Annotated in this window: 47 protein-coding genes, 1 tRNA gene and 2 pseudogenes (1 of these 50 cut by a window edge); 21 read left to right on the top strand and 29 right to left on the bottom strand. The window is 61.0% G+C overall.

Features of this window, described 5'->3' with window-relative positions:
- From QF047_RS20555 to QF047_RS20540, 5 genes are all read left to right on the top strand, one after another.
- Positions 1-985 carry the 3' portion of a C39 family peptidase gene (locus QF047_RS20555; protein WP_307280948.1) on the top strand. 233 nt of this gene lie to the left of the window's left edge, so the window shows 985 of its 1218 coding nt (coding positions 234-1218); its start codon lies off the left edge, out of view; the stop codon is at positions 983-985.
- A complete protein-coding gene (locus QF047_RS22400; RefSeq protein WP_373427783.1) occupies positions 982-1563 on the top strand; it encodes a nucleotide exchange factor GrpE in 582 nt (193 codons plus the stop codon). Before QF047_RS20555 ends, QF047_RS22400 begins: the two co-directional genes overlap by 4 nt.
- Before the next feature lie 249 nt (positions 1564-1812).
- Complete coding sequence (locus QF047_RS20550; protein WP_307280945.1) at positions 1813-3819, top strand: Hsp70 family protein; 2007 nt, start codon at positions 1813-1815, stop codon at positions 3817-3819.
- Positions 3816-4193: a GTPase gene (locus QF047_RS20545; protein WP_307280943.1), complete on the top strand. Its 378-nt coding sequence runs from the start codon at positions 3816-3818 to the stop codon at positions 4191-4193. Before QF047_RS20550 ends, QF047_RS20545 begins: the two co-directional genes overlap by 4 nt.
- A 91-nt stretch (positions 4194-4284) precedes the next feature.
- Positions 4285-5220, top strand: a complete 936-nt coding sequence (locus QF047_RS20540) for a hypothetical protein (protein WP_307280941.1) — start codon at positions 4285-4287, stop codon at positions 5218-5220.
- A gap of 415 nt (positions 5221-5635) precedes the next feature.
- Here the strand turns inward: QF047_RS20540 and QF047_RS20535 are convergent, their stop codons facing one another.
- Complete coding sequence (locus QF047_RS20535) at positions 5636-6436, bottom strand: hypothetical protein (RefSeq protein ID WP_307280938.1); 801 nt, start codon at positions 6434-6436, stop codon at positions 5636-5638.
- 515 nt (positions 6437-6951) lie between these two features.
- Between QF047_RS20535 and QF047_RS20530 the strand changes: the two genes are divergently transcribed.
- The 4 genes from QF047_RS20530 to QF047_RS20515 all read left to right on the top strand — a co-directional run bounded on the left by QF047_RS20530 (position 6952) and on the right by QF047_RS20515 (position 14360).
- Positions 6952-8598, top strand: coding sequence for a tetratricopeptide repeat protein (locus QF047_RS20530; RefSeq protein WP_307280935.1), 1647 nt, complete (start codon positions 6952-6954; stop codon positions 8596-8598).
- 995 nt (positions 8599-9593) lie between these two features.
- Positions 9594-11075 carry a tetratricopeptide repeat protein gene (locus QF047_RS20525; protein ID WP_307280933.1) on the top strand — a complete coding sequence of 494 codons (1482 nt, stop codon included), beginning with the start codon at positions 9594-9596 and terminating at the stop codon, positions 11073-11075.
- 1006 nt (positions 11076-12081) lie between these two features.
- Positions 12082-12154: transfer RNA gene (locus tag QF047_RS20520), tRNA-Arg, on the top strand.
- Positions 12155-12455: 301 nt separating this feature from the next.
- Positions 12456-14360 (top strand): hypothetical protein, encoded by a 1905-nt coding sequence (locus QF047_RS20515; protein WP_307280930.1) that lies wholly within the window; start codon positions 12456-12458, stop codon positions 14358-14360.
- 254 nt (positions 14361-14614) lie between these two features.
- Here QF047_RS20515 and QF047_RS20510 read toward each other — a convergent pair.
- Positions 14615-14901 (bottom strand): annotated as a pseudogene (locus QF047_RS20510) (hypothetical protein); the annotation flags it as partial.
- A gap of 454 nt (positions 14902-15355) precedes the next feature.
- Here QF047_RS20510 and QF047_RS20505 point away from each other — a divergent pair.
- A complete protein-coding gene (locus tag QF047_RS20505; protein ID WP_307282104.1) occupies positions 15356-15940 on the top strand; it encodes a plasmid pRiA4b ORF-3 family protein in 585 nt (194 codons plus the stop codon).
- A 117-nt stretch (positions 15941-16057) separates the two neighbouring features.
- On the opposite strand, the gene QF047_RS20500 is transcribed toward QF047_RS20505, so the two are convergent.
- From QF047_RS20500 to QF047_RS20480, 5 genes are all read right to left on the bottom strand, one after another.
- Positions 16058-17305, bottom strand: a complete 1248-nt coding sequence (locus QF047_RS20500; protein WP_307280928.1) for an allantoate amidohydrolase — start codon at positions 17303-17305, stop codon at positions 16058-16060.
- On the bottom strand, positions 17305-18462 hold the full coding sequence (locus QF047_RS20495; RefSeq protein WP_307280924.1) for an FAD-dependent oxidoreductase: 1158 nt from the start codon (positions 18460-18462) through the stop codon (positions 17305-17307). The genes QF047_RS20500 and QF047_RS20495 overlap by 1 nt, the downstream gene beginning before the upstream one ends.
- Before the next feature lie 62 nt (positions 18463-18524).
- Positions 18525-20135, bottom strand: a complete 1611-nt coding sequence (locus QF047_RS20490) for a hydantoinase B/oxoprolinase family protein (RefSeq protein WP_307280922.1) — start codon at positions 20133-20135, stop codon at positions 18525-18527.
- Positions 20132-22165: a hydantoinase/oxoprolinase family protein gene (locus tag QF047_RS20485; RefSeq protein WP_307280920.1), complete on the bottom strand. Its 2034-nt coding sequence runs from the start codon at positions 22163-22165 to the stop codon at positions 20132-20134. Before QF047_RS20485 ends, QF047_RS20490 begins: the two co-directional genes overlap by 4 nt.
- Positions 22162-23445: an MFS transporter gene (locus tag QF047_RS20480; RefSeq protein WP_307280917.1), complete on the bottom strand. Its 1284-nt coding sequence runs from the start codon at positions 23443-23445 to the stop codon at positions 22162-22164. Before QF047_RS20480 ends, QF047_RS20485 begins: the two co-directional genes overlap by 4 nt.
- Positions 23446-23565: 120 nt before the next feature.
- Between QF047_RS20480 and QF047_RS20475 the strand changes: the two genes are divergently transcribed.
- Positions 23566-24270, top strand: coding sequence for a GntR family transcriptional regulator (locus tag QF047_RS20475; protein ID WP_307280915.1), 705 nt, complete (start codon positions 23566-23568; stop codon positions 24268-24270).
- Positions 24271-25318: 1048 nt separating this feature from the next.
- Here QF047_RS20475 and QF047_RS20470 read toward each other — a convergent pair.
- The 3 genes from QF047_RS20470 to QF047_RS20460 form a co-directional block, all read right to left on the bottom strand.
- Positions 25319-25885, bottom strand: coding sequence for a recombinase family protein (locus QF047_RS20470; RefSeq protein ID WP_307280913.1), 567 nt, complete (start codon positions 25883-25885; stop codon positions 25319-25321).
- 157 nt (positions 25886-26042) lie between these two features.
- Positions 26043-26225 carry a hypothetical protein gene (locus QF047_RS20465; RefSeq protein WP_307280911.1) on the bottom strand — a complete coding sequence of 61 codons (183 nt, stop codon included), beginning with the start codon at positions 26223-26225 and terminating at the stop codon, positions 26043-26045.
- 212 nt (positions 26226-26437) lie between these two features.
- Entirely contained in the window at positions 26438-26854 is a 417-nt protein-coding gene (locus QF047_RS20460) for an MmcQ/YjbR family DNA-binding protein (protein ID WP_307280909.1), read from the bottom strand.
- A 222-nt stretch (positions 26855-27076) separates the two neighbouring features.
- Between QF047_RS20460 and QF047_RS20455 the strand changes: the two genes are divergently transcribed.
- Positions 27077-27316 (top strand): hypothetical protein, encoded by a 240-nt coding sequence (locus QF047_RS20455; RefSeq protein ID WP_307280907.1) that lies wholly within the window; start codon positions 27077-27079, stop codon positions 27314-27316.
- Positions 27317-27396: 80 nt separating this feature from the next.
- On the opposite strand, the gene QF047_RS20450 is transcribed toward QF047_RS20455, so the two are convergent.
- From QF047_RS20450 to QF047_RS20415, 8 genes are all read right to left on the bottom strand, one after another.
- The gene (locus QF047_RS20450) at positions 27397-27945 is read right to left on the bottom strand and encodes a hypothetical protein (RefSeq protein ID WP_307280906.1); all 549 of its coding nucleotides are present in this window, start codon (positions 27943-27945) and stop codon (positions 27397-27399) included.
- 441 nt (positions 27946-28386) lie between these two features.
- Positions 28387-28623 carry a hypothetical protein gene (locus tag QF047_RS20445; RefSeq protein WP_307280905.1) on the bottom strand — a complete coding sequence of 79 codons (237 nt, stop codon included), beginning with the start codon at positions 28621-28623 and terminating at the stop codon, positions 28387-28389.
- A 1054-nt stretch (positions 28624-29677) separates the two neighbouring features.
- Positions 29678-30241 (bottom strand): GAF and ANTAR domain-containing protein, encoded by a 564-nt coding sequence (locus QF047_RS20440; RefSeq protein WP_307280903.1) that lies wholly within the window; start codon positions 30239-30241, stop codon positions 29678-29680.
- A gap of 515 nt (positions 30242-30756) precedes the next feature.
- Entirely contained in the window at positions 30757-31938 is a 1182-nt protein-coding gene (locus tag QF047_RS20435; protein ID WP_307280900.1) for an FAD-binding oxidoreductase, read from the bottom strand.
- A gap of 82 nt (positions 31939-32020) precedes the next feature.
- Entirely contained in the window at positions 32021-33064 is a 1044-nt protein-coding gene (locus QF047_RS20430; protein WP_307280895.1) for a Gfo/Idh/MocA family oxidoreductase, read from the bottom strand.
- Complete coding sequence (locus tag QF047_RS20425; RefSeq protein ID WP_307280893.1) at positions 33064-33846, bottom strand: amino acid ABC transporter ATP-binding protein; 783 nt, start codon at positions 33844-33846, stop codon at positions 33064-33066. Before QF047_RS20425 ends, QF047_RS20430 begins: the two co-directional genes overlap by 1 nt.
- Positions 33843-34631, bottom strand: coding sequence for an amino acid ABC transporter permease (locus tag QF047_RS20420; RefSeq protein WP_307280891.1), 789 nt, complete (start codon positions 34629-34631; stop codon positions 33843-33845). Before QF047_RS20420 ends, QF047_RS20425 begins: the two co-directional genes overlap by 4 nt.
- 107 nt (positions 34632-34738) lie before the next feature.
- Entirely contained in the window at positions 34739-35611 is an 873-nt protein-coding gene (locus QF047_RS20415) for an ABC transporter substrate-binding protein (RefSeq protein WP_307280889.1), read from the bottom strand.
- A gap of 163 nt (positions 35612-35774) precedes the next feature.
- Between QF047_RS20415 and QF047_RS20410 the strand changes: the two genes are divergently transcribed.
- Positions 35775-36920, top strand: coding sequence for a LacI family DNA-binding transcriptional regulator (locus QF047_RS20410; protein ID WP_307280887.1), 1146 nt, complete (start codon positions 35775-35777; stop codon positions 36918-36920).
- Between the two features lie 406 nt (positions 36921-37326).
- Here QF047_RS20410 and QF047_RS20405 read toward each other — a convergent pair whose 3' ends face one another.
- The 8 genes from QF047_RS20405 to QF047_RS20370 all read right to left on the bottom strand — a co-directional run bounded on the left by QF047_RS20405 (position 37327) and on the right by QF047_RS20370 (position 46235).
- Positions 37327-38502, bottom strand: coding sequence for an MFS transporter (locus QF047_RS20405; protein ID WP_307280884.1), 1176 nt, complete (start codon positions 38500-38502; stop codon positions 37327-37329).
- A gap of 384 nt (positions 38503-38886) precedes the next feature.
- Positions 38887-39708 carry an ATP-binding cassette domain-containing protein gene (locus tag QF047_RS20400; RefSeq protein WP_307280882.1) on the bottom strand — a complete coding sequence of 274 codons (822 nt, stop codon included), beginning with the start codon at positions 39706-39708 and terminating at the stop codon, positions 38887-38889.
- Positions 39709-39745: 37 nt separating this feature from the next.
- Positions 39746-40627 carry an ABC transporter ATP-binding protein gene (locus QF047_RS20395; protein ID WP_307280880.1) on the bottom strand — a complete coding sequence of 294 codons (882 nt, stop codon included), beginning with the start codon at positions 40625-40627 and terminating at the stop codon, positions 39746-39748.
- A gap of 48 nt (positions 40628-40675) precedes the next feature.
- Positions 40676-41578 carry an ABC transporter permease gene (locus QF047_RS20390; RefSeq protein WP_307280877.1) on the bottom strand — a complete coding sequence of 301 codons (903 nt, stop codon included), beginning with the start codon at positions 41576-41578 and terminating at the stop codon, positions 40676-40678.
- Entirely contained in the window at positions 41575-42558 is a 984-nt protein-coding gene (locus QF047_RS20385; protein ID WP_307280875.1) for an ABC transporter permease, read from the bottom strand. The genes QF047_RS20390 and QF047_RS20385 overlap by 4 nt, the downstream gene beginning before the upstream one ends.
- A gap of 98 nt (positions 42559-42656) precedes the next feature.
- Positions 42657-44087, bottom strand: coding sequence for an ABC transporter substrate-binding protein (locus QF047_RS20380; protein WP_307280873.1), 1431 nt, complete (start codon positions 44085-44087; stop codon positions 42657-42659).
- A gap of 203 nt (positions 44088-44290) precedes the next feature.
- Positions 44291-45241 (bottom strand): ROK family protein, encoded by a 951-nt coding sequence (locus QF047_RS20375; RefSeq protein ID WP_307280871.1) that lies wholly within the window; start codon positions 45239-45241, stop codon positions 44291-44293.
- Entirely contained in the window at positions 45225-46235 is a 1011-nt protein-coding gene (locus QF047_RS20370; protein ID WP_307280869.1) for an SIS domain-containing protein, read from the bottom strand. Before QF047_RS20370 ends, QF047_RS20375 begins: the two co-directional genes overlap by 17 nt.
- A 121-nt stretch (positions 46236-46356) precedes the next feature.
- Here QF047_RS20370 and QF047_RS20365 point away from each other — a divergent pair, with 121 nt between their 5' ends.
- Complete coding sequence (locus QF047_RS20365) at positions 46357-47607, top strand: ROK family transcriptional regulator (protein WP_307280867.1); 1251 nt, start codon at positions 46357-46359, stop codon at positions 47605-47607.
- A 135-nt stretch (positions 47608-47742) separates the two neighbouring features.
- Here QF047_RS20365 and QF047_RS20360 read toward each other — a convergent pair whose 3' ends face one another.
- On the bottom strand, positions 47743-48681 hold the full coding sequence (locus QF047_RS20360) for an N-acetylglucosamine kinase (protein WP_307280865.1): 939 nt from the start codon (positions 48679-48681) through the stop codon (positions 47743-47745).
- Entirely contained in the window at positions 48678-49712 is a 1035-nt protein-coding gene (locus tag QF047_RS20355) for an SIS domain-containing protein (RefSeq protein ID WP_307280863.1), read from the bottom strand. Before QF047_RS20355 ends, QF047_RS20360 begins: the two co-directional genes overlap by 4 nt.
- Before the next feature lie 119 nt (positions 49713-49831).
- Here QF047_RS20355 and QF047_RS20350 point away from each other — a divergent pair, with 119 nt between their 5' ends.
- The 6 genes and pseudogenes from QF047_RS20350 to QF047_RS20325 all read left to right on the top strand — a co-directional run bounded on the left by QF047_RS20350 (position 49832) and on the right by QF047_RS20325 (position 56290).
- On the top strand, positions 49832-51115 hold the full coding sequence (locus tag QF047_RS20350) for an ROK family protein (RefSeq protein ID WP_307280861.1): 1284 nt from the start codon (positions 49832-49834) through the stop codon (positions 51113-51115).
- A 534-nt stretch (positions 51116-51649) separates the two neighbouring features.
- Positions 51650-52915 (top strand): ABC transporter substrate-binding protein, encoded by a 1266-nt coding sequence (locus QF047_RS20345; RefSeq protein WP_307280859.1) that lies wholly within the window; start codon positions 51650-51652, stop codon positions 52913-52915.
- Between the two features lie 154 nt (positions 52916-53069).
- Positions 53070-53990: a carbohydrate ABC transporter permease gene (locus QF047_RS20340; protein WP_307280857.1), complete on the top strand. Its 921-nt coding sequence runs from the start codon at positions 53070-53072 to the stop codon at positions 53988-53990.
- A 2-nt stretch (positions 53991-53992) separates the two neighbouring features.
- The gene (locus QF047_RS20335) at positions 53993-54838 is read left to right on the top strand and encodes a carbohydrate ABC transporter permease (protein ID WP_307280854.1); all 846 of its coding nucleotides are present in this window, start codon (positions 53993-53995) and stop codon (positions 54836-54838) included.
- Between the two features lie 410 nt (positions 54839-55248).
- Positions 55249-55929 (top strand): annotated as a pseudogene (locus tag QF047_RS22395) (Gfo/Idh/MocA family protein); the annotation flags it as partial.
- A gap of 31 nt (positions 55930-55960) precedes the next feature.
- Positions 55961-56290: a hypothetical protein gene (locus QF047_RS20325; protein WP_307280851.1), complete on the top strand. Its 330-nt coding sequence runs from the start codon at positions 55961-55963 to the stop codon at positions 56288-56290.
- 217 nt (positions 56291-56507) lie between these two features.
- Here QF047_RS20325 and QF047_RS20320 read toward each other — a convergent pair whose 3' ends face one another.
- Positions 56508-56810, bottom strand: a complete 303-nt coding sequence (locus tag QF047_RS20320; RefSeq protein ID WP_306637214.1) for a DUF4193 domain-containing protein — start codon at positions 56808-56810, stop codon at positions 56508-56510.
- Between the two features lie 627 nt (positions 56811-57437).
- Here QF047_RS20320 and QF047_RS20315 point away from each other — a divergent pair.
- A complete protein-coding gene (locus tag QF047_RS20315) occupies positions 57438-57641 on the top strand; it encodes a cold-shock protein (RefSeq protein ID WP_104046164.1) in 204 nt (67 codons plus the stop codon).
- The last annotated feature ends 30 nt before the right edge of the window (positions 57642-57671 follow it).

Below are 57671 nucleotides of genomic sequence, written 5' to 3'. Positions count from 1 at the left end.
AAACAGTTACACGCTGTCCAACGACGGGAACTACGACGGTACTGAGGACAACACCGTAACGCTATCCGGTGAGCAACTTGCGGAGCAGTTCCCGGAGCTATGGGCCCTCATAGGTGTCGACGCCGAAACAACGGCAACGAGCCCCGCAGGACCCCCGGTGGACAACGGCCAGATTATCGGCGACCCGTGGGAGTTCTCCACGTTGTGGTTTGAACAAAGCTACAACGGATACTGCGTCCCGGCCGCGATGCTACAAATTTACGAACTTTACACTGGCCAAGACCTTACCGAAACAGACTTTGTCAACTTGACCAACGAGGTCGGAGGGTGGTCCGTGGCAAACGGGGGTTTCGGTATGACCGCTCAGGGGTTGGCGGATGTCCTGAGCGCGGCAGGGATTCCCACCGAAACAAGTTACGACAACAGCATCGATGACCTGACAGCGGCCCTCGAAAACGACCAACCAATCCTGGTCGGCGTCGACTCCGGTGAGTACTGGGGTAACGACGAGGGCCCCGACAACGACGCCGAATCCGATCATCAAGTCATAGTCACCGGCATCGACACCGAAAACAACACCGTCATCCTGTCTGACACCGGCACCCCGGATGGGAACATGCTGGCAGTACCAATGAAAGTGTTCCTGGACGCCTGGGCCGACTCCGGCAACGAAATGGTAACCGTCACGATGGGCGTCGAGGAGTTCCAAGCTGCCGGCGGTATCACCCCAAATGAAGAAATCAACACAGACACGGTTGTTGACACCGAAACCCCTCGCCCGGACCTCGCCCCGGACGCGACAACCCCTCGCCCGGACCTTGCCCCGGATGTGACAACTCTTGGCCCGGACCTTATAAACAGGGCCTCAGACGACCATGCCTTTGCGTCAACCTTGAAGAGCAGTCCCAGCTGGCTGTTGCTGCCAGTCGTCATCGGCGTCACTGCCGCTGGAGCCGCCGCCGTAAAGAGGGCAACAAAGTTATGATCTCCCCGCTTTCAACTCCGGTTCCCTGCGTCCGGGACGCCGGACTGGAATGTCCGAACCAGCAAGCCTTAATCCCTTGGGAACTTTGGGCGCTACTGGCGTTAGCGACTGCACTAGCCGTCATCTGCCTGATCGGATGGGTCTTGGCCGCCCGAAGAGCCCGCCGGGCCGAACAATTCGTCGGCGGGCGGCGCAAAATCGCGCAACCAGCGCCGCCGACCGTTGTACCCACTACTCACCCCATCCCGGCCACACAGGTATCACAGCCCGAGCAGCAACCGGCTCGGCAGGTGATCGAAGAACTGATCGCGCTCGATGACATGACCGTCTCTCCCGCCATGTCATCCCAAATCAACAGAATCCTCCGCACAGCAGGAGCTGAAAAGGACTCACCTGAGCCAGGATCTCCATTCGACCCAAATCTGCACTCTGCCGTCTCCACCATCCCCGGAAACGGGGACGGGGACGGACCCTACACAATTGCTGACGTCATCCGACCCGGTTGGCGGATCGGTTCCACGATGATCCGGCCCGCCGAAGTAAGCGTGCAAGTCGGAACTGCAATTCCACACGAGTAGGAGGCACAAAATGAATACAAGAACAATGGTTGCTTGCTATCACCCTCCTTCCACAATGATGGCCACCACGGTCCGCGGCGGCAGAACGGCAGCTCTCGAGTTCGTTTGCGGCGACGTCGAACACCCGATGGTCGTCGGGCTTTTCTCCGCATCGGACGCAGCAGGGGAATCTACTGGCGTCTCATGGGGCTTCGATGCGCTCACCAGAAAAGGTTCGGATAGTTTTTGCGCCAGCCTAGGGGGCAGGTCATGACCGACCACGCCGACGCCTGGATTTTGGCGATCGACTTCGGGACGTCGAACACCGCCGCCGCTATCCGCAGCGGTGCAAGAAACGACGTCTTGGAGCTGTCGCGCGGATCACGGACGATGCCCTCCGGAGTAATCCTTGACACCGGAAACGGGCCCCGCGTCGGAGAAAAGGCGCAACGCCTCCGAGCCCTCCATCAAAATACCTACGAGGAAAACCCAAAAAACTTGGTCGGAATGCCCCCTCAAATGTACGGCGGCCGGCCAATCCGTGCTGAAGAATTCGTCGCGGAGGTATACCGGGAGGTCAGACGGATCGCTTTGGACCGGAAAGCTGGAGTGAACCCGGCGAAAGTTGTCCTCACTCACCCGTCAGCATGGGGCGGAGTAAAGACGCAACCGCTACGCCGCGCCGCTGAAAGCGCCGGGTTCGATCCGCGTACCATCGTGCTCGTCGAGGAACCGATCGCCGCCGCCCACTATTTCCGCCATGAGTCAGCCGGACAGCCTATTCCGATCGGCAGTCAGGTCCTGGTATTCGACTTTGGAGGGGGAACCCTCGATTTAGCGTTGGTGGAGCACACCGAGGACGGCGAGTTCGAGGTAAAGGACATTGAAGCCATCGAGAACCTCGGTGGAAACAATCTTGATGAGGTGTTGTGGGATTGGACGTTAGCGCAAATTCAGGCTAGGCACCCCGAAGCGGTCGACCACCTGGGCAGCTCCAACGGATACCGGGAAGAAGCGACGCTGCGCGAAAATGTCCGCAGCGCCAAGGAAGACCTCTCATTCGCCCCAGCCACAGAAATCCCTGTGATAATCGCAGACTACGACGACGTCTATCGACCCACCGCTGAGGAATACGAGACGCTAATTCGTCCTCTTGTTGAACGGGCAGTCGCCCTAACAAAAACATTGTTGGACCGCAACGAACCCTCTAAAGTTGTCAAGTTCTACCTCACCGGCGGGTCATCGTTGACCCCTCTTGTGGCCAGGGCGTTAGCGCAGGCGACGGGGATCACCCCCACCCGTCTTGGAGACCCGAAAACGGTGGTGGTCGACGGTGCACTGTCAGCCGTCGCGACAGGACCAGCACAACCACATCGACCCGTTCGTGGGCTCGTGAACGAACCAGACGAGCCTCCCCGCCCTCCCACACTGGTTCAGCCCCCGTCCCCGAACCAGCCAACGGACAAAACAAAAGAGCCTCCGCGCCCTCCCACACTGGTTCAGCCCCCGTCCCCGAACCAGCCAACGGACAAAACAAAAGAGCCTCCGCGCCCTCCCACACTGGTTCAGCCCCCGTCCCCGAACCAGCCAACGGACAAAACAAAAGAGCCTCCGCGCCCTCCCACACTGGTTCAGCCCACCCCTGGGAAAAGCACCATAAATCTCGCGTCGGTGCGTTGGGCTTTTATCGCGGCCGGACTCCTTTGGCTCAGCGGGGTATGCTTGTTCATTTCGCTTCAGCTCCTGGCCAACAGAAGCGCCCATGACGTAGGCGGGATGATCACCGCTTTTCTGTTGCAAGCTTGCGCGATGGCTGCTTTGTTCGCTCACCACCTAACCAGACCGGCAGGGGAAGCGCGAGTGGCAGCATTCTTATACTCAGGACTGGCGGCCATTAGTCTCGTGATGGCCTTTGGCGTGAATGATTTTGACGCGAGTGATGGCAGCGTAAATACGTACGCTATCGCTCATATGCTGTTCGGGGCCTGTCTGGTCTTTATTGGTTTTCGGCTGCTCACCGCTTGGCTAAGCATGGGCACGTACGGCCAAAGTCTTCTAGCTCCAGCTTGGTGGTTGATCCCGTGCGGGGCATTTTACATTTTGTCCCTTATCTCGACTTACTTTCGTTGGTTCTTCGTGTTGCAATGGGTGTGGCCCGCAACCATTGTTGGCCTAGGCGTCGGATACACCATCTCAGCGATTAAACTGAAGCGTGAGCTAGAGAACGATGCAGAGATTGTCGCGTCGAACGCCAACACCGGTACATCGCAACCATGACATCCAGTCTTGAGACAGCGATCCTCCACCTTTGCGACCAGTTTGAAGAGCTGGGCGGTGAACCAGCCGCACGGGTGACATCGGATATTCGGGCTCGTCTCGATCGCCCGCTCCGGTTGGCTGTGGTTGGGCGAGTGAAGGCCGGCAAATCAACTTTGGTGAACGCACTGGTCGGAGCGAGGGTCGCCGCGACCGATGAAGCGGAATGCACAAGCCTGGTCACCCACTACATCTTCGACCCGCCGGACCGTGCGGAGATCATCCTGACGGAGGGCGAGTCAATAGTTGTGAACATCATTGACGGAAGGCTGCCGGACCCGCTGCCGGTGGCTATCGACAAGATTTCCCCATCTGGTAGTGCACCTGCACCATGACACGTTACGAGACTACACACTAATCGACACACCTGGATTGGCGACGACTACGGCGGAGAACGAAACTCGCACCCGGTCAGCAATCTTCGGGTTGGACGGACCACGTCAGGCGGACGCTGTCATCTACGTATTCCGAGACCAGCAGTTCCAGTCAGACGTTGAGTTCCTCCAGGATTTCGGGCTGGCCTCTGGTGGTGCCTCGGCCAGTAACTCCATCGGAGTACTTTCTCATGCGGACGGGTTTGGGAACGGAGCTTGGGGTGAACATGACCCGATCGAAGCTGCGTCCGCCCGAGCACTCATACTGGCCCAACAACGATCCGCGGAACTGGCAGCTGTCGTCGCGGTCGCCGGAAAACTCGCAGAGTCAGCAGCTACCGGCAGGGTCCGCGAGGACGACGCCGTAGCCTTAAACGCACTGTCCACTACCGACGACATCGACTTGGTCACCGGGCAAGTGCCAATCGACCCTGACCGGTTCGAGCGCCTGGTTGACTTGATTGACGACTACGGCATCAGGTTTGGACGCGCCCACTCCGGGGGGGCGGTCCGGCTCAACCGGTGGTTGGAGGAAGTATCCGGCGTACAGAATCTCCGTCGGGCACTTACCCGGCAGTACGTAGGACGGTACCCGCAACTGAAAGCTAAGCAAGCTTTCAGCCAGTTGGAGCAGGCCGTGAAAAAGATGCCACGACCGATGCCGTTGATCCGGCTGCTGTCCGACGCGCGTGGTTCCCCCGAACTCCACCCGCTAGCTGAAATTACGGCTTGGGAGTCACTCGCTGCAACCAATGAAACGCATCCGCTCGAAAAGGTACTCGATCGCCTCCTCCGGGCGCGGGATGATGCCGGAAAAGTCGGGCTGCCATCGTCGGTGACGACCGAGGAGGTCGTCGCTGCAGCGACCCAGCAAGCAGCCGAAGCGCGAGAATACGTCCTCTCAGACGACCCCGTCATCGCTGCGGCCGCCGTGACCGTGTCACAGTCCTTAGCACTGATAGCGCTGAGAAACGGCATCAGCCCGTAGCTCGACCCGTCGCCACAAAAATCCGCATTGCAGTGTCACGTATTGACCTTTCGCCGACCTCCAGCCTGCAAGGTTGTCGGTGACCATTGCCATGGCCACCAAAACCTTCGTCTGCGGCAGTCCTCGTCGCCGGAACCATGCAGGGGGGCTTGTACCGGATGTTGTCCCAAAAGTAGATCAATCTCTTTGGACGGACAGGTCTTGCATCCGAGAAATTGCTGGGCGTCGCACCGAGAGGACGGCCGGCGACAGTGGCCTGCCCAGGTCCGCGGAATAGGACATGGGCTTCGTCCACGTCCTCAAACGTAGTCAGCTGAGCCAGAAATCCGAAGCGCTGGGCCGGTTGTTGGCGTTTCGGTCATCTCCGATGTCCTGGCCGTATGGCTTCCTCGCCAAGCAAGACGAATTCAAACAACTACCTCGGCCCGTACTTAAATCCATCAGGCACTGTCAAAGCTTGGTTGGCTCGATCCCAACTGTTTTGTATTTCGTTCACGATCCTTGCACCATTAGGGTCATTCATGATTTGGGGGATGAAGAGCGGAGCGGCAGGGCCCAGCGCTCCTCCGGGAGATGCGATGGGTAGGTCCACGCCGCCGGGTTGCCCCGTGTAGGGGTTGGTGGGGTTGGAGGGCGTGCCTGCTCCGCTTGAATCGGGTTGGATGGGAAGGTCCACGCCGCCGGGTTGCCCCGTGTAGGGGTTGGTGGGGTTGGAGGGCGCGCCTGCTCCGCCTGAATCGGGTTGGATGGGAAGGTCCACGCCGCCGGGTTGCCCCGTGTAGGGGTTGATGGGGTTGGAGGGCGCGCCTGCTCCGCCTGAATCAGGCTGGATGGGAAGGTCCACGCCGCCGGGTTGCCCCGTGTAGGTGTCGACAGGTTCCGGAGACGGAATGTTATCAGTGGACGTTGTGATGTCCGCCGCGTCTGGTTCGGAAGAAACATAGGGCTGGCCATACTGCTGACTGCTATCCACGTTTACGGTTTCAGGCTGTTCCACAACTCGACCAGGGCCGTAGTCGAGGATGGGGCCCTCGTAGCCGGCATCTTCGCTCGGATCGCATTGTGCTGACTCACCGTCAGTTTGATCTTGCTCTGCATATTCGGCGGATTCGGCTTCCAGCCCGTAAGAGTAAGATTCACTACCGTAACCCGGGACTACGGAGCCCGATTCGGTGAATTCACCGTTTGCATCCGACCAATTTTCGTCCCACTGCATGATTGCTCCCTATGGTTGTAGCGCTGGATGGTTGTAGCGCTACTTTTGTGGTTCGTTTATATGAGTGAGATGAAGGTGGAAATGTTCCCGCCATCTTGGGGACTGCCATGCCCTCCTCGTCTCCGTCGGCTGCGGAATGCCTCTAGCGCGTGGGCAATCTCCTCGAATGAGCTCAGCAGCTTTCCCGATGCTGCTGGGCGATGGGTTCGGACAGGATAAAGAGTTTTGAGCAATGCATCAGCCGAGCCCAACTGGAAAGCGGCAGAAGCTGGCCCTTTGGACGGCCGACGGGAACTTTTCACCCAGCTACTGCATCGAATCGAGTGTCGGAGTACCGGATGGGACGTGCCATGGCCAACCAGGAGGAATGCGACTTGATGATGACCGAGTCAAACGGGGACAGTTTCGGCTTCCGGGCGGCGGCCGAGCATCTTGGATACGGCAGGGCAGCCTACAGCGCGAAATGAACATTTTGCAGGGAGGCGAAGTAGCGGATGGGAACGGCTGAAGAATATTTGAGTAGAACCATCGAGTTGCTGCGGGACCAGCAACGGATCCTGGGCGCGGACCACCTGTCCACCCTCGCCACCCGCAACAACCTCGCCTCTTGGACGGGGAAAGCAGGAGACCCTGATGGGGCGATCGCCTTGTTTAGTGAATTGCTGCGGGACCAGCAACGGATCCTGGGCCCGGACCACCTCGACACCCTCACCACGCGCAGCAACCTGGCCTCTTGGACGGGGGAAGCAGGAGACCCGGCCGGGGCCATCGCCCTGTCCACCGAGTTGCTGCGGGACCAGCAACGGATCCTGGGCCCGGACCACCTGTCCACGCTCACCACGCGCAACAACCTCGCCTTTTGGACTGCAGCGGCAGGAGACCCTGGCGGGGCAATCGCCCTGTCCAGTGAGTTGCTGCAGGACCAGCAACGGATCCTGGGCCCGGACCACCTCGACACCCTCGCCACGCGCAACAACCTGGCCTCTTGGACGGGGGAAGCAGGAGACCCTGATGGGGCCATCGCCCTGTTTAATGAATTGCTGCGGGACCAGCAACGGATCCTGGGCCCGGACCACCTGTCCACCCTCGCCACGCGCAACAACCTGGCCTTCTGGACCGGCGAAGCAGGGAACCCTGCCGGGGCCATCGCCCTGTCCACCGAGTTGCTGCAGGACCAGCAACGGATCCTGGGCCCGGACCACCTGTCTACCCTCACCACGCGCAACAACCTCGCCTTCTGGACGGGGGAAGCGGGGAACCCTGCCGGGGCCATCGCCCTGTCCACCGAGTTGCTGCGGGACCAGCAACGGATCCTGGGCCCGGACCACCTGTCCACCCTCACCACTCGAAACACCCTCACGTTTTGGACAGGGCTGGCAGGAGACCTTACCGGGGCCATCGCCCTATCCACCGAGTTGTTGCGGGACCAGGAACGGATCCTGGGCCCGGACCACCTGTCCACCCTCACCACGCGCAACAACATGGCCTTCTGGACCGGGAAAGCAGGAGACCCTGCCGGAGCTGCCGCTTTGTTTATCGGGTTGCTGCGGGACAGGCAGCGGATCCTTGGGCCGGACCACCCCGACACCTTGGGAACGCGCGTCCACATCGCCTCATCGACCGGGGAAGCAGGAGACGCTGCCGGCGCTGCGGCTTTGTTTATCGGGTTGCTGCGGGACCAGCAACGGATCCTGGGCCCGGACCACCCGTCATCCCTGATTACTCGAAGCAGCCTCGCCTTTTGGAGTGCTGCGGCAGGGGACACTGGTGGGGCCATTGCCCTGTCCACCGAGTTGCTGCGGGACCAACAGCGGGTTGTGGGCCCGGACCACCTGTCCACCCTCACCACGCGCAACAACCTGGCCACTTGGACCGGGGAAGCAGGAGACCCGGCCGGGGCCATCGCCCTATTTAGTGAATTGCTGCGGGACCAGCAACGGATCCTGGGCCCAGACCACCCCGACACCCTGATATCCCGCAATGACCTCGGCTTTTGGACTGCAGCGGCCGGAGACCCCGCCGCAGCTATCGTCCTTTTCAATGAGCTGCTTCGGGATCAGGAGCGGATCCTGGGTCCGGACCACCCCGACACCATTAACAGCCGCAACATCATTGCCTACCTCACGGGGAGAACCGGAGACGATAGAGAAACTTCGAGATAGTTGAGTTATTGAATGTTGCATTATGCAGAACTGCATTCCTACCGCATGCTACGTACTCGAGTGCGACTTGGTCGCTATGTCGCCAAAAAGTTCCAGATCAACTGCCATCTAACAGGCCGTTATAGCGCCAGCGCCGCCCCCTGGCCCGCCAGAGCAGGCGGCGGTGGTGGTTGTGCACAGGGTCGAGAAGTGGAACCTGGGCGACAGGCCCGCCCCAGAACTGGCTGGCCTTGATCGTGTGTGGCTCATATAATGGGCCCACCCCAGGACGTAGAGGAGCCCGGGATGTGTGACGCCGATTTATGTGATCGTGGGCCACCGCGGCTGCCCGCGCCCACCGTCCTTGGCCGCCAACAGGATTTTTCAAAGTGTTCGAATTTGAGATTCAAGACCTTCGCCACATCCGTCTTCGTATAGGGGGATGGCACTTCCGAACTTGGCGCAGTGCATTCACGGTGCTTTCACGAGGATACCGCAGCCCGGAGCCCATATATACCGTTGAGTGGGAGGACGTAGAAGGCAACAGCGGTGGCCAGCTTGGAGCTTTCTACTCCCTACAGGTCGCCGAGGCATGCCGCACCCAACTTGTCGATGCTGAAGGCTACACGAACCTCGTGATCAATCTGATTCCTGTGCACACTAGGCTTAAGGACTGGGAGCTTGATCGCTGACCCACGCGGAGGGCAACGGTCGTACCCTCGGCACCTCTCAACGGGCAAAGCCATCGGTGCAGCGTGCTGACTCCGATCCTCACCGACCCGGCAATTTTCACCGTGTGTGAAAGTCCTTTCTCTACGTCTACAAAGGCAACATCTGATGCAGCACCGCTTTTGCCCCCGGTTGGCAAACACGGGGCAAACACAGGGGACGAGTCATGGGGCAGCGGACTGCAGCGGGAACTACGTGGCATGGACCGACGAGGAGTTGCTCCTTGAGACATGGGCAAAGTCCACGGAGGTGGACGTTCCAAAGCTGGGAGAAGACGGGGACCTGACGTGGCATTCGACGACGACGATGAGTGGCTGACCCAGCAACAGCGGCTTGCATTCACAACCGGGGCAGCCGGGGACCTTGCCGGGGCCATCAGCCAGTCCCGCAAACTGCTGGACTACCAGTTGCGGGTGCTGGGACCGGACCACCCCGACACTCTCACCACACGTAACAACCTCGCTTTCTGGACCGGAGAGGCCGGGGACCTCCCCGGTGCGATCAACGAGTTCCATGAACTGCTGGACTCCCGGTCGCGGGTGCTGGGCCCGGACCACCCCGACACCCTGATCACGCGCAACAACCTGGCCTCCTTCACAGGTGAGGCTGGGGACCTTGCAGGGGCCAGTAGGCAGTTCCGTGAACTGCTGGACGCCCAGCTGCGGGTGTTGGGCCCGGATCACCCCAAGACGCTAAGCACGCGCAGCAACCTGGCCTCCCTGACGGCATCGGCCGGGGACCTCGCAGGGGCGAGTGGGCAGTTCCGTGAACTGCTGGACGCCCAGTTGCGGGTGCTGGGCCCGGACCACCCCGACACCCTGATCACGCGCAGCAACTTGGCCTCCTTCACGGCATCGGCCGGGGACCTTGCAGAGGCGATCAGCCAGTTCCGTGAACTGCTGGACGCCCAGCTGCGGGTGCTGGGCCCGGACCACCCCGACACCCTGATCACGCGCAACAACCTGGCCTCCCTGACCGCATGGGCCGGGGACCCTGCAGGGGGGATCAGCCAGTTCCGTGAACTGCTGGACGACCGGTTGCGGGTGCTGGGCCCGGACCACCCCGACACCCTGATCACGCGCAGCAACCTGGCCTCCACCACCCGGGAGGCCGGGGACCCTGCAGGGGGGATCAGCCAGTTCCGTGAACTGCTGGACGACCGGTTGCGGGTGCTGGGCCCGGACCACCCCGACACCCTGATCACGCGCAGCAACCTGGCCTCCACCACCCGGGAGGCCGGGGACCCTGCAGAGGCGATCAGCCAGTTCCGTGAACTGCTGGACGCCCGGTTGCGGGTGCTGGGCCCGGACCACCCCGACACCCTGATCACGCGCAGCAACCTGGCCTCCACCACCGGGGAGGCCGGGGACCCTGCAGGGGCGATCAGCCAGCTCCGTGAACTGCTGGACGACCAGCTGCGGGTGCTGGGCCCGGACCACCCCGACACCCTGGGCACACGCAGCCACCTCGCCTTTTGGACCGGGGAGGTAGGGGACCCTGCAGGGGCGATCAGCCAGCTCCGTGAACTGCTGGACGACCAGCTGCGGGTGCTGGGCCCGGACCACCCCGAGACCCTGCGCACACGCAACAACCTCGCCTTTTGGACCGGAGAGGTAGGGGACCCTGCAGGGGCGATCAGCCAGCTCCGTGAACTACTGGACGACCAGCTGCGGGTGCTCGGCCCGGACCACCCCGACACCCTGGTCGTCCGCAGCAACCTCGCCTCTCTGAGGGAGGGCATTGGACGTGATCAGGATGGGACGGGTTGACCAAGGACTCCATGATCACAACCCCTGTTGCCGGATCCCCTTGAGGAACCAACAGAGCTGGACTGTACCCGCCACTGCACGGTGGTTGCGCTGACCTGCCAGCCTGGGCCTGCTCACGACTGGCGGAGTCGAAGCGGTCGCGAGGCTCGCCAGGGCCGACTTCGCGAAGCAGCTTGGAAGCATTCAAGGACGAGATCGACAACCGGGAATAGTCGGTCATCTGGCGTAGGAGCTGGCGTCCAATGCTGCCGCTCTTTCTGGTGGATGCAATCTTGAAATCACGGTGCTGTTGGCAAGTCCAGTAGAGGCGTCTAGAAAGGTAACACTGCATGCGGCTCCTGCCGGCATCCGCGCTCATCCGAAGCCGGCGACAGTTATGCCCGAAGCACCGAAACTGTCGACCGCTACGCCAGACAGCCCTTTTACAGGCACTCCCCCAGCCCCGGTCTTCGGACCGGGGTGTTTTTCGGTTGGTAGCTGCGGGTGGGTCGATGAGGAACTCGACCAGGATTTCGCCGGTGCCTTCAATCGGGGTGGCATCCCTTCCTTGCGCGAGGAGGATGACGGGTTTGTGCTCGCTACCACTGATGAGAGTGAAATCTCGATCAAAGGGATTGTTGGCCCTCCGAGATTTGCGTCTCAATGGGTCCCTTTGACAAGCGTTTTGGAGCTCGTTGCCGTCGATCACGAACATCCGAACACCCACCTCACGCATGAGTATCGCGCCAGCCGCTCGACGTCGGCGAGACGCTGCCGGGGCCGAAACGGCGCACTAATCCCGGAAAGCGGTGGCCGGCCAGCTTCCCTTCTTCCCCGTTGTCTTTGGCTGCTAACGAAGCTTTCGGAGCTGTGGCCGACGGAGCCCGGCGGAGTAGAATTCATGAAACATGGGAACTTTTTGTTCACTACAAGCCTCCAACCAGATGGAAGTTGTCTAGCTTGTTGAGTTAGCAGGCGAGAAAGCCAATGCCTGGGGATGCAGACCTGGCTTGATTTTTGGGCCAATCGACGTGTAGCTCAACAGCGAGAGCACTGGGCTTCTAACCCGGAGGGAGCAGGGGCAGCACCTGCCGCGTCGGCGAAGCGGCCACATTCGTGCGGCGGAGAGGATTGATGGTGTTCGGCTACGCATGGAGGCAGTTCCGCAAAGCACTATCCACCGCTGGGCTGACTTCCGACCCCGATGGCCAAGCTCGGGCCGAACGACGCGCCAAGTCGTGGATGCGCGTCCTCGATGGCATGGCGACCGGGAAGCTCAGGGTCGGGTCACCCGCGCCAGTGAATGGCTTCCCGGCATGGCTGACACCTGAGATCGTCCGGGGAGGGTTCGCCACGGGGGCCGCGGCGGCCGCAGGGCCGTTGGAACCGGATGAGATAACGATGGCCGACAACCTGGGGGTTGAGCATGACCGCGCCCACCTGTTCGCTTGGTTCCTGTCCGACGAGGGGATCCGAAAACTGGACGCCTGGTTGAAGTCGGGGTTGTATCGTTTGGATCTGCCCGAACATGGGGCACTTCTTAGCTTTGCGTGGCTGCTCCAACACGGTCGAGCGCATGATGCTTCCGAGATGGTGAGCGCATTGGAGCCTTGGGCCGGACAGGTGCGGTTCTGGCCGTATGAATTGACCGAGCCAGACGCGCCGGGTGTGCATGTAGCAACCCTGCCTGTTGTCTCGGCTCGGTTGAACGGGAAGCGGCCGCAACGACATGTCGAGGCAGAACGTGAGGCTCTGTCAGTCTGGACCCCTTTCACGGACAAGGTCCTCAGCCATTGGTGGGCCACTCGGTCCTCCAGTGGAATACTGGGGGCGGCTTTAACGCCTGACTGGATCGACGGAGCGAAAGAATTGCTGGCCGAGTACCAGCGTCTTGCCGCTGAGAACACGCTGACAAAGCGGCATACAGACCCGAAAGGGAATCTACAGATCCTGTTAACCGGCCTCTATGCCTGCGTGGGCGGAGAATTGGATTCCCGCCCGATGGGGCGGGTGCGCGTGGCTGCAGCGAACATGGTGGCGAAGCGCGGCGAACCAGGCTCACCACGTCTCGCCGAGCTTCGCGCCGCACAGGCCCGCACTGCTGCTAAACCATCCCACGCAGCCCTAGCCCATGACGCCGCAGCCCGGCTGAACGCGACAGGCCGCACGGGCGCCGTTGGAGATCCCGTGGCATTACTCCGAGGCACTCCTGCTGAGGCTCTGCCCTCAGTGCGGAAGATCACTCGTCAAGCCACTCAGGCCCCACTCCCGGTGCTCCTAGGCCATGGCATCGTACGGTCGGCAGAGGTGCTGGCCGAACTAGCCCCACAACTCACCGCCGAGACGGTCGCCTCCCGGTACTCAGACCCATCGGGAGGACTGCTCGCCAAACGCCTCCACCGTGCCTTCGCCAATCGGCGCAGCGTGCTCTTGCTGGACCGCAAGTCTCAAGTGACCGTTCAGGCACTTCCCTGGTTCAACCTGCTGGAGCAGACGGGCGTCCATGAGCAAAACCAGGCTCTCGCTCACGCGCAAGCAGTGGACCTCGCCACACTTGCCCTGCACCACTTCCCGGGAACGCTGATTCCAAACTCCCTCATACGGGAACTCACCCGACTCTTTGGACTCGCTTCCGAGGAGGTCCCTCTGACATACGAGTTGGCCTCGGACATCTTCATGGATTCATTCAGCCCGGTCTTCCTACGCGCAGCACAGGAGACTGCCACCGTGGTCGGCAGCACCCTCTACGCCCGCTACTACGGAATTGACTATGGCAGGATCCTGACCATGGGGACCACACAGGAGACGTCTTCTTGGCCACGGACAACGCCGCGGACTGTGGTGCCAGAATTCGACGCCCTTGTCCGCTCTCGAGCGTGCATTGGCCCGGCCCGCTGGGGTTATGACGTCGTCGCCAGCGGAAAAATCATCGAGCAGGCGCAGATCCTCACGACGCAGAACCTCGCCGTGTTGGTTAAAGCCGGGGTCACACTCGACTGGGGAACGCAAGCACGGGGCGCTTGGAACGTCGCCAAGAATCACCTGGCCAAGACGGCGGGAGCGAAGAACCTGCGTCATAGGAAGAATGCTGCCTACGCGTGGCGGCAGGCCATCTTTTACCTCGCGCTATCCCCCCTCGAGCAGGCTGCCGCCTTTGTTGACGACGAGACCGTAACTCACGGGTTGGGGCCCGCTGTCACGGTCCAGGCGGAGGCGATCTTTAAGGGACTTAGAGAAACGATCGAGGCAGGTGCACCTGCGGACGGTCCCTTCCTGGGGTGGGTCGCTCGACCGGGCCCTGGATGACAAAAGGGTCCGCAGCCCGAACAGAAAAATAACGGTCGTCGGTTTCGGTGCCTCCCGCGATGGCTTCGGCATCCGAGTCGGGTCCGAGCCTGTTCCTGCGCACTCACATGTTTGAGCCTGAGTGTCAGTACCGGTGCGCGCAACAGATTGTTCAAAAAGCGGAACCTCGATGGAGCAGTCTCCCCCATTGCCCGCGGAGCCGGCTGCTCCGGCCGTTCTGGACCCAACGGCCTCTAGGAAGACGATTCCAGCGACTAGTCATCCTCCAAAGCGTCCACCCAGCACGCATCTTCCTCCTTGCGCGGCGCCGCCGCTCCGACAGCCTCCCCCGTTCGTGCTCCTCGTGTTCCCCGGACGCCTTCCGGAGGACCCTCATGGCCATGGTCTTCGTCCATCGTGACTTCGTCGAACGGGAAGGCACCGGACAGGACCTGCGCCACCTGGTCTTTGTCAATTTCCCCGGGTCCCGGTGACCGATCAGCACCGTAGCCACGGCGTTGCCAGTGAGATTGGTCAGCGCTCGGGCCTCGGACATAAATTGCCTCTCCGTCGCCCTCGAGGTCTTTTCCCGCACCACGCACGTCATGTTCAACCACGGCTTACCTGTTTCCTAACTGACCAGGACATGCACACCGGGTTACCAAGGTCCATGTCCCTTTGTACCCGATTGCCAAAAATTTTTGCCCCCCACTGCATCACAAAAAGGAGTGCCGGAAAGGCCCGCGGATACAAGGGAGCAGTTTTTGCAGCCACCCCCCGCCCATTTTTCGATTGGATAATGGACCTTTCGTCAAGCTATAGGCCGCGGCGGGGGAGAGCTCAACCCTCGTACTATTAGTCCGTGACGCCTGTAAAAATGGATGCCATGGACAAATTCGAGACCGGGACGAGTGTTGGACAGGACTCGGTCCTGGAGGTTCGCGTGGAGCTGGTCGACAGCGAGCCTGAGATTTGGCGGCGATTCGAGCTCCGGGGCTCCCTGGCTTTTGAGCCAGGTGCACCAGGTCCTGCAGGCAGCCTTTGGCTGGGAGGACGCGCACCTGCACAGGTTTGTAACAAGCGACCCGTTCACGCCGCTAAGGCCCGTCGCCGGTGAATTTCCGGAAGTCCCGCAGTGGCTTCCAGGGCAGCAGTGTGAAGAACCGGGCGACAGGCCTGAGGAGGATTGCTCCCTGGATCAGCTGCTCGCACTGGGGTCGGGCGGAGCGTTCTACGAATACGACTTTGGTGACAGCTGGCTTCACCGTCTCGGGCTGGTTTCCCGCCGGCCCGCAGACGAAGACAGTCCGCCGGCCCGCTTGATTGATGGCGCGCGGCGTGGCCCGCTGGAAGACTCAGGAGGTTTTCCCGGGTACGAGGAGATCATGGATGCGTTGGCCGACCCGGCGCATTCTGACCACGCCGAATGGGTGGCCGACATAACCGGCTCCGATGCGCCTTTTGACCCTGCCTTCCTGGACATCCCCGCGGTAAACCGGGCACTGGCCAAGCAGTTCCGATCCCCCGGAATCCGGGCAGAAACGCCACCAAACGACGGCGATAAACAGCCCCTCACGCCGGCACTCCCCCGCCTGTTTTAAACTGCCGATAACCGGCCTTCTGTCAAGCTAGGCGGCGAAGGGCAGGGGTGACCGTCGTTCTTCCAGATTAGGCGTGTACCCCGAAGGGGGCCTTTGATCGCTTCGCTGTCGTGTTTGCTAGGCCATGAGCCTGTGGAGGGCGTCGGCCAGGGTTCGTGCGCCCGTCTCGGCGTCCTCGTCCATTACGTGTTCTTCAGGGGAGTGGGAAACCCCGCTGGGGTTTCGGACGAAGACCATCGCGGTCGGAAGGTAGGGCGCAAGGACGCCGGCGTCGTGTCCGGCACCGGTGTCCAGGACGGGGGCGCGTGGCAGGGCCAGTTGGAGCTCCTTTTGCAGTCCGGGATCGAAGTGCACGGTGGGGCTCAGGGATTCTTCCCGGAGCTCGACGCTGCAGCCTTCCTCGGCGGCAATGATCCGCGCCTGACCATGAATGCCCTGGACCAGTGCGGCTGTCACGGCGTCGTCCGGGTGGCGGACGTCCAGCCAGAAGTCAACGCGTGAGGCGATGACATTTGTTCCGCCGGGGACGGGCTGGAGCCGTCCGACCGTCGCCCTCGCATGGTCCTGTTTCCGGGCGATGTCGCGGATGGCTACCACCGTCCTGGCTGCGGACACCATGGGGTCGCGCCGGTCTGCCATCAGAGTGGTTCCGGCATGGTTGCCCTGCCCGTCGATGCTCAGACGCCAGCGTCCGTGCCCGAGGATGGAGGAAGCAATCGCGATGGGCTGGTCCAGATCGATCAGTCCACGGCCTTGTTCGACGTGCAGTTCGACAAAGGCACCGATCTGGCCCAGGAGTTTGTGGTCCCGGCCGAGGAAGCGGGGGTCCAGCCCGTTGGCGCGGGCGACGTCGGCGAATGTTGAGCCGTCTGGGTCCTGGAGGTTGCGGGCCTTGTCCGGATCGATGGCTCCTGTCATCAGCCGCGAGCCCAGGCATGCGACACCGAACCGCGATCCTTCCTCTTCGGGGAAAACCACAACGGCCAGCGGGCGGGTCGGGGTCGTCATCCGGGTCTTCAGGATGTCCACCGCCACCAAGGCGGAGGCCACGCCGAGCGGCCCGTCGAAGGGGCCGCCCCCGGGTACTGAATCAAGGTGGCTGCCGGTGACCAGGCTGTTGCTCCGGTCACCTCCGGGCACGTCCCACCAGGCCCAGATGGCACCATTGCGGTCAGTGTCCACTGCCAGGCCGCGCTTTTCTGCCTGTTCGATGAACCAGCTGCGCAGGTCCAATTCTGCTGTGGAGTACACCGGGCGGGTGTAGCCGCCGCGGATCTTGTCGGTGCCTGTGCCCGCGATCCCGGACAACAGCCCGGTCACGGTAGCGACGGGGGCGTGGGCCGGGGGAGCCGTATCTGCTGCCATCAGTAGGTCACCGCCGCTGCGTGCCTGGTTTGGGCGGCAAGCCGGAACTGGTCGGGTACGGATCCGGTGCCTGTGGCCAGGTCCGCCGCGATCTGACCGATCAGCGGGGCAAACTTCGCACCGTGTCCGGAGCAGGGGGAGAGTATGGTGATGCCCTCGGCCCGGTCCATGATGAAGTCCTCTGTGGGGGTGTTGGTAAACAGGCAGGTCGTTTCGGCGTACGGTTCCGGGATCAGTCCGGGCAGGTATTGTTCGACGTATTCGATGACCCGGCGGCGGTTCTCCGGGTTGATTTGGCCGTCCTGGTTGGCGGCGGAGGGAAGGATTTTGCCGCCGTTGTACTCGGCGACTTTCTGGCCGCGGAAGCTGGCATCGCGTCCCCCCGGCAGGCCATAGGCCTGCCAGCCTTCGCGCTTATGAATGAACGTAGGCCACGGCGGGCCGCCCTCGGTCCCGTTGACGTAGGGAAAGTGGTAGGCCTGTTCCTGCCGCACCTCGATCGGGGGCATGCCTGCCAGGAAGGATGAGGGCAGCGGGAGTGATTCCAGGAGCTGGGGGAGCCACCCGCCTGCTGCGATGATCACGTTCGCCGCCCGCAGAGTCATACCGTCCTCGGACGTCAGCAGGTAGTGGCCGGTTGATCCGGAGATCGAGGCAACTGCCCAGTTGTTGTGCAGTTCCGCTCCGTGCGTCACGGCCTGGTTAACCATGGACGCCACGGATTCGTGGGCGTCGATCACGCCGGCGTCCGGGTGCCAGAGTACAGGGGTGTCAAAAGCAATCTGGGGCCAGCGGCGGTTGGCCTCTTCCGCGGTGAGGAGTTCGTGGTCGATGCCCCGCGCTGCCAGCACAGCGGCCAGGCGGTCGGGCTGGCGGATGGCGCCGTAGTCGACGGCGCCGGTGGGGGAGATCAGTTGCTTGCCGCTCAGGCGCGCCAGTTCGTCCCACCCGGCCTTCGCCTCCTGGACGAGGCCGGTGTAGAACTCCTCCGGGTAGGCGTACCGGAAGATACGAGCGGAGCCATGGGAGCTGCCGGCGTCGTTTGCCGGGGTTGCGCGTTCGAGCAGGGCAACGTCGTGGCCGCGGGCGGCGAGATGCCAGGCAGTAGCTGCTCCGGCCAGTCCTGCACCGATGATGGCGTATTCGGTTGATTCCATGGGTGGCTCCTTAGGCCAGGGGCGGGCAGCGGTCAGACTTTCTTCTTCACGGTTGCGAGGGGTTAGGCCTTCGGTGTCCCGTATCCGCCACCGCCTGCGGTCTGGATGCGGATGGAGTCACCCGCGGTGAGGTCCAGGCGTGACATCGCTTCCAGTTCGGTGACTATTCTGCCGCTGGTGAGGCGTACGTGGGCCGGGGTTCCATTGGCTCCGCCTTCGAGGCCCCAGGGGCCCTCTTCAACACGTGCGGTTGCGGCAACGGCGGTGGCTTCCCCGCTGGTGAGGGTTAGCTCCCGGATGAGCCCGTCACCGCCTCGGTGCTTGCCGTTTCCGCCGGTGTTCCGGGCGATTGCGTAGCGCTCAACCCGGAGGGGGTACTCCCTCTCGATGACCTCGCAGGGGGTATTGCGCGTATTGGTCATGTGGGTGTGTGTAGCGTCAGCTCCCGATTGGTTTGGCAGGGCGCCCTGCCCTCCGCCGTAGGTCTCGATGTAGGAGAAGTATCGGCCGGTCCGTTCGTCCACGCCGCCGATCGTCACGATGCTCATGCTGCCGCTGGAAGCTGCAGGGACAAGGCCGGGTGCAAAGGCCTGGAACGCCCCGAGCAGGACGTCGACGATGCGTTGGGCGGTTTGTGTGTTGCCGTTGGCAACTGGTGCGGGGAAGACTGCCGAAACCAGGGATCCGGGCCGGGTGTGCACAGTGATCGGTTTCATGAGCCCGGCGTTGGATGGCAGGGACGGGTCGGCGAGCATTTTCACGACGTACGCCACACAGGCTTCAGCAACGGCGAAGGAGCAGTTGACGGCGCCCTTGGTCTGGTCTGCTGATTCGCTCAGGTCAACGGTGATTTCGCTTCCCTGTTTGGTGACCGTGGCCACGATGGGAAGTTGCTGTTTCGTGACGCCGTTGTGCTCGATGTAGTCCACAAATCGTCCTGTTCCGTCCGGCAGTTGACTCAGTGCCGAGCGGGTGCGCCGTTCCGCGTAGTCCACCAGGGCCGCCGTTGAGACTTCGAATTTTTCAAGGCCCCATTCCTCGATGACTTCCAGTACGCGGCGCTCACCCAGACGGTTGGCGGCAACCTGGGCCAGCAGGTCCCCGCGGGTTTTGTCTGCGGTCCTTACGTTGGTGAGGATGAGGGAGAGGACGTCTTGGCATTCCTCGCCCTCGGCGAAGAGCCTTACCGGCGGGATGCGGATTCCCTCCTGGAAGATCTCTGTGGCGTGTGTGGCCATCGAACCAGGGGTGATGCCGCCGACGTCAACGTGGTGGGCCATGTTGGCCACGATGGCCACCACTTCACCTTTGGAAAAGACCGGTGTGATGACGCAGGTATCCGGCAGATGGGATCCGCCGAGGTACGGATTGTTGGTGATGAGGATATCGCCGGGTTTGAGCCGATCGGCACCGTACTCATGCAGTGCCCGCTGGATGAGGGTTGGCATGAGTCCGAGGTGGAGGGGGATGTGTTCGGCTTGGGAGATCAGCTCACCCGTGGGCTGGTACAAGCCCGCCGAACAGTCCCTGCGGTCCTTAATATTTGGCGAGTACGAGGTTCGGATCAACGCCATACCCACTTCTTCAGCGATTGACTCGAGCCGGTTTCTGGCGATTTCAAGGTCTACCGCGTTGAGGTGGATCGGTGCTTCGGTCATCTGTTGCAGGGTCATGAATGGTCCTTAGCTGAGATATGCAGGAAACCGTGTTCGTCGGTGCGGGACGTCTGGCCGGGGTTGACAACGATGGTTGAATCGAATTGCTCGATAATCAACGGGCCGTCCAGAACCACGGTGTCCGATAAAGCGTCGCGGTCATAGACAGGGGCCTCATGCCACATCCCGTCCGCGTACAACGGGCGGGTGGTCCGAGGCGAAGGAGTTCCGGCGAATCCTCGCCGGGTCGGGGCGACGGCGCCCGCGTATTCAACTGTGGCGACAACCCGTGCTGCAACGACTTCCATCAGGGCGCCGGGGTCATCGAAGCCATAACGCTCCGCATGCGCCTGGTCCAGGAGTTCCCGGATCACTTCAAAATTCTCCGCGTAAGGAATCGTCAGCTCGTAGCTTTGTCCCACGTACCGGGCATCAACGAGTCGAGTGCAGATCAAGTCCACGTCCTCGCCCACATTGGCTCCGGCTTTGCTTTCGAGCGTCCTGAACGCTTCTTCGAGCAGTGGGATGTCCAGTTCGGAAGATGCGTGGACGGTGGCGGAGAAATCATGCCTGACGGGTGCGTCAAGCATGCCCACGGCTGAAGCGATTCCGGGCATCGGCGGGATGACAGCTGATTTGATGCCGATCTCTTGGATTAGATCGGCTCCGTGAAGGGGACCGGCGCCGCCGAAGGCCATCAGGTCACAGTTACGAAGGTCCACTCCGCGTTCTACGCTGACTCTGCGGACACCGCGTGCCATGTTCGCGTTGATGACCTTGATGATGCCCGCTGCAGCATCTTCTGTGCTCAGTTCCAGTTCGGCTGCGAGAGCGGCCATGCGCTGTCGGGCTGCCTCTGCGTCCAGTTGAAGTCTGCCGCCCAGCAGGGTGGTGCCCAGCCGTCCCAGGACGACGTGGGCGTCCGTGACCGTCAGATTGGTACCGCCTCGCTGGTAGCAAACCGGGCCGGGGTCCGCTCCGGCACTTTGCGGTCCAACCCGGAGGCCGCCGCCTGAGTCTTGCCAGGCGATGGAGCCTCCACCGGCTCCGATCGTGTGGACGTCCACCGCTGGCATCCGCAGGGGCAGGGATTCGATTTCACCGGCCACGATTTCATCCGGACGTCCGTTGCGGATCAGGGCGATGTCCGTGCTGGTGCCGCCGATATCGAAGCTGACCACGTTGGGAAGTCCCAGAAGGCGGGCCCAGCCTGCTGCACCGACAACCCCGCCGGCAAGTCCGGAGAGCACGGTACGTGCGCTTTCCTTCCGGGCCGTCTCGGGGCTGAGGAGGCCGCCGTTGGACTGCATGATCCACATCCGCGGGGGCACCCCAGCGGCCTTAACCCGGGACTCCAGCCGCTCGATATAGCCGGCGATCTTCGGCTGGACGTACCCGTTGAGGGCTGCGGTGGACGTTCGTTCGAATTCCCGGATTTCAGGAGAAATCTGCGTGGCACCGAAAACTGACCCTGCAACCTTTCCCCTGGTGAGGAAGGCGACGGCCTCGAGTTCGTGGCGGGGGTCGGCGTAGGCGTTGAGCAAAGAGACAACAAGGACGTCCAAGTCCGCGGCCTTGATGTCCTTCACGAGGGCTTCAAGCTGGTTCGTGTCGAGGGGCCGCAGTTCATTGCCCTCAAAGTCGAGCCGTTCGTCTATTTCCCAAATGAGGTCATCGGGGATCAGGGGTGTTGCCCGCCGGCTGGTCTGGTCATAGAGTGCCGGGCGGGTCTGATGCCCGATCGCCAGAAGGTCACGGAAACCGCCTGTCGTGACCAGCCCGACACGTGCCCCGGTGCGGGTAATGACCGTGTTGGTCGCCACCGTCGTTCCGTGAACGAACCGGGTGATCTGCTCGGCAGTAATGCCAATCTCCCGCATAGCACCCTGCAGGCCTTCGATGACTGCGTCATCCGGCGCCTGCGGAGTAGAGGAAACCTTCCAGACGAAGACGGATCCGTCAGGGCGGCGGACGGCCACGTCGGTGAACGTTCCCCCGGTATCGATAGCTACCTGATAACTCTGCTCGTCGGTTGCGGTCACTGTCATCGTTGCTCCTTAGCGGGATGGTTTACGGGGGAGGCCGTGACATCCTCGAGGATGTTTTTCCTGCGCGTTTCAGGCAGCATGGCCAAGGCAATGCAGCCGAGGCCGGCGCCTACGGTGCCGACAAGCAAAATGGAATTTCCCAGCCCAATGGAGGCTGCCATCCCGCCGACAGTAAGGGGTCCGAAGGCTGCGAGGCCGCGGCCGACGTTGTAGGCGAAAGCCTGGCCGGTGGCCCGGATGTTCGTGGGAAACAGTTCCGCGAGGTAAGAGCCTGTTCCGCCGGCCTGGCCTGAGGCGAAGAAGCCGAGGATGAAAATGATCACGAGCCCTACTTCGGGTCCAGCCAGAGGAGTGAGCACGAAAAGACAGATACTGGCAACGGAGCCAAGGAAGAACAGCAGGAAGGTAAGACGGCGTCCCAGCGCGTCATGAAGAAAACCGGAGGCGATATAACCTACGAATGAGCCGACAATCGCGGTCCACGTGTATCCGGCAGTTCCAACGACGGTCAGCCCGCGTTCATCTTTAAGGAAGAGCGGCAGGAAGACGAACACCGAATAATAGATGCCCTGGACGCCGACACCCAGAAGCGTCGCGAACACGGTCTTCTTGACCTGCCCGGCGGCGAACAAGGCCCGGACTTTCCCTTTGTTATCAACCTTCACCGCCGGAATCTGGACCACATCCCGGGTCGTCTTGCGGATGTATAAGGCGACCAGGGCCGGCAGAATGCCGACGAGGAAGAGGTACCGCCAAGCGACCTCCGGCGGAGCCAGCGAGAACAGCACGAGGTAGGCGGTAGTTGAAACAGCCCAGCCTATGGCGTAGCAACTCTGCACGAAGGCCAGGGCCCTGCCGCGATTTTCGGGTCGGGCGTATTCGGCCACGAGTGCGGCGCCGACAGCCCATTCACCTCCGAAAGTCAGTCCTTCCAGGACACGCCAGATCAGGAATTGGGCCCCGTCCTGGGATGTCGCTGTGAGCGCGGTGAAGAGGCTGTAGCCGAGGATCACCCAGGTCAGCACCCTGACCCGTCCGAACCGGTCCGCCAACGCGCCGAAGATCACGCCGCCGACAGCTGAAGCAACAATGCTCACAGCCGTAACCCAGCCGGCAGCGGCAGTAGTCAGGTGCAGTACGGGCAAAGCAGCAGTAAGCGCGAAGCCATACATGGTCCAAGTGAAACCATCCAGCCCCCACCCCATACCGGCTGCCACTACGGCACGTTTTCTCATCTTCGAATCCACGGCTTTGGCCGACGATTCCACTGAAGTACTCATGTCACCCCTCAAGGCGTTTGTATATGGATGAAATACAAAGATACAGTGAGGTGTAGCTCACATCAAGAGGTCTTTGGTAATTTGCTGCTAACCGCCCGCCAGTCAATGCAAGGATGGAGCATGCCCAAAAGAGACCGATCCGCCATGGATCAGGCACTTACTGAAATCAACCGGCGCATCCTTGACCTGGAGCTGCGCCCGGCGCAGCGCATCGACGACCTCCAACTCGCCTCCGAGCTGGGGCTGAGCCGAACACCGGTCCGGGAAGCCCTGTTTCAATTGAGCTCGGACGGTCTGGTAACCGTCGGAGTAAACGGCGGGTTTCAGGTCAAGGGCCTTGAACTCATGACAGTGCGTTCCCTCTTCGAAGCGCAGATGGTCATTGCCCGCGCGGTGTCCCGCCTCCTTGCCGCCAGGGCAACCGACGCAGAGCTTGATCAGCTCGAAGCGGCCTCCCACGCTGTCGATGAAGCAGTCGCTGCCCGGAATCCTTCCGGAATCTCATGGGCCAACACAGAATTGCACGTCATGGAAGCAAAATTCGCACGGAACGAATACCTCTACTCTCTCGCCGGCCGCATCCACAGGCAGGGGCAACGGCTCGCTTTACTGAGCTTCGGCGGGGACGGAATGACCGATCCCCACATCGCCCAGCACTACGCAACGGCATGCCAGGACCATGCTGAAAGCATCCAGGCGCTAAGGGAAAGAGAAGCGGACTGGGCAGAAGAAATCGCAGCCAGGCATGTGAAACTATTCAGGGACCGGATCACCAAGTTCCTGCAGAGCGAAACCGTGGACGATATCCACCTCACAGGCCTCTAACCCTCCACGCGATCCGACCAGTCCCACCACCGCACTTATAAGGACGCATCATCTGAAGCACGCCAACAGACAAAGCTTTGGGCACGAAAACCCCCTCTTCGGGCGGAGTTTTCAAAAGCAGATAATCAGCCTTCTTTCAGCCTGAGCCTGGTATCACGTTCGGTGATCCCGAACGCGTGCCAGGCGATAGCTGGACGGACCCGTTGTACGCTGGAGGCAGCAGCAGGACCCTTCATCATGGCGGCCCGCACCTGCAAAATCACCCTTTTGGAAGACGCCCTGGATGACCTTCGCTGCGGACAGGAGGGAAGCGACACCAGACCCGGCAGGGCTCGGCGTCCCTCCCTGTTGACCTATGAAGCCGTATCCCAAGGCTTTCCCGTTAGCGCAAAAGGTTCGCTTGTTTCTGCAGATGCCTTGACTCATTCTATGGTGAGGCTCACACTCGAGTGGGTCCAGTTGACGGAAACGTCTTTCGGTCAACGTTGAAGCGTCTTTCCACTGGTCTCAGTAGAAGACACCGCACCATGAGCCAAGTGTTTTCCCAAATTTGGCGTCTCATGGTGCGGGAAGGGACGCGGAGGGGACAGCGTGGTCCCCTCCGCTCTTAATAAGTAGGGCAGGCAAAAAGTCGTCCAACCTGACAGGCTTCCGGGGCAGGAATGTGAGGAACCGGCGGAGAGGCCAGAGGATTGCTCCCTGAATCAGCTGCTCATACGCGGTGCGGGCGGGCGGCCACGAGGAGGTGATGGACGCCCTGGCTTTGACCCGGCCGGACCTACTACGCCGAACACTCAGCACGGCTGCCGAAATCACCGGCTCGGACCGCCTTTTGACCCTGCCCTCCTGGACTCACCATCGTGAACCAGTCCTTGCCTGAGCAGTTTTGAGCCAACCGAGTCCGGCGGAAAACGCCCCAATGACGGCAGAAGACAACCTTCTTGCGTCCACTCCCCCGGCCATTCTTGATCGCCGATACTTGATCTTCCGTCAAGGAGTCGCCGCTTCGGTTCCGCATAGTGGCGCCGGTACGAGGGGAGGGAGATGCTCAGTCCAGCTTGGCGTTGCGCAGGTACTGGTACACGGTCTCGCGGCTGATCCCGTAGTCACGGGCAAGGAGGGCTTTCGGAACGCCGCTGCCGGCGCGCTGGACCAGTTCGTCTGCCCTGTCCGGCGTGAGGGTCTTTTTTCGTCCTTTGTAGGCGCCGCGCTGTTTGGCCAGGGCGATGCCTTCCTTTTGGCGTTCTCTGATGAGGGAGCGTTCGAATTCGGCGAAGGCACCCATGACGGAGAGCATGAGGTTGGCCATGGGGGAGTCCTCGCCGGTGAAGACCAGGCTCTCTTTGACGAACTCCACGCGGACACCCTTGCGGGTGAGACGTTGGACGAGAGCACGCAGGTCGTCCAAATTGCGGGCCAGCCGGTCCATGCTGTGCACCACGACGGTGTCCCCGTCGCGGGCGAACCGCAGCAGTTCGGTGAGCTCCGGCCTCGCGGTATCCCTACCGGATGCCTTATCGGTGAAAACCCTGTCAAGAACTTGGCCTTCGAGCTGGCGTTTCTCGTTTTGATCTAACGTACTCACCCGCACGTACCCGATCCGCTGTCCAGCCATCCGCGCCTCCGAAACTCATCTTGTCAGGTTGAGTTCTAGGCTCGTACCAGAAGAAAGTCAAGGGCTGCTGCCCAAGGGTCGTCACGTTGGGGTGTACCTCACCTCACTTTTACAGCGAAAGCAGAGTTCTAATGCGTGCGTTAGCGCGGCGCAGACCTCAGAGGTCCATGACGACGTGGAAGTCTTCGGGCGGCTGGCTGACTATGGCGGCGGCTGCGGAGCGGAGCGCGTCCGGGATATCTTCCAACGTCCGTGCTTCGGCAGTCAGTTCCGGCATCTGCACTGCTTTGACGGTGAAAAACCCGTCGGTGGCAGTGGAGATGTAAACCTTCAATTGCAAGCGTTCCGCCCTCTCGTGGGCCGTAGACCAGAAACGCTATCGCGCATGCGATGTGCCCGCAGGTAACCGCCCGGTGGGGTGAAGAAGTTCTGCCCCGCCATCCTTCGCGTTCTGCCGGTCTCGGGCCGCGAATCCGGACATGACGCGCCTATTCCTCCTGCGATCCGCGCGTCGATAAGGAATCCGCCGAGCGCCAGCGAATAGGTGCCTGGTCAGCGTCCGGCGAAAAACTCATCAACCAGCTTCTTCGGTGCCCGGGCTGCCCACGCCTCGACCAGGATTTCCTCCAACTCATCCCGGCTGATCTCGCCCAAGCGGGACTCCTGGACCAGGACGGCGTTGTACCCGTCGAAATGTGGAACGGTGAAGAACGGCAGTGACGGGTCCTCCACCAGCGCTGACTTGGCTGCGTCATCCGGAACCATTATGACGAGCAGGTCTCGGTAAGGTTCCCCAGTCTTCGGATCCAGGTCTGTTTTGCGGGGTGCACGGTAGAGCACGAAACCCCGCCCCTTAGGTCCGCGCGGTACTTTGTACGTCGGCCGGTCCCCCCAGGAGAAACCAAGCTCCACCTCGGGCAGGCCACTGCAGATCACACCAATGTCTTCGGGTGCGGCCATAGGCTTCATTGGCACAAGTTAGCCCTGCTTTAAACGGCGTTCAAGCTTCCGCTCGTTGAATGGTCTCGTCCGGCACCGTACTGGCCTTGGCGCACCGCCGCGGGTGGCCGTAGGGTTCGGGCAGTTCGACATGCAGTGCGGGGGAGGCAGTCGTAAGCACTTTGACGACAACGAAAGACCCTAGATCCACGGCGTGCCGGCTTCAAGGTGGAGGCGGCCATCCATGAATTGATGGATCTCGCCTGGAATCTTGTCTACGACCTACTTGAAGAGCGGGGCCTGCCCGGTGACGGGCTGGAGGTTCAGGAGTACACCGGGATCCATTCCTGGGTGGAAGACCCGACCCGCTATACCGTGGTCCATTCCCCGACGGTGGCTGTCCTGTTCGCGGACACCCGGACTTTAGACGCCATCGTATTCCACCACGACCTGCTGGGTGCCGACGACCCGAAGTCCTTCTTCCGGCTTTAGATGTAGCCCCTGGACAGCCGGGCCAGACAACAAAGGTGCCGCACGCCGGATCAGGGGCGTGCGGCACCTTTTCGATTCCGTCACCAGAAGTGGGCAACGTCCACGATCAGCCGGGAACCGGACCCTGGCCCCTCGAGAGTGAAGACCCGGAAGGGCAGCCGGGCGCGGACGCCCAGCCCGATACTGGTGTAACCCTCGAAGCTTCCGGCGTAAACCACTTGCCGGAAGGTCTGGTAGCCGGCCACGTTGGACAGCTCGGCCTTGGCGGCGGGGTTGTAGGTGAGGTTGCCGTCCTGGTCATAGGAGGGTGCGTTAACGGTGACCTGCAGGCGCGCGTTGCCGTATACCGGGATGGTGAAGCCTGTGCCGTCCTGGACGATCTCCGGGACGTACTGGACCGTGTAGCCCTTGACGGGGCCGTTGAGGTCAACCACCATCCGGTCGAAGCAGGATTGCTGCCCTGTCCGGACGTTGGTGACGGACGCGGTGCTCATCTCGGGCGCGGTTTTAGCCGACGATCCCCATTCGAGACCGCAATATGATGTGGCTGCCGAGGCGGGCCCCGGTGCCAGGATTCCCAGCCCGACGGCCGCGAGTATCGCCGTGAGCCAGAGGAGGAGTTTTTTCATTGGGGTGCCATCCAAGGGGACTGGTGTGGTGGGGTGGATAGCTCAAGCGTAGGAGTGTCAAGTGCCTGAAACGAGGGTTGTAGCCGCTTCGGCGCGCAACCGTAAAGAACACCGCATCAGGGTCACGCGCCAGTAAATCCGGGGGTTATCTGTCGGCCTTTTTAACCGTTTCGGTGCCGTTCTTGAACCCGGCCGTTATGACCGATAACGGCGCTATGGCCGTAGCCGTCGTGGTGTTCCCTGCCCGCAAAATGATTAACACGACCAGGACGGTCACCATCCAGGCAATCGCGGGGAGGAACACCAGGCCGGTCGCCAGTAAGGGGTGCATGCCGAAAGTCCAGGACCGTACTGCCGGAAGGCCCGGCTGAAACTCCGCATCATCAGAGCAGGAATTTGCACAAACAATGGACCGGTGAGGGCCCGGGAGGACTTGCCCGGCTACCGTCTGCTGCGGTCCAGGAGCCAGGACGCGTCGGTGTCCGGCTGTGACCGTCGGCGAAGTCTTTTGACCAGGAGGGCGAATGGCAGCAGCAGCAATTGCAGGACACCGCCTGCGATCAGGAGGGCGACAATCAAAATGATGTCCGGGACGTAAAGGAGGAAAATTCCGGCGATAGCGGCAAAGTACCGGCGGTGAACCCGAGGATCGTCCCGGCGTCCATGACTTACTCCCAAGATCTGGTCACCCTCATGGGATGATGCTGTTGACTATTTGCTGCCCTTGCTTTTTGTCGGGCTCTTTAGGACCGTCAGGGAGTTGATGTCAGCCGCGGACTCTTCTGACTCGCAGCCTGCGCCGCCTCCGTGTTGGAGTCTGACCGGTTACGGTTAGGGTTCGGTGCCCGGGCAGGTGGGGGTGATAGTTGACGGGATCAGGAGGTGGTGGTGCCGAGGCCACCCTTGAGGACCCCCTCCTGCGGCGCCGCAGTTCCAGGAGAACGACGATGGTCAGGCCGATCCATACGAACGCTGCAACGAAGATCAGGACTACGGCCTGGAGAGTGCTCATGACGGGGATCCCCGGCGGGAATCGGCGCGGCGCCAGCGGAGGGCTTCCGAATCCCCGCTTCCGTAGGCCATTCGCAGCGGCATAACGGTTATCACGTGGGGTGATGGGTGGGACGTTCTGGGAACCTGTACTGGCATGGTCGTCATGGGAAGGTCATGGACGGGGCCATGGTCGGCATTTGTGGACACAATGTTCCGGCTTTCGGTGACTACCGGTTGGCTGACTTCATAGCCCCGTGAGTCAAGTTTCCGCTCGTCAAGACGGCCGGAACAAGAGCAAAATAATTGCGGTTTGGCCGCAATTCTGGCGGCACAAAAAAGGGCGCGCCCCGTTCGCTGAGCGCGCCCTTCCGAAAAACCAGTCAGTCAGCGCTGACACAGTCTTTGAAGGCGTCGTTGACCTTTTCGCCGGCCTGCTTACATCGCTGACAAGTAGGAACTACCTGCGGGGCCAAAGATCCAAGATTTCAAGGTGAATGTTGGGCGTTCGGGGGTACGTGGCAGCTTCCGCTTAACGCCGCTCGGCGGGGCCAGCCGGGTTCATCAGAGCAGCTTCCACTTGCGCCAGTCGTCGGCACTGGAAGTGTGTTGCCCCAGGCTGGGATCCTGCTGCAGCGAAGCACTGAACCGAAGGTGACGTTAACTGGCTTTCGTCGTCGCTACCTTGCATAGCCGCGAAAAGGGCACAGCAGCAGGCATGTACGGCGCCTGCCCGTGGAGACTAAGCGTCGAAGTGCGTCTGCACCCTGGCGTCCCGGGACAGTGACGCGACCACTGAGGCTGCGACGTCCCGGAGTTTGGCGTTCCGGGTATTGGAGGCGATTTTCAGGATCTTCATCGCAGATTCCTGACTGCACCTGTTTTGCGCCATGATCGCGCCGGCTGCCAGATCGATGACGGTGCGCGACTCAAGTGCGGCGGTCAGGTGGTTTTTTGCCTCGGCCAGTTGGCTGATGCGCACCGCGAGCCGGAGAGCCTTGGACGCGTGATACGAGTAGGACTCGACCCTTTCGATGTCTTCACCGCTGAATCCATGGGATCGGGTGGAGTACATGTTCAGGCCCGCTTCCGCTTCCCCCTCCAGGATCAACGGTACGGACAGACTGGAACCGACTCCCTCAGCCAGCGCGGACGCGGCGTAGTCGGGCCAGCGGTGTTCACGGCTGATGTCCGGGAGATGGATGACAATCTGTTCACGGATGGAGGCCAGGCACGGCCCGTCGCCGGCGCGGTATTGGGTCTCATCGAGCCGGACGGCACCCTTTTCGCTGCTGGCTACCGTCACTGGCTTCTTGCGTCGAATCAACGTGATGCTGCAGAAGGCAACGGCGGGGTCAGAGAGTGTCAGAGCCGTAAAGTCAGCAGTTCGTCCAGCATCTGCTTAACGTCCTCGGTCTTCAGGACCAGGTCCTGAAGGTGATCGACGACGAGCTCAGGTGCCAATGGACGCGGTTGCTGGGCCATGATGGGCCTCGTTCCTCTTGTGCCCAATCAACAACCCCTTTGCAAGGAGGGCGACCCGAGGACAGTGAAACCGCATACACGGCCTTCCCTCAGTCTGCGCCTCAGACAGCGCATCTAGTTCAACCTCCAGCCCCGTGTGCCAACTAGTCTTCGGAACGAGGGGCGTTCATTAGCGGCGACCACGGCACGAGCCGCTATGGGTTCGGCCAGATCGGGCGCCCTGGAAACTTCTGTTCCGCCCCTACGGCTTCGGGGAAGGCCGTAAGGTTCAGACGGCCGCACCGCCTCGGGGGAGTGGTGGAGGCCGCGGTGCCACCACTCCCCGGTCCGGCCGTGCTAGCTCTGAGGCACCGGGGCCCAGGCCCCGGTGCCCACGGCCTCCGGCGCCGTGGCGCTGGCGTCGAAGCGGTCAAGGCGGAAGGACTTCAGCACCGGAGACGGGGTTCCGGTGAGGATTTCCTCGGCGAGGAGTTCTCCAAGGATCAGCCCGAGTGTTGCGCCCGAGTGAGTGAACACGGTGTGCAGTCCCGAAATTGAAGGCACCGGGCCGACTACGGGTTCGCCGTCGCCCGGAATGGGTTTCAGTCCTGCTCCCACTTGCTGCGCAGTCAGCCGGGGGTTTCCCGCGAGGACCTTCGATGCTTCGTCGAGCAAGCCCTGCACCGACTCATCGGGAACAGTGAAGGAACCGTCATCTTCAACAATCACCGATTGTTCTGCCCAGTCGGCATCGAGTACCAGCCGGCCGTCGGGGGTGGGCCGCACCGCGACGCGGGGGGTATTCAGCACGGTTTTTACTTTGAAGTCGATCGGATCGGTGAACAGCACGAAGGCGGCAGGGGTGGCATCCGGAACCGTTACTCCCAGGGTGGCGAGCTGGGCTGGAACCTCGCCGCCGGTTGCCAGCACTACCTGGTTGGCGGCAATGCGTGTCCCGTCGCCGAGTATGACGCCGGAGGCGGCGCCGTCATGCACGTCGACCCGCACGTCGCCGGCGTTCTCGATGACGTCAGCGCCGTTGGCCACTGCCTCAGCAACGAGCGCAGGGATGAAGTCAGGCATGTTCACCCAGCCTTCGCCCGCGTTGTAAATGGCACCTTCCTCGGCCACCGCCTCGACGTTCACGTCGGGTGCAATCCGGGACACGTCATCCCGGTTGATCCAAACGGAGTCGTACCCGGTTGAACGCTCGAAGGCGAAGGTCTCACGGAACGTCTCGCCTGGTCCGGCCCACTTCATGGCGCCATCGAACCTGATGTAGTCCCGGCTCTCGGGGTGGTGCGCATACCAGGTGCGGTAACGGTCAATGGCAAGCATCCGCAGGTAGTGGTAGTCGGCGGACCGGGCGCCGGATGAGTTCAACCACGCGATCGAGCGGCTCGAGGCCCCGTTGGCGAGCGGCCCAGCCGTCACAAGTGTTACCTGCGCGCCTCCGCGTGCCAGGTGCATGGCGGTCGATGTGCCGAGGATACCGCCACCGATGACGACGACGTGTTTGGCTGGAGCTGTGGAGGACATGGTTCTCCCTTTCTAAGTTTTTGGGCGATGATGTGCGCAGGGCTGGGATGGTATTTCACCTGAGCTGCACAATCCGGCCTGGTTAGGCGAAGGCGTGAATTTTTTCGATGATTCGAAGGACCTCAAGGGACTCGGCCGGGTTGACCGGCAGTGTGCCCTCGCCGCGAAGCGCGGCTCCCAGCTGTGAGTAGAACCGCGGGTAGGCACCGGTTTCGGCGGGGACGCTCGTGGTGGCGCCGTCGACGCCCAGGACCCCCCAAGCGTCCTGGGGCTCCACACCATATGAGGGGTCAGCCGGGGACAGGCCTGCTGCGAGGGCAGGTTCCTGGTGATCCAGGCCCCATTTCGTGTAGCCGGCCCGGGATCCCAGGACGTGGAAGCGCGGGCCGACCTGCGCGGCCATCCCGTTCATCCACAGCCTCGACCGCACACCTGATTCATGAAGCAGTGACACGAAGGCCTCGGTGTCAGCGCCGTTCGGATGGGGGCCGTGGTTCGCAGTCTCCCCGTAGCTTTCTTCGACCGCGCCGAACAGTTGGACGGCCTGGTCGATCAGGTGGGCGCCGAGGTCGTGGAGGATTCCACCGCCTTCGGTGAGTGACGCGGTGTCGCGCCAATTTCCGAAGCCTTCGGGCCGCCACCACTCGAAGCGGGACTCGAAGCTGAGGACCTCGCCCAGCGCCCCTTCCCGCAGCAGCTTTTGGAGCGTCAGGAAATCAGCGTCCCACCGCCGGTTTTGGAAAACTGTGAGCTGCACGCCAGCCTCGGCCGCCCGTTCAATGAGCGCTTCGCCGTGAGCGGTTGTGGTGACGAAGGGCTTGTCCACGACCACATGGAGGCCCTGGGCCATCGCTGTCGAGGCAAGGTCGAAGTGGGTGAGCGGCGGTGTTCCGAGGATCACCAGGTCAAGATCGCCGGAGAAGGCGAAGAGGTCCTCCGGTGTTGGGACAACCCGTGCCTGGGGGTAAAGCCGGGCGGCCTCCACGGCGCGGGCTGGATCGGCCGTAACGATGAAATCCAGCGAGTAGCCAGGATCCGCTGCGATGAGCGGCGCGTGGAAGACTTTGCCGGAGACCCCGAATCCGACGACTGCCGTCCGTATTGGTGAGGTTGTAATTTGTTGCATCAGAGTACTTCTGAGAGGAAGCGTTGGAGGCGTTCGCTCTTGGGGTTGTCGAAGAGGTCGGCGGGGGTGCCCGCTTCGACGACTTGGCCTTCGTCCATGAAGACGACCTGGTCTGCGACCTTGCGGGCGAAGCCCATTTCGTGGGTGACGACGAGCATGGTCATGCCGCGGCGTCCGAGTCCTGCCATGAGGTTCAGGACGCCTTTGACCAGTTCCGGGTCCAGGGCGCTGGTGGCTTCATCGAACAGCATGACTTCGGGTTCCATGGCCAGGGCGCGGGCGATGGCAACGCGCTGCTGCTGACCGCCGGAAAGGTCCCGCGGGCGGTGGTCTGCCCGTTCGGCGAGCCCGACTTCGGCCAGTCGGCGGCGTGCGCGCTCCCGCGCCTCCGCCTTGGGCATCTTTTTGACGCTCCACAGGGCCAGGGCCACGTTTTCCAGGGCGGTGTGGTCCGGGAAGAGGTTGAAGTGCTGGAACACCATGCCGATGCGGGCGCGCAGGACGTCGGGGTTGACTTTCAGCGCGCTGTCCCCCGCCAGGAGCACGTCTCCGCTTTTGGGTTCATGCAGGCGGTTCACTCCCCGGAGGAGGGTGGACTTGCCCGAACCTGACGGCCCGATGATGCAGGTGGTGGTTCCCGGTTTTACGGTGAGGTTGACGTCGCGGAGGACCTCGATGTCCCCGTAGGCCATGGTGAGGTTCTTCAGTTCCAGGCTTGAGCCGTGGAAGGTCTCAATGTCTGGGGCTGCGGTGTTCTTTGAGGTGTTGCTTGCGAGGCTCATGTGTTGCTCCCGGTGATCAGCGGCGAGGCCGCGTCGAGTTCTTTGACTTCGTTCAGTCCGCTGCTGGGTGCTGTCGGCCGGCGGCGGCCGGTGCGGAACCTGTTGTCGAAGTAGTTGACCAGATGGGTCAGTGGCACCGTGATGACCAGGTAGAAAATCCCCGCCATGACCAGGGGTGAGAGGTTACCCGAGAGCACGGCGGCGTCCTGGCCGACGCGGAAGAGTTCACGTTCGCTGACCAGCAGGCCCAGGAAGTAGACGAGGGAGGAGTCTTTGATGATGGCGATGAACTGGTTTACCAGGGCCGGCAGGACCCGGCGGATGCCTTGCGGGATTACCACCAGTGCCATGGATTTGGAGTAGCTCATGCCCAGGGCGCGGCAGGCTTCGCCCTGGCCTTTGTCCACACTTTGGATGCCGGCGCGGAAGATCTCGCCGATGTAGGCGCTGGCGATCAGGCTCAAGGCGATGATGCCCAGCGGGTACGGTGACGGGCCGAAGATGGACTGGCTCAGCCGGGCGAAGCCCTGACCGATCAGCAGGATGGTCAGGATCGCGGGAAGGCCGCGGAACAAATCAGTGTAGATTCTGGCGGGAACGCGTAACCATCGGGAGGGGGAGATGCCCATGACGGCGATAATCATGCCCAGGACCACGCCCAGGATGGTTGCGGCGACTGAGATGATCAGCGTGTTCAGGAGCCCGACTCCGAGGAGTTGCGGGATGACTTCGGCCATCGCCTTGAAGTCGAAAAAGGTGCGGATGATGGTGTTGAACCAGTCCATGGGTTGCTCTCAGACCTAGTTAGTTTTGTGAATCCCGGGCGGACCGCGAACCGCGGTCCGCCCGGTCATGTGCAGCCGGCTGGTTCCCGGCCTATATCGCTTGCTGCTTACTTGCTTGCTGACGGCGCAGGGGTTGCTGTCTGCTCGGCTTTGGGGAGGTACTGCTCAGGCATCGGCGAGCCCGGGAACCACTTCTGGTAGAGCTTCTTCCAGGTGCCGTCCTCCATCGCCGCGGCCAGACCCTTGTTCAGGGCCTCCTTGAAGGTGGTCTTGTCCTTGGCAACAGCGAAACCGGCCGGCGCATCGAAGGATGGGATGTCGGCAACGCTGACCAGTCCGTGCTGTTCCTGGTAGTCCTTCGCCGCCTCGTAGTCCAGGAAGTGGGCATCTGCCGAGCCGCTGTTCACGGCGGCAATGGCGGAGTTGTTGTCCGGGAAGCGGACCAGGCTGGCTGAGGCGAAGTTCTTCACCGCGTAGGCTTCCTGCAGCGTTCCCTGCACGACGCCAAGGCGCTTGCCGGCGAGGTCATCTACACCCTTAATGCCGGAGTCCTTCGTGGTCAGGACCGTGAGGTAGCCGGCGAGGTAACCGTTGGAGAAATCCACGGTTTCTTTGCGCTTATCCGTGATCCCGATCGCGGCCACGCCAACGTCGAACTGGCCGTTGGCCACAGCGGGAAGAATCGCGGAGAAGTCCTGACCGGTGAAGACCACATTGTCCACCCCGGCACGCTTGGCCACGTCCGTGAACAGTTCAACGTCAAAGCCGGTGAACTTACCCTGCGCGTCGGTGAAAGTGTAGGGTTTCGCGTCACCGAGGCTGGCAACCCGGACAGTGCCCGGCTGGATCAGCCCGTACGGATTATCGGCACCGGCCGAGGGCGAACTGGGCGTCGTTCCCCCGCAGCCCGACAACGCCAGGAGAGCCGCGACGGCGGCCGCGACCACAGCCGCTGGGCGGAAGTTCAATCGTGTGCTCAAGGTTTTTCCATTCATGGGAAGCTTCAGGCCGCCTTTGGCCTTCGGATAATGTCCCTTGCTGAGTCCGGTCTCAAGCGCTAAGGTTGAGACCGGACTCACATCGGGGTTGGTAAAAATGTAACCCAAACCACACTTGCCGTCAAGGCGCATCCGAAAGGCTCAAATGAGCAGCAATGGTTTCAGAGGGCGCGACATCACCGTCGCTGACGTGGCCAAGGCCGCGCAGGTTTCAAAGGCCCAGGCCGCGCGGGCGCTGGGTAATTACGGGGCCGTGAGTGACGATGTCCGTGAACGGGTCCTTGCCGCGGCCGAGGAACTTTCCTACCGCCCGAATGAACTCGCCCGCAGCATGAACACCGGAAAATCGCACACGATTGGTGTGGTCGTGGGGGACATTGAAAACCCGCACTTTGGTCTGGCCACCAGGGGTATCACCGACACCGCAAAGAAGAGCGGCTACAACGTCATCCTGGTGAACACCGACGAGGAACGGGCAGCAGAAGTCGACGCGATCCAGGTTTTGCTGGACAAGCGGGTGGACGGCCTCATCGTGGCTCCTGCGTCATCGACCGAAACAAAACATTTACAACGTGTTCACGAGTCGGGGCGCCCCTTGGTTCTGCTTGATCGAGCGGCCAACGGAGTATCGGCGGAAGTCATCGCCGTCGACATGGCTGGTATCTCCTACGAGGCCACAAGGTACCTGCTGCACTCCGGCCACCGCAGAATTGCCTTCATCTCCACCTTGAAGACTGACTCGCCGTTCAGTGCAGAGACTCAGGTGGATTCGTCACAAATTTCGGAGCGCTTGGACGGCATGCGGCGGGCTTTTGCGGAACAGGAACTGGCGTTTCCCTATGACTTAGTGCGGCTCGATGCCGGCAACGCAGAGTCCATCCGTAACATCACGCGTGAACTCCTCCTCCGGGCAGACCCGGCAACAGTCCTGGTGGCATCCGATGGACTCATCGCCCTCAGCGTTCTAGGCGCAATACAGGAACTTGAACTGGCAATCCCTGGTGACGTCTCGTTCCTTATGTACGACGACTTCGCATGGACACGCCTCACCACCCCGCCGCTGACGGTCATCGCCCAACCCGTCTATGACATGGGCGTCGCAGCCGCCACAGCTTTGATCAGGCAGATCGATGGAAGGAAGGCATTCGAGACCGCGTCTGGACTTCACGCGCGACTCATAAAGCGAGGCTCTGTAGGGTCGCCACGCGCAAAATCCCCCTCTCGTCCGGGAACGGTGACTGGGCCAGCTCCTGCGGATTACCTTCTTACAAGCGTGTCCGATCTGGCCTGAGGCCTAACCGGGACACCTCAAAAAGCCCCTTTCAAGGGGGTCCGCCGGCTCTTTTTCGACCGCCGATAGTGGAGCTACTGTCAGCCTGACCATGGTGAAATTCCTGAAGCCCTGCAGTAGTGCTTCCGGGGGCAGGAGTGCGAGGAACCGGCGGACAGGCCCGAGGAGGATTGCTCCTGGATCAGCTGCTCACACTCGGAACCTGATTAGGCATTTGGTGAAACTTGGTAGGCCTAGATACTCCGCGCACGGCGACGGTCTGGACCGGGGAAAGGGCCGCCTATGTGCGCAAATGCCCCAGGTACAAGTGGGCCTTAACCTTGTGAGGCCGCAATGGTGAATCCTCAGGCTGCGTGAGTGGGTGGGCGGTTGTTAGCAATTTCGTGGCACTACACCAGATCGCTCCTCATGGCTGTTCCGCTGGGGAGGCGACCCGTAAATCCTTTCGTTCCCCAGGTCCTGGCGGATAGGAGGCAGCGCCTCCGAGGAAAATGATGAGAATAGCGACTAGAGCTGGTACCGCGGCTGCCCATGGCAGCAGCAGCCCTCCTCCCAGGGTCAGGGCAAACCCTCCGTAGAGCGCGCCCACGGCGATGCCCAGTTGTGTAGTTAGGACCTGTAGTGAGTTGGCCGCGTCCCTGTGTGGGCCCCCTGCCCGCAGGATGGCCGTCTGGTTGTAGACGCCGGCTGCATTAAGGCTCGCGCCCCAGATGAACATCAGGGCTACGAAGAAGGCTGGATTTCCGCCTAGGACCGGCAATACCAAATATGCCCCGGTCATTAAGGCCGTAGCGGTAAGTACCGCCCGCCGGGGCTGCCGGTCAACAGTGATACCGGCGATCCACAGTCCTGCAAGCCCGGACACTCCGATAATCGAAAGGGCGAAACTGATGGTGTGGGAAGGGAGCCCGGCGGCGGAGATGAAGGGGGCGATATAGGTGAAAAGTGTGAACCGTCCCAGGAGCAGTAAAGGCCAGGCTAGGGCAATCAGGATGACGCCTTTGCGGGCTGCAGCAAGCCGCAAGGACGGACGCGGAGTATCTGCCACATCGGTTCCTTTCGGCAGCAACCACAAGGCCAGCAGTGCGAGGAACGCGCCGGCGCCTCCGAGGAGCAGGAAGGCTTCCCTCCAACCGACTGCAGAGCCCAGCGCAGTGCTGAGGGGAGTGCCCACGGCCAATCCCAGATTGTTGCCGCCGAATACGATGGCCATAGCCTTACCGACTTTAAATTCCCGAACCAGCCGGGCGACGAAAGGTGCCATGACCGACCACAGCAAACCGTGTGCGATACCGCCGATGAGTCGGGCTGAAACTGACACGGCAAAAGTAGGGCTGAATGCTACGAGGACGTTGCTGAGCGCGATTGCCGCAACCGCCAATACCAGCAACGTTTTGCGGGGGACCCGGGCACATATCTTGGTCAACGGCAACACGGTGATCACTATGATTCCCGCGTAGCCGGTGGCCAGGTACCCGACCTGTGGTTCCGGTACGCCGAATCCGCTGCTGATCTGTGGCAGCAGCCCCGCTGGCAGCAACTCTGTAGTAATCGAGGTGAAGCCGATGGCTGCAAGGATCAACAGAGCGCCTAAGGGGAGCCGCCCGGAGGAGGAAACGGTTGTATTTGATGTCACGTGCAGAACCAAGCTTCGTCTTGAGGAAGGGGACTGTTCTTCTTTACGACAGGAAGAGGGCGGAAGAGACTGGTTGCAGGGAAGGAACATGCCGCCATAAGCCTTGCGGCAGGGGAAGTCTGGACAGGCGGTACTGAAATACGTCATCCAACTTCCGCGGGTCTTAGGGGATGGTGAAACACCATCTGGTACTTGCTTTAGCGAGAATCGGAGCGCGGCCGAAGCAGGGATCCTGCTTGCAACGCTTCCCTGCCTTCAGCTCCCTTGGCTGGTTGCCTGGGAAGGTTCCCTCCGAGAAATGGCTGGTTCCTGCTTCGGCCGGTACGCGAGTTAGAGCGCTGATCGAATCCATTCCCGGGCCAGTCGTGGGTCGGGTACGGGAGCTGAGGCGAGCAACTCCTGGGTATAGAGGGTGGCGGGGGAAAGGAACAGTTGTTTCTTGGGAGCATGTTCAACGATCTTTCCTGACTTCATTACGTACACCTCGTCGGCGACCTTGTTCACGACCGGTAGGTCATGGGTAATGAAGAGGTACCCAATATTCAGCTCCGTCCGCAAACGATTCAGAAGGTTCAGGATGCCGGCTTTAACTGAGACGTCCAATGCTGATACCGCCTCATCAGCGATGATTATGGAGGGACGGAGGATGACTGCGCGGGCTATGAGCACGCGCTGTCGTTGGCCGCCGCTGAGCTGATGGGGGTACCTGTTGGCGTACATTTGGGCGGGTTTCAGATCCACAATTTCCAGCGCTTCGTGGACTTTTTTCTCCACCTCCTCCCGACCTCGGGCGATACCGTGCAGCCGAATGACCTCTGACAGGATTTGGTGAACGGATTTGCGTGGATTTAGCGCCGCTGAGGGATCCTGGAGCACGCATTGGACAGATGATCGGAACTTCATCGTCTGTGCTCTGCTCATCTGGGCCAAGGGCACCCCGTCAAAGGTCACGGTGCCTTCGTCCGGCGGGATCAGGCCCAGGAGCATTCTGGCAACCGTGCTTTTTCCGCTGCCGCTCTCACCCACCACGGCAGTGAAGTCACCGGGCGCTACGGACACGGTGACCTCGTCAACCGCCTTGACGTGCGCCTGGCCATTAGCCTTCTTCAACCGGCCAAAGGTTTTGGAAACATTCGTTGCAGTAAGTAACATCGTCGGTCCTTTCGCTGGACGGTCAGGGTCATGGGGGTCATGGACGGTTTGCGTACTCGCTGACGTACAAATGTGGGGAATCATCGGACAGGCTTTTTACGCAGCGAAGAAGCTCTTTTGTGTAGCTGTGCTCCGGGTCGTAGAAGATCTTCTCGGTTGACCCGGATTCGACGATTTCTCCGCGGTACATGACATAGATCCGATCGCACAATCCTGCAACGACGGCAAGGTCGTGGGTAATGAGCAGCAGCGAAGTGCCCAGCTCCTCAACGCTTTTGTCCAATGACTTCAGTACCCGCCGTTGCACGGTGGCATCCAGGGCCGTTGTGGGCTCGTCGGCTATGAGTAGTTCTGGAGATTTAGCTAAAGCTATGGCAATGAGTACGCGCTGCCGCATGCCGCCGCTGAGTTCGAATGGGTAACGACGGGCGACTTCAAGAGGCGAGGGCAGCCCCGCCAGTTCGAGGCAGCGCATTGTTTCCGTCGCGGATTTGTCGGCCGACCTTCCCCTCACCACGGCTTCGTGAACCTGTTTTCCAATCCGCATGGTGGGGTTGAGAAAGCTGGAGGGGTCCTGAAAAATCATGCCGATTCGTTTGGCCCGGATGTCCCGCCATGATTTCTCGTTTCCGCCGAGCAGTTCGGTTCCGCGGAACTTGATGGACCCTTGAACATCCACGAGGGGAGATTCCGGCAGGAGCCCTGAGAGCGCCCTTACCGTGACCGATTTGCCGGAGCCGGACTCTCCTACGATCCCGACACGCTCTCCTGCGTGGACGGTCAGATCGACGGATCTGACGGCCTGAACAAATTGCTTGGATCCCGTCGGAAGCTTCACGCTAAGGTTCGCGACGGACAGCATTGGTTCAGCCGTTTTTGCCACATCAGATAAAGCCGCATAGGCGTCTGTGTTGCCCATTGTTCCTCGGTTTCTGGGTAATTTCCCGGTGTGCATCATTCGAAACAGCTACTTGACCCGGCTTAGGCTCGGGTTGAGGCTGTCATTTAACGTGTCACCAAGCATGTTCGCGGCGAGGACGACGATGAAAATGGCCGCGCCGGGCAAGAGCGTCAGCCACCAGGCCGACTGCATATATGCTTGCGCCTCGAAAAGCAGCGCTCCCCAACTGGGTCTGTTTGCATCTCCAAGGCCTAGGAAGGCCAGTGAAGACTCAGCCAGAATCGCCCGGCCCACCGTCATGGTTGTTGCCACCAGAACGGGGGGCAAAGCGTTGGGCAGGACATCGGACCAAAAAATCCTCAACGGCCGAAAGCCGGCAGCCCTGGAGGATTCGACGTAACCGAGTTCAGCGATACGCATGCATTCAGCGCGCACGATCCGGGCGACTCCGGGCCACATGGTTAAAGCCAGGATGATGATGATCAAACTGATGTTGGCGCCAAGCATCGCCACAGCGACGAGGGCAAGGATGATGCCCGGAACCACTTGGAAAAACTCGGAAATCCTGGTCAGGATGGAGTCTGCGAGCCCACCGTAGAAGCCTGCAAGTCCGCCGACGAAAATCGCGACAGTAAGGCAAATGCTTGCTACTGCCAGGCCTACGAGTAGTGATACCTGTCCGCCTATCATCATCCGGGCCAGCAGGTCCCGTCCGAGTGAATCAGTGCCCGCGAGGTTTTCGGAGTTGGGCGCTTGCAGTACCTCGAAGCGGGTGTCACCGGGATTGTGGCTGAACAGCGGTCCGAGGTAACAGAAGACCAGCACCGAAGCGATTATCAGCAGGAAGATGGTAGTTGAAGGGCGCCGGAAGAACACCCGCGCCCGGCTTTCCTTCGCAAACGAGTTGGGGTTGGGGCCGTCGGAAACGGCCGAAGGTGCTGCAATCAGAGAATCCATTTGATCAGTCACTTGTTTGTTCCTCGTGTAACCCGGAAGCGCGCTCGAATGCGGGGATCGACCAACCCATATACGGCGTCCGTCAAAATATTCACTATTACGATGGTGATCGTCATCATCAGCAGGATGCCCATGACGACCATGTTTTCCCCGGTCTGGATGGAGGTGTAAAGCAGCGAGCCCATTCCTGGCCAGCCGAATACTTTCTCCACGGTGACTGCGCCGGCGATCGTGTAGCCGAGGCTGTACCCAATGACGGACACCATCGGGAGCATGGAGTTCAAAATCCCGTGCTTTCGGAGAATTTCAAAGCCGGTGAGTCCCTTGGAGCGGGCGGTATCGATATAGTCCTGGCCCAATACCTCGATCATGGTTGAGCGCATGATCCGTGTCTTGAATGCGAGTTCTGCCACGGCCAAGGAAACGAGGGGAAGAATTAAGTGCGGAAGTGATATCCCGGGCTTGGAATAGGACGACATTCCTTGGGCGGGGAGCAAGCCGAGGTTGACGGAGAAGAGCAGGATCAGCAGCAAGGCCAGCCAGAAGCTTGGGATGGAAAAGCCGGCTACGGCGAGGAATGAGATTGTTCCGTCTTTGGTGCGGGAGCGCGTCCGGGCGGCCATGGTTCCCAGCACCACAGCCCCTGCCGAGGAAAGAATCAGGCTTGGGATGGTCAGAATCAGGGTGTTGCCCAAACGGCTGAAGATAAGTTCCGTAACCGGTTCCCTGGCCGCGAAGGAGTAACCGAGGTTCCCTGTTGCGACGTTTGTGATGTACGAGATGAAACGTTCAGGTATGGATCTGTCCAGTCCGTAGGCCTGCACCATTTGGGTCCTGAAGGCTTCGCTGACCGGTACGTCTCCGACCAGGGCCTGAATCGGATCGCCGGGGGCAAGTTCCAGCAGGACGAACATGATGAGTACGACCACGAAAATAAGCAGCAACGACGAGCTGAGCAGCTTTACAAAGTACTTGACCCCCGCAAGGTTCACGGAAAATTCCTCTCGAGATTAGAAGGGCGGGGCACGAGACATACAGGTGATCTCGTGCCCCACCGGTACTGCAGGTTTAGGACAACCGGGCGTGGGCCTTAGCCTTTGGCCACCAAGCCGCTCCAGTCCCACCGGTCCCGACTGTTGAATTTCTCGATCCCGTCCCACTTGTCGGCTCTGTACGATTCGACTTGGTTGTTCGAGATCAGGGGGATGGTGCCCAGTACGCTGGCCACAGCGTCTGCTGCCTTCTTCATCGCGGCGAGCCGCTGTTCGGGGTCAGCGATGGTGGCGATGTCAACGAAGGCGGCATCTATGGCCGGGTCGCAAACGCCGGTTGGGTTGCGGTATGCCAGGTTCTCGGGATTACAGACGAACGCTCTGGCCACGCCCAGACTGGGGTCAGCGAAGGCTCCCAGGTTTACCAGCGTCAGGTCGAATGCGTGCTTGGTGAAGGTATCCTCTGCGTAGACATTGGCTTCCTGCCCGACCAGGTTGACATGTACGCCAATGGTTTCGAAATTGGCCTTTATCAGCTCAGCCGTTCCCACGAGGAGCGGGTTGCTGCCCAGGAAGTTCAGGGTGAGGCTGAATCTTGTGCCGTCCGCTCCGGCCGGATATCCGGCTTTATCGAGCGCCTCTGCCGCCGATTCGAGGTCAAACGCGAACTGTTTTGTGAAGTCGGTGGAGGGATCAAGGGCCCATGTCACCTGATTGGGAACTGGTCCGACGGAGGGTGTGCCCGTATCCTGGAACACCTTTTCGGCGATCGCTTTCCTGTCCATGGCCTGGTAGAGCGCGGATCTCACTTCGTAGTTCCTCAGAATAGGATTCGCAGTGTTGTAAAACCCGTAGAGGTGCTCGGCCATGGTCGCTGTTTCGAAGGCGAACCGGTCGTTGCCCTTCATCGTCGTGATCTGGCTGAGCGGCAGGTTGATCGGCAGGTCCACTTCGCCGCTTTGGAAGGCAAGTGATCGCGCCGTCGCGTCCGGCATGACCCGGTAGACGATGGAATCGACGTCGCCTTGTTCGCCCCAGTAATTGTCGTTCTTGTCCAGTATCACCGAGTCGCCGCTGGTGAATGATTTGAAAGCGAAAGGACCGGTGCCCACGGGATTCAGATTCGCCGGATTCGTCTTAACGTCGGTGCCCTCGTAGAGGTGCGCAGGCAACATCGCATGTGCGGTCATCGCCCGGACGAGCGGGGCAAAGGGTGCTGAGAGTTTCACGATGGCGGTTTTATCATCCGGGGTCAGCGTCTCTTTATAGACGGCTTTGATCGGGGCGCCCAGGGGGTGGAGGGCCATCATTTCGTCGAAGTAGAACTTAACGTCTCGTGAGGTGAAGGGTTCACCGTCATGCCACTTAACCCCTGTGGCGAGGTTGAAGGTGAACTCGGTGGCGTCCTCGTTTGCGCTCCAGGACTCCGCGAGGCCTGGGGTTACCTCGTAGTCCTTGCTGAGATGAACCAACGGGTCATAGAGCGCGCGGCTGACGAACGTTGCTGCCGCGTCGGTTGTGATGCCCATGTTGAAGTGGGGCGGGTTGGCCGGAATCGCGACAACGAATACGTCCTCGGAATCTGCGCTTTGTCCGGATGTATCAACACACCCGCTGAGCATGCCAGCCGCGATAAGGACAGCGGCGGCCTTGATGAGCTTACTTAGTGGTCTCATAATTTCGAGCCTTTCTAGGAGGTTTTGCAGTGCGCAACATGGACCACCCGAGTCCGCTAGCGTGCCCCGGCGGTGTCGGGAAGGGCCTCGGCCCGCGTTGGAGTACCCATTTCCAGTTCATGACGGGCCATTTCTGCAGCCCCTACCCATGGGGACATGCTTCCCAGGGCGGCTGGAATGATCGGAAGCAACTTGCCGTGTTGGACACTGATGACCTCCCGGGCGATGTCGATGGCCTGGGAACGGTATACGTGAGCGCCGCTGCCCAGACCCCCACCAATGACGACACAGTCCGGGTCATACATGAGGACGAGGCTGGCAATGAGCGCACCCAGATGCCAGGCCGCGTGGTTGACGATGGCGACCGCCCCCGGGTCCCCGTCTTCTGCCGCCGTCATTACAGGTCTGGCATCGCGTGCCTGTGGCCCCGAGAAGGCGCGGGCTATCCCGGGGCCCGAACAGATGCTTTCTACATGCGGGAAGTCGCAAGCGGGCCTATCGCAGCGGGCCTGCGGTGTGTAGCCACTGAAGTAGGCCGCGTTATGCGCGCCGTTTAGCGGTTTTCCATTCACCAAGAAGCTGTGGGAAACCCCCGTGCCAACGGTTATGTACAGCAGGTGACCGTAGGCTTTTCCTGCTCCTTTTGCGTACTCCCCGACGGCACCAGCGGCGGCATCGGCGTAGACGAAGGCCGAACGGTCCCTCGTAGTCAACACGTCCGCGAGAACCTTGCCCTGCCAACCGAACCAGCCCCGGGGGTCTCGTAATGCACCGTCGTGGTCGAAGGTAGTGGCCACCGAGACTGCGAGTACAGGAGCGCCGGCAACCTGCGGGTCCGAAAGCAAAGCTTCCAATGCGCGTACATTCGCGTGACCATCAAAGGGGGTGGTGGGTGCAGTTCCCAACGGCACCGGCCGGCCGTCCTGGTCCAGATACCCTGCGGCTATTTTCGTTCCACCGATATCGACGCCGACAATCTCCGGCGATGTTTTAGTGTTCGACGACAAGGTTGTCTTCATCCGTGATCGAGTGGGATGTGTAACGGAACTGGCCAATCGGGATCCCTGCCGCTTCCCCCCACGCATACGAGATGACCGCCGGGACCAGAAGGCTGACCAGCGGCAGAAATTCATCATTTGTATCGATAGGGATGTCCCCGTCAACAGGGCCCACGACGATGACGTTGCTGACGATGTCCTTCAGGGCACGGGCAAACGAGCTATCGAGCTGCGCGGCACGGCCCTCGGACGCGGCGAAGATGATGGATAGTTGGTTATCGCTGATCGCTTCGATCGGGCCGTGCCGGTAGGTGCTGGACTCCCATGCGGACGCAGGCACCCGGGCGATTTCCCGGGCAATAAGCGTTCCCTGCTCAGCTGTTGCCCGAAACGCTCCACGGCCAAAGAACTCGATGTAGGAGGGGGCTGTCGGTGCGAGCTTCACAATCGCCGGGAGCGCATCCAGCACCGACTGGGCAGCGCGGACGCATGAAGACCAGTCAGGGGCAGGCTGGCCGGCGCGCGCCCGCGCCAGCTTGTAGAGCGTGAAGTAGGTCGTGATCCAGGGACCAAAGGGGACTCTTGTCGCCGGAGTCAGTGCCTGGTCAATGATCACGTCGCACAGTTGGGCCAATTCGCTGGCGGTGTCGTTGGTAATGCAAATGAGGGATTTGCTTCCCATGTTCCGCAGCCGCTCGGCAGCGCGGATGGTCTCGACACTGGTGCCACTGTGCGAAACAAGAATCACTGCTTCATCGATATCGGCCGGAGCCCCCTCTGCATGCAGCGCATGGGATGCAAGTTCGGCCCGGGCATCGACCCCGCGGGCGAGAAAGGCTTCCACGGCAGCACAAGCTGCGTTGTACGAGCCTCCCATGGCGATGATCCGGACGGCAGAAGCATTATTGACGATGTCGAGGGCGGCCACAGGGACTTCCCGGGATGCTACCTCGGCGATCGTGCCGGGGATGTGGGCAAATTCAGCGGCAAAGTTCAGGTGCATTGTGTGACTTTCCTGTTGAGTAACAAGCGCATTAGACTTAGTTCGGTAAGCGAATGAACTAACAGGGTTGAAGTTAGCAAACTACCTTGGGAGTTACAAGAGGTTGGCTGCAATAGGCTCAATGGCTGATAGTTTTCGACAAGCACGACATCAAGGAGACAGGATCGAAGTGCCAGCGGGTTATCTCACAGAAAGCGGCCGGACCGTCCTGGCGTCATTGATCGCGGAAGGGTTCCAAAGCCGGCCAGGCATCAGCAAAATGACTGGGCTCTCCAAGCAGACGGTTTCGCTTGCCATCGCAGAGCTCGAAAGCCTCGGCTTCGTTGAAGTGAAAACAATTCAGCAAGGGCATACCGGCCGGGCCGCAGTCATTTATGAGGTCGCGGCCGGCGCGGGCTGGACTCTCGGCATTGACATGGGATCCACTCATATTCGTGTCGCCGCCAGCACGCTAACGGGCTTCCTCATTAAAGAGAGCGAATATGTTCTGCCTGATGCCCCGAATACAGCCAATGCCCTCTTCGCGGAAAGGGCCGGCAGCATAGTGAAAGCTCTTATCAGCGAGATCGAACCTGAACACGGTCCACTCAGAAGCGCCTGTGTAGCGCTGTCCCGAGCGCTGCCGGAGTTTCAAAATTGGCAGGGGCTTCAGGAAAGTGACTCGCACGGAAGCGACCTGCCGGACATCATCCGCCAGATCGGAATCCCCTCTGAGATACCCGTCTACGCGGAAAACAACGTGAACTGCGCGGCGCTTGGAGAACTGCGTCACGGGGATGCCCGCGGTCTGTCAAATATCGCTTTCCTGCAGATCGGCGTCGGAATCGGAGCAGGGATTATCACCAGTGGCGTCCTACTGCGAGGCGCGAACGGCCAGGGTGGAGAGCTCCGAAAACTGCGCCCATTTCCCATATACAAGGGGTGCGGAGACCTTCAGGACATTCTCGGAGCCGCTGGACTGCTCGAAAAATACAACAGCTGCCGGGGTTCCGAAAGCGGAAAGGATGCGTCGTCGGCGGAAGAAGTGTTCGCCAGGGCTCAAGCAGGATCCCCTGCAGCACAAATGGCCATTCGAGATGAAGCCGAGGGCATTGCCTTTCTAGCAACCGTCCTGGTGGCCGCCGCAAGTCCGGAACTGCTTGTCCTGGGCGGGGGCATCGGCCGTAATGAGAACCTCCTCCCGCTTGTGAAGCATGGGCTGGCGGAACAGGGCATCGATATTGCCCTCAGCAGGGGACACCTAGGCAGTGCCGCCACCGTCGCGGGCGCGGCCGCCCTTGCGGCGGAACAATACCTAAAAAATTTGTTGGGTGTGCAATTCTCGCGAGCCATCACCAGCTATGAGGCCCGCTGGTCCATGCTGCATCGGTAAATCACCCCTACCCTAATGCTCAGAAATGCAGCGAAAACCGTGAAACGGGTGAACGACACATGAGCCGTTGCCCGCTTCGGCGGCGTGGTGCGGATTGATCCACGCCGCCGAACCAGTCAACCCCTCGAACGAGAGTTATCTGCCAGATGTAGGCTCCGCCGCGGCAACCCCAGCTCCGTATTTTCCGGCTGCGTGAAGCGTGTGGGCGATCACGAGGGCGCCGGCTACCGGAGGCTGATCCAACACGACCGTGATGGCCTCTGGCTGGGAGGTCGCCAGTAGTGAGCGGACATCGGCGGCGAATTCCGGCTGGGAAGCGATGACGGAACCACCGAGCACGATCTGGTCCGCAGCTGCGCCGCGGCTTGCTACCGAATCCACGAGATCACCCAGGGAGCGGGCGGCGGCGTTGACCACCCATTTAGCAACGGGTGAACCTGCCACAGAGGCTGTGAATACAGCAGGCGCGAGGAGCGCCCATTGTTCGGGCCGTTCCAGCATGAGCTTCATACTGACTTCTCCGATGCGGGTTACTCCGGCCGCTGCTGTCAGCGCGGTTTCCAATATGGGATCCCTGTGGCCACAATCTGCCGCGATAAGGGCCGCGCGGACGGCTTCTCTGACCAGGCCGGTAGCACCACCGTCGTCGCCTACCAGCCAGCCCCATCCGCCGGCCGAGATTCCCTTCCCCTCAGGGGTGGTGCCGACGGCTATAGACCCTGTTCCGGAAATGACTCCGATGGCCTTTGGATAACCGGCAGCATAGGAAAGCAGATGTGCATCGTTAACGACGCGGACCGGGAAGGGCACCATCTCGGCGATGGCCTTTTGGAGGGCATCGCATTGTTCCTGGGTGTCGCATCCATGGGCACCAACAGCGAGGGCCGCAACGCCGCTGCCCACGTATTGGTCCACCAGGCCCAAAAGGACGCGGGCTTTTTCGGGAAAGCCTTCGCCCCTCCATGATTGCGTCGGTACCGTTACATCGACTGAAAGGATTCCGGAACCGGCGTCGGCGGCTCGCAGCGCCGTTTTGGAGCCACCGACGTCGATCCCTACAACCGTGGCGGTCACAACGTTCCGTCGATGACCTGCCGCACGCTGTCCACCTTCGTGTCGTATCGCGTGAACGCCCGGTCTTCGATGTTTCGCCCGAAGGCGTCAGCGGTGTGCTGAACAAGGCGCTGCATCAACGCCACCTCCAGCACGGAGCGCTGCACCGCAGAGACCTGCGGGATGCGGATAATTGTCGCGGAGGCTTCCACTTCCTCGTCGGTGACCAGCAGGATCGGAACACTCTTCTCCGAGAGCTGGTCAGCCAGCAGGCCTTCCCTGGCGCCGCCGATCAGAACATGAGCAGTAGAAGGACCGGCGCAGTCCATCGGTCCGTGCAGGTATGACCGGGTGTCCATAGCCATGGACGGAACGAACGGCCCTTCTCGGAACAGCAGTGCTCCCTGCTCAGCCGAGGTGAGGTTCGGGGCCGCAGCAACCACATCCACAGTTCCCCGCTCCGCAATCTCTGCGGCAAAGAGCCGAAGAACGTCATCGTTGTCGGCCATGACCTTCTCCGTCAGCGGCCCAATGTCGTCCCACCCTGCGTTTGTGGTTCCGGTAGTGAGCCACTCGGCCAGCAGGCCCAGGGTGGCAACCGTCGCCGTGAACCCAATCGAGGACATGCGGCTGTCGAGCAGGTCCCCGACACTGAGAACCGTCCCGGCCTCACTTGCCAGGGGGGAGTCCGAGTTATTGACTACGGCCATGCGGCATTCCCGCGGCACGGTCAGCAGTGCCTGAATCGTTTCCCTGCTGCGCCCGCCCTGGGAGATGCCGACGTAGACATCTGCGAGGGAGGGGCCTTCGTCGGGGACATCGGCACATGCCGAGCGGAAGGCAGCAACGCCTGCCTGGCGCAGGAAGTAAACGGGGGTTGCGGCGGCGGCATAGCTTGCACCGATGCCGGCGAAGAGAAGGCTTTTGCCCTTCACTGGTTCAGCTGCGCCTGTTGCCAGCCATTCGCGGACCTGTCGAACGGACTCTGTAAGCCCTGCAGATTGCGCCGCGATGCCCTCGTCGAACGTGAGCCATGGTCGGGTGGTTGTCATGGGATCTTCTTTCTTGAGCGGGAATATTAGTTAACCAGATAACCTTACTAATACGCGTCGGTCAACCCCTCGCAGCAATTTGGAAGGTAAGTTAATGAAGAGGAACATAGGGAGGTCCGATGACCGCTTCGCCCGTCGAGATTGATCTCACGGAGACTGAACGCAGTGTGCTTTCGGTGGTGCATGCCAAGGGGGAGTGCACCCGTCCTGATATCAGCGCTTCCCTGGATGTGTCCAAACCGACCGTGAGCCTTGCGGTCAGTGCACTGGAGGAAGCTGGCCTCATAGCTCCGGTCCGTGCACGGCAAGGTTCGCTGGGCCGTTCTGCAACCGTCTATGCGGTCGCGGCAACTGCAGGCTGGCTCTTGGGCCTTGACATAGGTTCTACACGGGTCAAGGTGCTGGCAAGGGGCCTGGACGGCCGGCAATTGAGGAGCATGAGCGAAAGTTTGGGCGGAACGCCCGGGCTCCGCAACGAACAGATCCTGGACCTGGTCAGTAGCCTCGTGAGCAGAACGATCCGTGAGCTAGCCCCGGTGGCGGGGCCCCTGCGTGCGGTGGGCGTCGCCTTGCCCCGGGTCATTCCTCAATACCTCAATGACGAGTCCGGCAGCCGGACCGTGGGCCGGCCGGCGTTGGCTCAAATCCTTGCAGCCCTCGACGTGGATGAGGGCGTCCCAGTACTGCTTGAGAACAACGTCAACTGCGCAGCTCTGGCGGAAATGGAGCTTGGGAACGCAAAGGCTGTCGATGATTTCGTCTTCCTTCAAGTAGGCGTTGGAATAGGCTCGGGCATCGTTGCGGACCGACGGGTCCTTCGCGGAGCACGCGGGGGAGCGGGGGAAGTATCATCCCTTCCGACCGGCTGGCCCGCGAAACCGGAAAACACGGATCGCTTCGCACTCGAGCACTACCTCGGCGCGAATCAGTTCCTTCACCGGTGGACCTCAAGCTGGGACAGTCAAGTTGGTCCTGTGCCCGCTTCGGTCGCCGAGCTTTTCGATTACGCAAGCGCGGGGGTACCCACTGCAACTGCAGCCCTGGACCAGCACTCCCGCGATATCGGGCAACTGGCCCTGTCGCTGGCCGCAGTACTCGATCCAGCCCTGATCCTCCTGGGAGGCGGGGTGGGGCAAAACCCGCATCTTCTGCAGGGGGTCCGCGCCGTGGTTCAAAGTGTCAAGCCTGATGTGGAGGTGACTACCGGTTCATTGGGGGAGGAGGCAACCGTTGAAGGCGCAGTCGCGCTCACACTTGACCATGCCCTTTCCAAACTCCTGGGAACCCGGTACAAGCGACGACTCGATGACCGGACAACTGTCGTATATGCCAGTCGAGCCACTGCCGCCGCAGTTACGGACACAGACGAATCGCCCAAGGCGCGCGGACTGACCTCAGTCTAGATAAATGCGGGACTGAGACCGCTGGCGCCCTTCCGCGCTGACCGCAAGAGAATCCGCCGCTGGGGGAGCGCGAGCAGAGTCACAACGTCGCGCTTGCCTTGTGGCTGTGGCCTTTACGCCGGCCCGAGTGACGCTGCATTGGTCAGTGCGCCAGGCTTGCGGCCATGCGCCACCTGTTGATATGCACTGCCGGAGTAGCGGTTGGTCAGACGTCCCGTCCCATCGCCTAAACACGGGGCGGAGCATAGCCAGGACCAGCGCAGGCCTGCTTGCCTGTCGATCCAGCGTGCTCTGTTGCCATCTGAAACGAACAAAGTGCGATGTCAAAGGGGATGCGTCACCCACCACACTGACGGAAAATTGCCCAGTTCTGGCCTGCAGGGTTGACGCGGCGTCATTAGTAAGGTTATCTGGTTAACTAACGCCGACAGGCAGTGATGGCTCTCACACTGGGGCTTTCGATGCAGATAGCCTCCCGGTTTGAGAACCAAAAGCCACGAACTGGGAACAGCAGTTCATAAACAAGGAGCTTTGATGAAGAAAGTACTCGGCGCGGTGGCGGCAGTAGCCGTCGCGGCTGGACTTCTCACAGGATGCAGCCCTAGCGAGTCATCCGATCCGAACAAGAAGCAGGATCTCACTTTGTGGGTGTACTCGGACTTCACGCAGGGTGAAGCTGGTGCTGTTATGAACAAAGTTGTTGAGGACTTCAAGCAGGAACACGCCAACGTGGGTTCGGTTACTTTGGTACCAAAGAACGATGCGGACCTCCTTTCGGGGCTGATGTCCGGCGTCGGACTTCCCGACGCGTTCAGTGCCAGCGCCCGCGACGGTAAGAAGTACCGCGATGCCGTTGGACTTCTCGATCTCAAGCCGGTCTTCGACGAGGACTACGCGAAGGGCTTCTACCCGAAGGCATTGGAGACTGTCTCCCAGGACGACGGCGTCTGGGCGGTTCCGTTTATCAGCTACACACCTGTTATCTACCGCAACCTCACCGTTCTCAAGAACGCCGGCATAGACCCTGCCGAAGGTACGCCAACCCAGCAGGCGTTCCTCGATCAGCTTGCAAAGGTGCAGGCATCAGGCGTGACGGCTACGCACTCCTGGACCAAGGATGACTACTTCGGCCCGGGAGCGGTCATGGCCGCTGATGCGGACAAGATCACTGAGGGCGTCAAGGACGGGAAGACGACCATCACACCCGAGGAGCTGGAGCGCACTTTCGAGACCGTCAAGGCCATAGACAAGTTCGGCAACCAGTCGATGATCTACAAGGCCGACAGCACGATGGAAGCGTTCAAGTCGGACAAGCTCGGGTACATGATCGGCGGCCCCTGGAGTGAACCGGCTATCAAGCAGAGCGGTGTCGAGTACGACTTCGTCCTCACACCCCCCTATGAGAAGGGCGGCAGGACCGGCGGGCTTCAGGGCTGGGACTTCTTCTACGGCGTACAGAGCAAGGACGAGGCCCGCAACGAGTTGGTTGCGGAACTGATGAAGAAGCTCGGATCGTACGACGTGCAGAAGGAATGGACTCTCAAAACCGGTCGACCCACGCTCCGTCAGGACGTCATGGACGATCCGGCTGTTGTCGGCTCCTCCGCAATGGCGAAAGTGTCCTCTGAGGGTCTCAAGGGCGGCATGCCGCAGATGGACTTCATGAAGTCAGGCGTGTTCTGGCCCACCGCAATGACCGACCCGGTCGCACAGCTGGGTGCCGGTGCACTCACGCCCAAGCAGACCGCCGAGGAATTCGTCAAGGGAATCAACAGCCTCTATGCCGAGGCCGGCGAGTAACCAAAACAGGACCTGTGCCCAGAGGTAACTCTGGGCACAGGTACCACGACCGCAAGAAAAGAAAGGTACTCCCGTGAGTACGGACTTAAAACCGATCACAGGTCGGGCCTCGCGAAGGAGCCGCAACGCGCCGGCACCTGTTCGTCGTCTCCCTTTGAAAACCCGCGTTGTCCGGAGCCTCCCGATCTACATCGGCCTCGCTCCGTTCTTCGTCCTCCTCATCGTCTTCGTCGGGGCACCCATGGTCTACGGCCTGGCCATGAGCTTCACGGACTGGTCCGTCTCAAGCCGCAGCACCCTTCATTTCGTGGGACTTGAAAACTACCTCTACATTTTGGGTGGCGAAGGACTGGGATCGACCCGGTTCCTCAAATCGCTGCTCAATCTGGCCGTCTATGTGCCCATCACCGTCGCCATTGGCCTTGGCGTGTCCCTGGGTCTGGCACTCATCGTTCACAACCTGCCCCGCCGGTTCCAGTCTTTCCTGCGCAGCGGATTCTTCGTCCCCACCGCGATTCCCTTGTTCCTCTGCGTGGGCATCTGGCTGTGGCTGATGAACTCAGACAGCGGGCTGGTAGCAACGAGCCTCGCCAAGCTTGGAATCGGTGTGGACGTCAACTGGGTCAACACGGCCGGCTGGGCCATCGCACTCATCATCTTCATCGACGTGTGGCACTCAGTCGGATTCAACTTCGTCATCTTCAGCACCGGCATGCAGGAGATCTCCGAGGACCTCTATGAGGCTGCAGACCTGGACGGCGCAAACGTCTTCCAGAAAATGTGGAACATCACCATCCCGATGATGGAGCCCATCATCTTCTTCGTCATCACCTACTCACTGATCAGCGCCCTGCAGGTCTACGACATCCCCCAAATCCTCACCAGCGGTTCCGATCCCAACTCGGTCGGTGGCCCCAACCAAGTCATGCTGTTCCCCGTCATGGAGATGGTCCGTAACGTCCGCATTGGCGGCGAAGCCGCCCTGGGCCGCGCAGCCGCCGAAGGCGTGATCCTGATGGTGATCATCATCGCCGTGACCTTCATAATGTTCAAGCTGCGCCGGAAGAAGGTGTGATTATGCGATCACGTATTGCTGGAAAGAAAAGATCGCGTACAGGGACCATCCTGATGGCCGTCCTCGCGCTCATCTGGCTGCTGGCCAGCCTCTACCCGCTGTGGATGATCGTCAGCGCCACATTCTCCTCAGACTCAACGAACATGAGCACCGCGCTCGTACCCGATGACCTTGCTAACGGGTGGTCCAAGGTAGTCGAAGCGTTCACCGCACTCAATCTGGGCACCACCTTGCGGGATACGCTGATCTTCACCCTGATCGCGATCGCGGGAATGGCGCTGACCAGCTCATTGGCTGCCTACGAATTCACCTTCTTTGAGTTCCCCGGCAAAAAGTTCCTGTTCGCCACCCTCATGGGCTCAATGATGCTTCCGCTCGTCCTGTACGTTGTGCCTCTGTATCGGCAGGTGTTCAACATGGGGTTGGCGGACTCATATCTGGGCGTAGCGCTGCCTCTCATGGTGTCCCCGCTCTCGGTATTCATCCTCATGCAGTTCATGGAAGACCTGCCGCGGTCATTCATCGAGGCGGCACAGGTCGACGGCGCCGGCCACTTCCGCATCTTTTTCTTCATCGTCGTCCCGATGCTGCGGAACGGCCTGATCACCGCCACAGTTCTGCTCGCCCTCAGCGTCTGGGGTGCGTTCCTGTGGCCCTCACTGGTAACAGGCCAGGACGTGCAGGCGCTCAGCGTCGCGATCGCCAACATGTTCAACCCGAACTTCTACGTAGATCCCCGGGTACGCTTCGCCGCCATGCTCATCGCCATGATCCCCCCACTGCTGGTCTACATCCTCTTCCAGCGACACGTGATCAAGGGAGTAGCGATGTCCGGCGTGAAGGGCTAATTCTCGGCCCCGAGAGTTTCTTTCGGCACCCGGGGAGCCAGCTTGCGGCCCTGACCGCGCTCCCCGCTGTCGTCCTGCGAGAATTTCGTTCGCCTGCTACCCAACAATAAATAATCCAGTACGGCGGCGCCGGCCCTAGCAAGGGTCGGCGCTGCTGCTTGAGGTCGGCGTCGGGCAGGGCACCGTTTGCTCGTGGCACTGGTCCTGACCCAGCCATGCGCGGTCCGAAGTGAGCTGGCGCGCGGCTAACGCGGGACTTCTGCTGGGTCGCTGTTCCGCGACGCAGGATACGACGTCAACGCTTCCGCCTCCGGACATGAGGGCTCGCTGTGCGCGCAGAGCGTTTGCGCGAACCAGGGTGCGCCGCAGAAATAATCAACGGTGAAGAATCTAGGGAGGAACGAGTGAGTATGAGCAAAATCAACTGGGGAATCCTCGGCCCAGGCAAGAACGCCCGCCGCTTCGCGGCTCAACTCCCGCTCAGCAGCACCGGCGTCCTGACTGCCGTCGCCGGGCGAGATATAGGGAAGGTCACCGCCTTCGCGGAAGAATTTGGCGCCAGTCGTACCCACTCGAGCTTCGAGGAACTTCTCGCTGACTCCACTGTCGAAGCCGTCTACATCGCCACGCCGCACACCCTGCACGCCGAACTGGCCATCAAGGCAGCGAACGCGGGAAAACACGTGCTGTGCGAAAAGCCCATAGCCGTCAATCACCGCTCTGCCATGGCCGTCGCAGAGGCTGCTCAGCGCAACTGTGTAGTCATGCTTGAGGGCTACATGTACCGTTTCCACCCGCAAATCGACACGCTCCTTGAGCTTCTGAACAGTGGTGCGATAGGTGCAATACAACATATCGACGCAAGCTTTTTGTTCGTGGGCAAGAATAGGGATAGCTGGCTTTTTGACGAGGCGAGAGCCGGCGGCAGCGTACTCGACGTCGGTGGATACCCAGTCTCCATGGCTCGCCTAATCGTGTCGGCGGCGCTCAAGAAACCAAGTGAACCAGTTTCAGTGACAGCTCAAGGCCACATTGCGGGTAACGTCGACGAATGGTCGACTGCCAGTCTATGCTTCGAGTCTGGAATAACCGCGAACGTGCGAGCAGGCATTGTTCTAGGTAATGAAGAACGACTCCTTATATACGGTGCTCGTTATATACGGTGCTTGCGGAAGCATCCAGGTGCACACGCCGTGGGTCGTAGAGCCGGAAGACCACCCGACGATCACAGTCTCGAAGGCGGGCGGGCTTTCTGAGACGATCGTGTGTGGCGCAGGGGCAGCGTACGCAGCCGAAGCCGACGCCCTCGCGAGTGCTATCGCCGATGGCGGTCAGGTCGACCGGATGAACGTGTCCGACTCCCTAGCCAATCTTCTGGTGCTTGATCAGTGGCGGGACCAGATTGGCCTGCGCTACTCCTTCGAAAGAGAAGACGCCTCAACCCGGCCGTGAGCGGCGAACCATTGCAGCGCCCCCAGTCATGGAAAATAAATAACCCCTGGCCCTGCCGGGGTAAGTCTTCATTCCGTTAGCGCAAAGGGCCCTTTGCCGCCACTCCCCCCACCCTTTTGAAGCGCCGATAATGAAGATTATGTAAAGCTGGCATTGGGAAGGAGCTGAAAAAGGTCCGGATGAATGCCTAATTGCTGTAGTCTTTGGCCAAGCTGCCTCAGCCTTCGCACTCCACGCAGTAGGCGTGGCCGTTGCTCTCCCGCGCCAGTTGGGACCGGTGCCGGACGAGGAAACAGGAATAGCAGGTGAACTCGTCCGCGGCCTGGGGAATCACTTGGACGATGAGCTCGTCGGAGATGATTTCGCCGCCTGGTGTCAACCCTTCGTCGAGGGCATCGGCTTCGTCCAGCTCGGTGACGACGCTGCGGGCATCTGGGGCGTTCGCGGACTGCAGATCCTCCAGGGAGCGCTCCTGGGATTCCTTGACGTCGGAACGGACTTCGTCATAGTCGGCTGCCACTAGGTGCTTCTTCCTTAAGTCGTCGCTCTGATGCCCATTCCGGACGAGACTGTAACGTACGCGGTCGCACGGTTGTTCCTCAAAACGTGCGCGAGCCATATTGGGACGCTTGAGGTGTGCGGCCAACACTTCGCCCCCGCAGATCAATAAATACGTCAAGACTTAATAGGTGCTTCACGGCGCAGGAACACACCGCGCTGAGCAATGGCGAAGCTCCGATCAAATAGCGGTTGACCGGAGCTTCGGTTCATTATGACCCCTGCAACCTGAGAAACTGCTGGGAGTTGGCAGCCCTCAGGCCCACCCCCGCCGCTCAGGCACGTTTGGAGACCAGACCTTGACCCAAATGAAGCAGTCGAGCTACTTCCCCGCCACCGTCCCTCAGCGAAGGACAGCTCAACCACCATGAACCAGCGGGTAAACGACAATAGCCATTCAAGAAGCGCGGTCGGCTTGGGCCAGGTACTCAAAGTCAGGCTGCCGCAACTCGTATGGCGGTCCTCCGGCCGTCCAACCCTGACGAATCTCTTGCCCGCCCCCACTGCTGGCCCATAGGCTCGAGGGGTGAGTGGCGGGGACGGCAATTCGAAAAGCGGATCCGGCCCGCGACCCGTGAAGGAAACAGGCATGGCAACAGGTACGGTCAAGTGGTTCAACGCCGAAAAGGGCTTTGGTTTCATCGCCCCCGACGACGGAAGCGCTGACGTGTTCGCACACTTTTCGGCAATCGCTTCCAGCGGTTACCGCTCCCTCGACGAGAACCAGAAGGTTCAGTTCGACGTCACTCAGGGCCCTAAGGGTCCGCAGGCGGAGAACATCCAGCCGCTCTAAGCGGTTGTTAGGAGGCTGGCCGGCACATGC

Source organism: Arthrobacter sp. W4I7 (genome assembly GCF_030816215.1).
In the GTDB taxonomy this organism is placed as follows: domain Bacteria; phylum Actinomycetota; class Actinomycetes; order Actinomycetales; family Micrococcaceae; genus Arthrobacter; species Arthrobacter siccitolerans_A.
This window is presented reverse-complemented; position numbering and strand designations above follow the sequence as displayed.

Bases quoted from the DNA above. Each gene is read 5' to 3' on its own strand.
- QF047_RS22400 (WP_373427783.1), top strand. From the start codon at position 982: ATGATCTCCCCGCTTTCAACTCCGGTTCCCTGCGTCCGGGACGCCGGA.
- QF047_RS20550 (WP_307280945.1), top strand. From the start codon at position 1,813: ATGACCGACCACGCCGACGCCTGGATTTTGGCGATCGACTTCGGGACG.
- QF047_RS20545 (WP_307280943.1), top strand. From the start codon at position 3,816: ATGACATCCAGTCTTGAGACAGCGATCCTCCACCTTTGCGACCAGTTT.
- QF047_RS20535 (WP_307280938.1), bottom strand. From the start codon at position 6,436: ATGCAGTGGGACGAAAATTGGTCGGATGCAAACGGTGAATTCACCGAA.
- QF047_RS20515 (WP_307280930.1), top strand. From the start codon at position 12,456: ATGGCCGACAACCTGGGGGTTGAGCATGACCGCGCCCACCTGTTCGCT.
- QF047_RS20500 (WP_307280928.1), bottom strand. From the start codon at position 17,305: ATGGCAGCAGATACGGCTCCCCCGGCCCACGCCCCCGTCGCTACCGTG.
- QF047_RS20495 (WP_307280924.1), bottom strand. From the start codon at position 18,462: ATGGAATCAACCGAATACGCCATCATCGGTGCAGGACTGGCCGGAGCA.
- QF047_RS20490 (WP_307280922.1), bottom strand. From the start codon at position 20,135: ATGACCCTGCAACAGATGACCGAAGCACCGATCCACCTCAACGCGGTA.
- QF047_RS20485 (WP_307280920.1), bottom strand. From the start codon at position 22,165: ATGACAGTGACCGCAACCGACGAGCAGAGTTATCAGGTAGCTATCGAT.
- QF047_RS20480 (WP_307280917.1), bottom strand. From the start codon at position 23,445: ATGAGTACTTCAGTGGAATCGTCGGCCAAAGCCGTGGATTCGAAGATG.
- QF047_RS20475 (WP_307280915.1), top strand. From the start codon at position 23,566: ATGCCCAAAAGAGACCGATCCGCCATGGATCAGGCACTTACTGAAATC.
- QF047_RS20470 (WP_307280913.1), bottom strand. From the start codon at position 25,885: ATGGCTGGACAGCGGATCGGGTACGTGCGGGTGAGTACGTTAGATCAA.
- QF047_RS20460 (WP_307280909.1), bottom strand. From the start codon at position 26,854: ATGAAGCCTATGGCCGCACCCGAAGACATTGGTGTGATCTGCAGTGGC.
- QF047_RS20455 (WP_307280907.1), top strand. From the start codon at position 27,077: ATGGATCTCGCCTGGAATCTTGTCTACGACCTACTTGAAGAGCGGGGC.
- QF047_RS20450 (WP_307280906.1), bottom strand. From the start codon at position 27,945: ATGAAAAAACTCCTCCTCTGGCTCACGGCGATACTCGCGGCCGTCGGG.
- QF047_RS20435 (WP_307280900.1), bottom strand. From the start codon at position 31,938: ATGTCCTCCACAGCTCCAGCCAAACACGTCGTCGTCATCGGTGGCGGT.
- QF047_RS20430 (WP_307280895.1), bottom strand. From the start codon at position 33,064: ATGCAACAAATTACAACCTCACCAATACGGACGGCAGTCGTCGGATTC.
- QF047_RS20425 (WP_307280893.1), bottom strand. From the start codon at position 33,846: ATGAGCCTCGCAAGCAACACCTCAAAGAACACCGCAGCCCCAGACATT.
- QF047_RS20420 (WP_307280891.1), bottom strand. From the start codon at position 34,631: ATGGACTGGTTCAACACCATCATCCGCACCTTTTTCGACTTCAAGGCG.
- QF047_RS20410 (WP_307280887.1), top strand. From the start codon at position 35,775: ATGAGCAGCAATGGTTTCAGAGGGCGCGACATCACCGTCGCTGACGTG.
- QF047_RS20400 (WP_307280882.1), bottom strand. From the start codon at position 39,708: ATGTTACTTACTGCAACGAATGTTTCCAAAACCTTTGGCCGGTTGAAG.
- QF047_RS20395 (WP_307280880.1), bottom strand. From the start codon at position 40,627: ATGGGCAACACAGACGCCTATGCGGCTTTATCTGATGTGGCAAAAACG.
- QF047_RS20380 (WP_307280873.1), bottom strand. From the start codon at position 44,087: ATGGGCATCACAACCGACGCGGCAGCAACGTTCGTCAGCCGCGCGCTC.
- QF047_RS20370 (WP_307280869.1), bottom strand. From the start codon at position 46,235: ATGCACCTGAACTTTGCCGCTGAATTTGCCCACATCCCCGGCACGATC.
- QF047_RS20365 (WP_307280867.1), top strand. From the start codon at position 46,357: ATGGCTGATAGTTTTCGACAAGCACGACATCAAGGAGACAGGATCGAA.
- QF047_RS20355 (WP_307280863.1), bottom strand. From the start codon at position 49,712: ATGACAACCACCCGACCATGGCTCACGTTCGACGAGGGCATCGCGGCG.
- QF047_RS20350 (WP_307280861.1), top strand. From the start codon at position 49,832: ATGACCGCTTCGCCCGTCGAGATTGATCTCACGGAGACTGAACGCAGT.
- QF047_RS20345 (WP_307280859.1), top strand. From the start codon at position 51,650: ATGAAGAAAGTACTCGGCGCGGTGGCGGCAGTAGCCGTCGCGGCTGGA.
- QF047_RS20335 (WP_307280854.1), top strand. From the start codon at position 53,993: ATGCGATCACGTATTGCTGGAAAGAAAAGATCGCGTACAGGGACCATC.
- QF047_RS20325 (WP_307280851.1), top strand. From the start codon at position 55,961: ATGAAGAACGACTCCTTATATACGGTGCTCGTTATATACGGTGCTTGC.
- QF047_RS20315 (WP_104046164.1), top strand. From the start codon at position 57,438: ATGGCAACAGGTACGGTCAAGTGGTTCAACGCCGAAAAGGGCTTTGGT.